Below are 41,912 nucleotides of genomic sequence, written 5' to 3' on the forward strand. Positions count from 1 at the left end.
ATTTTTTGGCTTGCCGTGATTTATTGTTTTCAATCACTGAATTGGCAGCATTCAAAATAGTCTGGGTAGACCGATAATTTTGCTCTAAGAGAATCGTAGTTGCATCGGGGAAATCCTCTTCAAAATTAAGGATATTTTCCATATTCGCTCCCCGCCAACCATAAATACTCTGGTCAGCATCACCGACCACACAAACATTCCGTAGGATACCCGTCAATAATTGGACGAGAAGATACTGGCTCTGGTTGGTATCTTGGTATTCATCCACATGGATATATTGAAACTTATGTTGATAAAACAAACGGGTTTCTTCATTTTCTTCCAATAATTTTACTGTTAACAAAATCAAATCATTGAAGTCCATGGAATTGTTCGCTTTTAAGTAGGCTTGATATTTGGTATAAACATTGGCTTGAATGTCTTCTATAAATCCTGCATGACTGGCAGCAAAGTCTTCTGGTAACTGGCCTTTATTCTTGGCATCATCAATTACATATAAAAAGTCTTTATAATTGAACTGTTTGCCATCAAGATTAAGTTCTTTCAAGATGTTTTTCATTAAGGTTGCTTGTTCACCTTGGTCGATAATCGTGAAATTGCTGCTATAACCAACCTTGGCCGCCTCCCGCCGTAAAATCCGAGCACACATGGCATGAAAGGTAGAAACCCAAATTGATTCGGCCGCAGGACCCACTAAAGCTTGAACCCGTTCTTTCATTTCATTGGCAGCTTTATTGGTAAAGGTAATGGCCAAAATATTCCAGGGATTTACCTGCTTAGCTTGGACCAAATAAGCAATCCGGTGAGTCAAAACTCGGGTTTTACCCGAACCAGCTCCGGCAGCAATTAAGACTGGACCTTCGGTAGTCAAAACCGCCTGCCGTTGGCGGTCATTTAATAAATCAATACTTTTTTGTAAATCTGTCATTTAAGGATTTCCTCCGTCACTGATTTCTTTCAAGGACTTTACGTATACACGGCTTCTATTATATCGAATCTAACCAGACTTTTTAAGTGACATCCATTAAAAAAGCAAAAATCCTCACTTTCCTTTAAAGTAAAGAATTTAAGCCTTCCTTTTCTTAACTTTTGGTTCAGTTAGGTATTTTTGTGTGATTTTTCTATACTTTATGCCAAGTCAGGAATTTTCCTCTAACTGGGTTCTAGCATTTTACCGTCACACGGATCATTACAAAAAAGCTGAGAGTACAAAATAATATAACTCCTAATTTTGTAAAAAAAATGAGGAACTAAGCAAAAAGCTCAGTCCCTCCCAATTATTTAATATGAATAATTCTTATCATTTCAACAGTTAGTATAATCGATCAAGCAAAAAGCAAAGTCTTTCACCGCTTGCCAATATTGCCGCTTTTTCTTAAGCCATTAATTCAGTTATTTCGATTTGCCGTTCACAGGAAGCCAAGGAGTCCCCCGTAACTACGACATAACCACTTAATTTATCAGGATCAGATCCCATCGGATTAAACAAGGCAAAGTGCCAATCATTCCGCAGACGGTATTGCGTTAGAACTTGTTCCTGATTTAACTGATTTAAGGGAATCGAAATAGCTGCCTTAGCCATAATTCTTAATTCAGGTAAAGGAAGACCTAAGCTCGCTCGGACCGTAGCCTGGAATTGATCCATGGATGTAGTACCTAAAGTGAAGATGGCCTCTTGTCCTAAGCCGATGGTAGCACCATTCACATAAATCACATCAGCAGAAGTAATAAAGACCTTGAGCGTAGTTGCACCCACCAAGGATAATTTTTGAGCTAGCTCAAAGCCAATGCGCTCGATTTCCTCTTGAATAAAGGCTGGTAAGGAGACAGGAAAACGCACTTGACTGCCTGACACATCCCCTTGACTAACCTCCTCAAAGATTGGATATAAGAGGGTTTCGCCTTGTTGGTTTCGTACGATGGTCAGCGAGGCCTTATGCTCAACAGGAATCCATGCTTCTAAAATACAAGTTCCAATTTCTAATTTAGCCTGAGCAGCAGGATAATCTTCGGTTGAATAAAGGATGAGATTATCATCAGCTTGGGCTACGTTTCTTTGACTTGCTTTTAAAACACAAGGAAAACCTAAATACTCAACCGCTTCTTTAATATCTTCGATGTTGGTCACTAAAGAGTAAGGCGCCACTAGACACTGATGATTATCTAAGTATGCTTTTTCTATTAATCTGTCGGTAGTAATGGCGATTAAATCATCAGACAAGGTTACCTCGGTCAGCTTATTTAATAGTTGAAAAGAACGATTTGAGAGCAGGCCCAATTCAACCATTACTAAATCAACCCGCTCAGCAAAATATGTCAAAGCCTGGTCATTATATGATTCTGCTACAGTTTGCCAGGAAGCAAATTGCCGTACGGGATTCACATCTTCCAACACTAGACTAGCCACCCGATAGCCTAAGCGCCCTGCAGCTTGAGCCAATAAAGCCGAGGGAATGCTTGCCCCAATAATCCCAATTGTCTGACCTGGATAAAAGTCTCTCGTCATTGTCTCACCTCTACTTCAAATAGTTTCTGCTTATTATGATACCATATTTACCTGGGCATTCACGGTCTTTTACATAAAAAACAAAATATATTATTCTGGTTGATCATATTGGGACAAATCCCAGCTCTCAATCATTTCAATCAATTTATTCGCATAATCAGGATCGGTTGCGTAACCTGCTAGCTGAAGCCCTTTGGCCTGTGCTTGATAAGTTTCTCCTTCTAAAACTGCTTGGTAAAAAGCTGGGTCCCAGCTAGTCCCATAATAAATTAAATGTGCATGTTCTGTCATTGATTGCTCCCAAGAATCATATACTTTAAACCGGTCCGTAATGGTAAGCCAAGATCCATCTTGGAATTCCTGGGTTTCTAAATCAATACCCGCTTCATCATCCGCCTCCGTTTTAACTCCATATAAATTATTGTAGTCACTCGCCAACTGACTCATCCCATAATTCGACTCTAAGCTAGCTTGAGCCAAGGAAACAGAAGCTAAAATCCCATATTGTCTTTGTAATTTTTGGGCAGTTGGAACCAACTGACTTATAAAGGCTTCTTGTTGAGCTTGTAATTGGGCTCCATCATTTTGCCCTGAAAAGTTTATCATCTTATAAAGTAATCCCATGATGAGAAGTAAAAATACGACCACAAATATGGTCATGGAACCAATCTTTTGGAGTAACTTCGATTTAAAACGACGCCATTTCTTAATGAAAGGTGTCGTTTGTTTGTTCTTCTTTGACTTTTTAGGCTTGGTTTTTGTTTTTTTCTTAGTTCCCATGACCTACTCCTTTATTAAATCTGATCAGCCTCCTCGTACTTAGCTGATTCATCATTGACCCATTGCAATAGCTTCCGTTGGTCATGTCCAATTTGATTTTGGATAACCCCAGGTAAACGCATTTCAATTATATCAGAGTAACCCCAGATTTGATAATCGGCCACAAGTCTGAGAATAACCATATTTGACTTACGAACAGAACCTAACTCATTTTCTTGACTATGTTTCCATTCTATCCGAGCCAAATCATGTTGTAACCAAGTCTTGGCTATTTGTTGCTTTAAATAGATATATTCTGCTACTGGATTATGAATAAAATCAGGACTAAGTTGGGCTTGACGAACTATCTTTTGGACGAGCATCCATTCATAATCGGTAAACAAAGTAGATATAATTTGCATATTTTCGTATTTGAGACCTTGTTCCCCTTTCTTCCACCGATCCCAAGATTGGGGTGAAATACCTAATTGGTCATTATAAAAGGCCTTCTCAGTCAAATATTTTTCTTTAATGGCATGAACAACAATTTCTACTAAATAAGGACTCATATTACACATCACCTTTCACGTGTATTTTTCTTAATTATACACCTAATAGGTGATGAACACCAGCCTATTTAAAGGAAATACATCGTTTGAATTTATATGAAAATCAAGTAAACGATAAAAGTTTCTCTCAAAAATTTATAAACAAAAAACCAACCTAGGAATTGAAATTCACTAGATTGGTTGTATATAAGTTTTACTAAAGAACTAACTACTTAGTTATATTTATAACTGCCGTCTTCTGCTTTGAACCATTTAGGTTCAACCACAACTCCATTTTCATTCACATAGGACCGGTTAGGCAAGACAACATATTCTCCGGTATTTTCAACTAATTGAGAATAATAGTCTTCTCGACCATTAGCATTTCCTGTACTTGTATTAGCCTCTGTGCCTTCTGCGTTATTAGTTTCTTGGCCTGTATTTGGTGATGGTAATATTGATATTTGGCTACTTTCATCAACAGCAGGTTCAGCTTGAGCTTGGCTATCACTACTAGAACTTTCGTCACTAGTATCTGTGCCTGTTACTAATAAGCTAGCTAAACTATTAAACAATTTGGTGAAATCTGCTTGTTTAGCTTTATCAGACAACATCACCACGATGTAGTTTTTGGCTTCAGTTTTTAAAATACCCGCATAATAATTTTGTTTAGTATTGGCATCGGCACTAGCAATTTCATAGCGACCTGTTACGTCTGGAATACCAGCTTCAGGATACTTGTTATTGATAGGCGTATTGAGTAATTGTTCTTTAATGGCTGCATCACTTTCAGCAGAAACTAGTTCATCATTGGCCAATTTATTTAACAATAAGCCTAAATCTTGAATACTTGTAGTTGCCCCTGTAAAACCACCTTCATTATCAACCGCAAGAAGAGTATTCACCTTAGTTGCAAAGTAATCATGTTCATTCAACCAAGTATTAAATTGATTAGGTCCACCCAGTGCTTGAATTAAATGATTCATAGCAGTAACATCATTTTCTTGAACCATTGCATAGACTAAATTACTGATAGTCAATGGAGTTTCTGGACTGCTAGCTGCAATATTGCCTTGATCCCCCTGAGCAATTAAACTTTCATTTAATTCAACGGGTTCTTCTAGGGTTAATTCGTTGGCATCTATTTTTTCATAAAGATTTTGTAGAATAAACCAAGCTATTTCATTGGCAGCTTCTACTTCTTTGACTTGATGTTGATAAGCTTGACTAGGTTCACTGGCGTCAGCTAAGTAAACTGAAACATCATTGTTGGTTCCACTCTCAATCGCTTTATTAAATTCAGTTTGTTTTTCAGCATTGGCTTGATCCGCTTGTGGACGCTCAAATGAAATTTTTTCTTCAAACTTACCATCCTGACTTGTAATTAATAAGTTTGCTTGCCCAGCTTGGTCAGAATTTTCGGAAGTCATTTGTACTTGGCCGTCACCGACTTGCCCTGGATCATTAAATTTAAGACTTAAATTTTTACCATCTTTAGTTAAGGCAAAAGCTTGACCTAGTTCTTGTTTTTGACCATCTTGTTCAATGGCAAAGTTAAATGTTGACCGATCAACACTTTCTAATTCTTGGTCAAAAGCTAAATCAACTTCAATGATAGGGTAGTTATCCGTCTTAACTTCCTTGTTGCTCACTGTGAAAGTTCCTTGTTCTTCAGCGGCTTGATTACTTTCTTGATTAGAGCCAGTGCTTGGGTCAGCCCCTGTTTCTATTTCACTTTCACTTGTTCCAATTGGCTGACTACTCTCGCTCTTATCTTGATTAAAATAATCAGTTACTTTGCCAATAAGTTGTGGTCCGAATAAGAATAATAGAAAGACAATGGCAACAGCAATTAATAATTTAAGGATTCCCCACAAAACTGAAAGGAAGCCACCGCGCCGTCTTGGTTCATCTTCATAATAATCTTCTTCGAAGTCTTGATCATCATAGTTGGAAGCTTCATCCAGATCATTTTCCGCTTGAATCCGTCGCATTTCTTCTTCATCAATTTGAAAAGGATCGTCCGCATCTACTTGGTTACTTTCAGGAGCACCTGGAACAACAGGAGTCGGCACTGGTTCTCTCTGAGTTTGAAGTTCCTCGTCCCTTGCTACTGTCCTATTTTCTTTCTTAGAATCAATGACTGGTTCTCTCTCATATTCTTGATTATTAACTGTATCCTTGGCATATTCATCATAACCCGTGTTTTCGTCATAATCATAACTTTCTTTTAAGACTGGATTTTTAGGAACGACCGTTCCTTTTTTCATGGCTTTTATTTCATCAGCACTAAAAACATGGCCACAGTGGGCACATTGATGTTTACTTCTTACAGTTTTTCCGCAGTTAGGGCAGATCATGCTATTTCCTCCTTGTTTTCCAATAAGCTGGACTTCCTATTTATTGTAGCAAATTCTAAGACGGGTGTCACCAATACTTATTCGTATGCTTATTCAAATAATACTTATATTTTTGCTTTAATTTGGTCAAGAATCTGAGCACAGGCCAAAGAGTCAGTCAAGGGCATAATTGGGCTTTGACTTTTTCCAGTTAAATATAATTCCGTAAATTGTTTAATTTGGCTAAAAAAATCGTCATGTTCATAAGGAATATGGATTGTCTGATTTTGACCATCGATATCAATTAAGTGAGCAAATTGTGGCCGATGGAGATCATCCACAATCAGACTTGCCTGGTCACCAATAAATTCTGCTTGCTTAGCTTGTTTACGATCAAAACCCGTTTCTAAATAAATATCAATCGGGCCTTGTTTAAAATGACTTAGGCTATATACATCAACATTCCGATAGATTTTACTCTCTTGGTCAACCAGGCGAAGTTGGTCGGAAAAATAATCCTGGATCCAAGCGGCACAATAAATACCACAGTCTAAAAGCGCCCCCTTGTCCAGCTTGCATATGATAAGAATTTTGACCCTCTAAATCCATTTGGTTACACAAGGAAAAATATGCCTTTTGGATAGTTCCTAGGAGACCCTGACCAATAATTTCTTCTTTTAAGTATTGATACAAGGGAATAAAGCGGGTCTTCATGGCTTCCATCACCAATACGCCCGTCTGCTTTTGTATCTCAATAATTTGAGCTACTTGACTTGCATTTATAGCTAAGGGTTTCTCACAAAGCACCGCTTTACCGGCTTGACACGCTTTAATGACCCACTCCTGGTGTAGGCCATGGGGTAAGGCAATATAAACAGCTTCAATGTCCATTTCTTGTAATAATTGCTGAGGATCTTGGTAGGTCTTTTCAATCCCAAATTGCTGACAAAAAACCTGTCCTTTTAGGGGGTTACGCGCTGAGACAGCAAGAATTCGGTTTTCTGGGTCAGCTAAACAAGCTGTGGCAAACCGATGGGCAATCTTACCGGCCCCAATAATACCAATAATACCCCATTTCATACTTTCACTTCCTTATTATGTTTAACTAGCCCGATAATATACTAATACTTTCAAATATTGACTCTCGAAGTCCACTGTCGTGGGAAAATCTTCACCAAGACTAAAAGCCTGGATCAGTTGGAAGGAACCAACCTGGTTTAGGGCCTTTCTGACATCATTTTCAAACGCTTCACGTTGATAGACCGAGTGGTTGGTTGATAGAATCAAAAGTCCGCCTGGATTAACCAAGTCTGCCAAACGAGTCGCTAATTGGCCATAATCATTTAATGCCGAAAAGGTCCGTTTTTTGGACCGGGAAAAACTTGGAGGATCACAAACGACTAAATCATAACGTAACTGGTGGCGTCGACTATAATCAATATAATCAAAGACATCCATAATTTTCACTTGATTTTGGCTGTCAAATTCTAAATTATTTAAGGCATAATTTTGCTGAGTCATTTCTTGAGCCCGTTGGGCTAAATCGACATTCAACGTCATAGACGCCCCACCACTAGCAGCTGCGACACCGAAAGCACCTGTGTAAGAAAACAAGTTTAAAACAGCTAGCCCTTGAGCTTGGCTTTGGATAAATTGACGTACATCGCGTTGATCTAAAAAGATACCTGTCATCCAATCCTGTCCGAGGGAAATTTGGTATTGAAGGCCGTTTTCAGAAATGACAAAATCTGATTCTCCTTCAGGGCCAAAGCTTTGTTGATGAGGCGCTTGACCGGGCTCCAAGGGGAAACGTATGGTTTCAAAAATGGCTCGAATTTCTTTAACTTTTTCCTGAAAGGCTTGTAAAATTTCATCACGATATTGATAAAGACCCCGATTATACCAAGTAAAAAGTAGACGCCCCGCGTAATAATCTACGGTCAATCCCCCGAGTCCATCCCCAGGACCATTAAATAAACGAAAAGCATTAGTTTGAGCACTATCAAATAAAAAATGACGACGTTTAAGAGCAGTTTCGACCAGAGAAATTATATATTCTTGGTTGAAAACAAAATCACGGTCATAACTGACAACCCAGGCGATCCCTTTATTTTGTTGCGCTACCATGGCCCAAGCTAAAAATTCATGGTCTGAATCGGTTAAAGTAACAATCTGACCCTGTCCATACTGATTCAAGTCTTGGCTATCCACTAAATCTGCTGCTTGAATTAAGCGTCCACCATTTTTTATTCGGTGACTCGCACGTTTTCTTAATTGCATAACTTACTCCTCTTGATTTTTATCAATAATATTTTGCAGGCTATACTTGAGTTCTTCCGCAGTCATCCGATCTAAATCCTGGAAGTCTGGTACCGGATTTGCGAGTGGCTGAACGTCAATTTCTAAGTAACATTTGATTCCTTTTAAATCAGCCGTTTTATCTTCAAAGATATTTAGTTCAAAGTCCTCAGCAATCCCTTCTAAGCCTAAATGATAGGAATTATTTCTAGGATCTAAAGCTAAATCTATCTTTCTTAATTTGTGAGTGACATCGGAAGAATGCAAATGTTTATCCGTCGCAAAATCTTGCAATTGATAACTTTGACTCACTTCATCAAAGCTCGATCGGGGGCCTTTAAGGCTTTGATCGATTGCTAGACTATCTTCCTTACGCTCAAGGTTTAATTCATGGTTAAATGAAAAATCCCATTGACCTTTCTGGCTACTAGCCTGGGGATCAAAACTTGCCAGTTGCCCCTGTTGATTCATTGGAGCAATCGCTCTGGCTTGAATATCGTAGGTGAAATTAGACCGCAATTGAAAATTGCCTGAACGTTTAAATAAACCTTCAGGGATATCCGTTAATTCCGCCTGCAAGTGATAGCCTGCTTGACTATGAGTCAAATGCCTCGGATTAATTTGGTTGACTAAGTTACTGTCGGGTAAGAGTACCAAGGCTGAGAAATAATCTTCTATGCTTAAATCTTCATTTCTACGTCCATTTTCAGAAATCAAATAAATTTGATCTAGGTCGTCCAAAGCTTGTCTTTGGCTGGCTTGGATATCAAAATAAGTCTGTAAAATTTGATAGGAATTAAACCAGGCCATTTGTTGACTATAGACTAAGTTAAAATTATCATAGGCCATAATTTTAAGCGGGTGGCTGGCAAGTAACTTGGTTTTATCATGAACATCATAATCATTAAAAGTAAAGTTCATAGCGGCTCGACCTTGTGAACCTTGAAAATCAATTTGACCTTCATAAAGAGGAACTTGATTTTCCACATCTACCATCCGATAAGTCACTGTAAAATCTTCCATTTTTTGAATTTTCGTTAATGCTAGGTTAAACGCTTGCCGGTAATCCTTTACTGAACTAGTTAAATTATCCCGACTTAATTGGTCTTGGGTAAATAAATCAAAGTCAGGAAAAAGATTATTCATCTGTGCTTGAACTGGAAGAGGATTCAAACACGATCCGATAAGAAGACTAGTGATACTCAACTTAGTAAAAGTCTTCATTAAGCTCCCCTCCTGATACTAACATTGAGGAGTAAATATAAGCGGTCACCAAATCATAGGTGGCTTTGACTGAATCTAGATGAGTTCTTTCATAAGAATGACTGGATTCAATCCCAGCCCCAAAAAGTCCATGGCGAACTTCTGCTCCGGCTGACATCGCCGCAGATGCATCAGACCCATAATAAGGATAGATATCAAGTTGATAAGGAATCTCTTGGTCTTGAGCTAATTGCACCAAATGCTTACGCAAACCGTAGTGATAAGGACCAGATGCATCCTTTACGCAGATAGAGACTGAATATTCATCCGTGGCTTGGTCATCTCCCATGGCCCCCATGTCAACCGCAATAAGTTCAACCACATTATTCGGGATGGAGGAATTAGCGCCGTGACCCACTTCTTCAAAAGGGGACCAGTAAAAATAAGTGGTATGGGGGAGTTTTTTGTCAGAATGACTCAATTGGTCTAAAAATTCTAATAAAATCGCGGCAGAAACTTTATCATCTAAATGACGTGATTTGATAAAACCGGACTCAGTGACTTGGGTCCGTGGATCAAAAGAAATAATATCCCCCACTTGAATTCCTAAAGCCCTGGTTTCTTCTGCGTTAGTTACCTTGGCATCAAGACGCACTTCCATATTATCCTGATTTCTTTCGGCCGTCTTAGCATCCTTATAAACATGGACTGAGGTTTGGTGCATCAAAATAGTTCCGGAAATAGTCTTATCTTGGCCGGCTAAGTGGACCAAACAATTTTCACCTTCAATCGAAGGATAACCAAAACCACCCACCAAGTCGATTTTTAACCGACCATCCGGTTTAATTGCCCGCACCATGGCCCCTAGTGTATCTAAATGAGCGGTCAGTAAACGAGCGGCTTGGTGATTCGCTCCTTTCACTTCGACTAAAACGCCACCCTTAGGTGTCCGTTGATAGTCATAATTTAATTGGTCTAAACGGTGACATAAATAATCCATCACTTTTTCCGTGTAACCGGTTGGCGAAGGAATATTAGTAAAATCTGTAATATATTTTGTTAAAGTCTGCATCATTCTACCCTCAATTTCTAATCATAATCAATCCAATTATAACATAGGTTAAACCGGGTCTACTTTGATTATGATTTTTTCTTTTAAATTTCATAATTCTTTGACAAAAATAAGCAAATCGCTTGTCTAATGTAATCGCTTCCGATAAAATTAACGGGTATAAATTTTTAGGAGGAAGATAAATGACAGATTTTAGAGCTCTACGTGTGAAAGAAAACAATGATCAAGTCGAACTGAGTATTGATACACTCACAAAAAATGACCTACCTGAGGGTGATGTTTTAATCAAAGTAGCTTATTCTTCTTTAAACTACAAAGATATGTTAGCGAGTCAAACCAAGGGTGGTGTGATCCGTCACTATCCAATGACGCTTGGGATTGATTTATCTGGAACAGTTGAAGAGTCAAACTCTGACCAATTTAAAAAGGGCGACCAAGTCTTAGTAACAGGATTTGGGATTGGGGTTTCCCATCCTGGTGGTTTGGCGGAATATGCTAAAGTACCAGCTGAGTGGGTGGTTCACTTACCGGAAGGACTGAATCTCGAAAGTGCCATGGTTTTTGGTACAGCTGGCTTTACTGCTGCTTTATCTGTTGCTGCTCTAGAAGAAGCGGGCATGAAAGTGGCTGATAATCCTGCAATTCTTGTAACCGGTGCGACCGGGGGCGTAGGTTTTGTTGCTTTACAAATTCTAGCTAAAGCAGGCTACCAAAACATTACTGCCCTTGTCCGTAAAGACTACCAAGTAGAGGTAGCTAAAAACTTAGGTGCTCATAATATTTTGGACAGCAAAGATTTAGGAGATAAAAAACCTTTAGGCCGCAGTCAATTTGATTATATTTTAGATACGGTTGGGGGCGATGTGGCCGCAACTCTTCTAGGCCAATTAAGTTACGATGGGGCGATGTCTATGTGCGGTAATGCTGCCGGTATTAAATTTGAAGCCACTGTCTTCCCGATGATCTTACGTGGCAACAAAATTCTTGGAGTTGACTCTGTCCAAGTGCCAATTGAAAAAAGACCAGCCCTTTGGAATAAAATGGCAGGAGACTGGAATGTGACTGACACTACGCTTTATGATGTGATTAGCTTAGACCAAGTGCCAGCGGCGATTCAAAAACTAAAAGAGGGCTCTCACTTAGGTCGAACTATTGTAAAAATGTAAGTCTTGACGGAGCTTTATATCTAGTGAATTTAATTATTATTTTATGTGAGACTGGGCTTTGGCCCAGTCTTTTTTATACCTTAAAAAGTGATTTAGGTATTGGCCTTGGATTCATTTTTCATATTGGCACACTTCAAATTAGGCAGAGCCAGTCATTCCCTTACCTTCATTTTGGTCATTCAACCCCTAATAAATGATGGTTACTTCTATTTCTATTATAATAATGAAAGATCTTATCATGAGTATTTTCTAACCTAAGCGGTGAATTCTAATAAAACTAAGCCACTTACCTTGACATTATTACAATTCAAACTTATATTTAAATGTGCACTTTTATTAGAATTTGATAAAAAAAGGAGAATGACATGTTTACGATTTTTAAGAAATTGGCATGGTTTTTCAAATTAAAATGGAAATCCACGCTCGGTGCGGTGGCAGGTCTCATTGCCTGTGCCCTCTTATCAGCCTATATCCCCCTTGTCATTGGGGAAGTAGTTGATGAGTTCGCCAATAAGACTTTAAGCCAAGCCAGTCTGACACGCTACATCATTATTCTACTTGCGGTCGGCTTAGCTATGTATATTCTGAGGAATATCTGGCGAACCCTTCTGTTTGGCAATTCTACTAAGTTAGAATACATTCTACGAAAACGACTTTTCAATCATTTAACCAAGATGGACCAAGAGTTCTACAACCAACACCGAACCGGTGACCTGATGGCCCATGCCACCAACGACTTGGCTGCCATTCGCTTCGTGGCCGGGGGTGGGATTTTAACCCTAACCGACTCCCTTTCGATTACACTTGCTACCCTCTTCTCCATGTTTATTGTGATTGACTGGAAATTATCCTTATTAACGATTATACCTTTTCCCTTCTTATTCCTAGCTTCACGTTACTTAGGGAAAAAAATCAGAACGACCTTCCGCGGATCACTTGAATCCTTCTCAAAATTAAATGACCATGTCCAAGAATCAGTGGCTGGTATCAACGTCATTAAAGCCTTTGGTGAAGAAAAAGATGACTATCTAGACTTTGTTGCAGCGACAGACAATGTCGTCGACAAAAATGAAAAAGTTTATCGTTATGACTCGGCTTATGGTCCCGTCATTGATACCATCACCGGCCTAACTTATGTCTTAACTATCTTCTTCGGTACTTTCTTTGTTCAATCCGGTCGGATTTCGATTGGTCAACTGATTGCCTTCTTCTCTTATCTTGGAAATATGACCTGGCCCTTGATTGCCATGGGTCGGATGGTCAACACCTTAGAACGAGGCAATGTCTCTTATGATCGAATCGATGCCTTACTCAATGAAACCGCATCGGTAGTTAATCCTAGCAATGCGACGAAAGGACTTACTTATCAGGATTTGCAGGTTGATATTAACCGCTTTACTTATCCCCATGCAGAACATGATGCCCTTGAAAATATTCACTTCCATTTAAAAGACGGCCAAACTCTAGGTCTTGTTGGTAAAACTGGGTCTGGTAAATCCACCCTCTTTAGCCTTCTTGTTAGAAATTTTGATGTAAATCAAGGTTCAATTAAGATAGATGGAGTTGAGCTAAGACGAATTGATTTGGATGAAATTAATGAAAATATTGGTTATATCTCGCAAAATAACCTGCTCTTTTCAACCACGGTCCGCGACAATATTCGTTTTGGCCGCCCAGACATGAGCCAAGAAGAAGTTGAATACTTTGCTAAATTAGCCAATGTCCATGAAGATATCCTTGGTTTTGCGGACGGCTATGATACCCTGGTAGGCGAACGTGGTGTTTCCCTATCTGGAGGACAAAAACAACGGGTTTCGATTGCTAGAACCCTCGCTATTAATCCTAAAATCCTAATTATGGATGATGCCCTCTCCGCAGTGGACGCCAAAACTGAGAAGATTATTCTTAATAATCTAAAGAATCACCGGAAAGGTGGTATCACCATTATCGGTACCCACCGAATTTCTTCCGTGATGCATGCCAATGAAACCTTAGTCTTAGAAAATGGTCGTGTGATTGAACGCGGTAACCATACTGAATTACTAGCAATCGATGGCTGGTACAATAACATGTTCCAACAACAACAACTGGAACAAAAATTGGAAGGAGGAGACCTCAATGAATAGCATTTCTCAAAAGAAGAAAAATTCCTTTTCTATAAAAGAACAAGCTTCTATTCTTAAGTACCTCTTCCACTTTGCCTTAAATGAACGCAAACACTTCCTAATTTCTATCATCATGATGATGATTACCTCTGGTTTAACTGCCTATATGCCTTTAATTATTCAAGGTTATATTGACCAATACCTCGCCAAGGATAATGCCACCATGGCGATAACCATTCGGATTGCCTTGACTTACTTGATTTTGCTACTCATTAAAATGGTAGTGACTTATTTTAAAGACTATACCTTTAAACTAGCTTCTGAAAAAACCGTAGCTGGCATGCGGAATCAAATCTATTCTAAAGTCATTCACTTCTCCATGGATTATTTTAATAAAACACCCAACGGCGAAGTTGTTTCCCGGGTGACCAATGATACCCAAACCATTAAAGAATTCTGGAATGTTTTCTTAACCTTCTTTGATGGGTTAATCAATGCAATTATGGTCGGGGTCGCCATGTTTTCTTTGAATATCTCCATGTCTTGGGTCTTCATTGCCTTTATCCCACTGGTTTTTATTTTAATCATAGCCTATCAAAAAACTTCGACGATTGTCTATGGTCGGATGCGGGAGGCTTTAAGTCGGGTGAATGCCCAACTTTCAGAATCAACCATGGGAATGTGGCTTATCCAACAATTTAATCAAAGCGAGCGCATGAAAGCTGACTTTGACAAAATTAATTCTGAATATGTTGAGGCGCGGATTAATATGTTCCGCCTCGATGCCGCCCTTTTAATGCCAGCTGTTAACTTAATTGAACAAATCGTTCTTGTCTTAGTCATTTGGATTTTTGGTAAAGAACTCTTAGGCGGGTCTACTTTAGATGTAGGGATGATTTATGCTTTTACTAACTATTCCAAATCCTTCTTCCATCCCATTGGTCAAATGATTGGTTCTCTTTCAATTTACCAGGATGGGCTAGTGGCCGCTTCAAGGGGTATCTACCTAATTGATAATGCCCAGTATGCTCCCCAAGCTAATACCGATGCTAGCGATCAAGCTATTTCAGGTACCGTGTCCCTTAAAAACATGACCTTCTCCTATAATGGCAAACAAGATGTCCTTAAGAATGTGTCAATCGAGGTCAAGGCCGGTCAAATGATTGCCTTAGTCGGTCATACCGGCTCAGGTAAGTCTACGATTATCAACCTATTAATGCGGTTTTATGATTACTCTGATGGCGATATTCTGATCGATGGTCAATCCATCCGGAATTTATCCCAAGAAAGTCTCCGCCGGCAAATTGGCTTAGTTCACCAAGATGCCTTTATGTTCTATGGTAACTTCTACGATAATATCCGTCTCCATGGGGACTATACTAAGTCTGAAATCGAAAAGGCAGCCCGCTTTACAGGTGCCGATAGCTTTATCCGTGAACAAGAAAATGGCTACGAAACCATGGTGTCTGAAGGCGGTAAATCCCTATCTGCGGGACAACGCCAATTGATTAATATTACCCGGACTATCTTACGGAAGCCACGGATTCTAATCCTAGATGAAGCGACCGCAAACATTGATACAGAAACCGAAGGTTACATCCAAGCCAGTCTGGAAAAAATCCGCCAGGAATGTACTCTAATTGTTATTGCCCACCGACTCTCTACGATTAAAAAAACCGACCGAATTTATGTTATGAATAAAGGTCGCGTGATTGAGCAGGGTCAACATGACGATTTAATTGACCAGGAAGGCACCTACTACAATATGTACCAATTACAGTCTTTACAAGGTTTAAGCTAGTTCAATAAAAGAGGCCCTAGGGCCTCTTTTTTATTGGAAATCTAGTCAACCTAGACTTGAAAAGACAAGCAATCCATGTTACAATACTCTTTGTCTTTTGCGGTCATGGCGGAACGGCAGACGCGCTGTCTTGAGGGGGCAGTGGGGGTATCCCTGTGTGGGTTCAAATCCCACTGGCCGCATAAAAAAGCAGACAAATCATATGATTTGTCTGCTTTTTTCATACACTCGATTATTTAGCCAAAGGACAAGTAGTAGGAGCCCAGGCAGTTTGGCCGCTATAATTTTTAGCTTCTTCCGCCCCAGTTAAGACTCTTAGTGCCTCATTGGCCATGGCTTGCATTTCAAACTCACCCGGATAGGCAAAAATCGGAGCAATCCAGCCGCAATCATCTTTAATTTACGCGACTAAATCTGAATTAAAGACCATGCCGCCACTTAGTAAAATCGCTTGAACTTCACCATGGAGAGCGACGACCATTTGACCAATATATTTATTAATTTGATAAACCATGGCCTGCCAAGCTAATTGGGCTGCTGAATCTCCCTGGGCTGCTTGCTCAGACACTTCTTTACTTGGCTAGTAAGTATAGAATTAGCCATCACATTTTCTTTGGTTGGGCCTGCACTGAAGAATTTTTTTATCACTTAGATAGCAACTAAAGAATCTACCGACGCACTTTCTTTAATTAGGCCTGTACTGAAGAATTTTTCCCTCACTTAGCTGGCAAGTAAAGAATCTAGCGACGAACCTTCTTTTATTAGGCTTGCGCTGAAGAATTTTTTCCTCACTCAGCTAACAAGTAAAGAATCCACCCTCTCATTTTCTTTAATTAAGCCCAAACTAAAGAATTATACTTCCAAACAAAAAGGGCCAAACAAGAAACTCTTGTTTGGTCCCATAAAAAATCTCAATTACCCTTTAATTTGATCAACCACGGCTTGGCCCGCCATCCGGCCTGAGTTGACCGCAAACCCCATAGCATTACCTGGTAAAGTATAGTTATAGGAATCGCCGCAAATGGTGTTAGCATCAGAACCAGCCGCATTATCAGGATAAGCTGAATTACCGTGATCACCTAGAACATTAACGGCCGCAATCCGATTATTTTCGATGGTTACTTCAACTTCATAATCGCCATGTTGGCCTACTCCCTTGCCGACATATTTACCATTTATTAAATTTAACATAGTCCTCTCTCCTCATATAACTCGTTGATAACGTTTTTTGAATATCTTATCACAAGTTCCAGAGTAATTATTTAGAATATCTTACAATTTTTTTATATATTATCCTCTTACTTTTGTGTTTTATTTCAATATTCACTTGATCAGTTTTATTTCTTTCTAAATATCAATGTACTTTATTTTTGAGATAAACAGAAAAGCACCTAGAATTCATATAATTCTAGGTGCTTCGTAAAATATAGTAAGTGATATGCTTATTCAGCCGCTTTCAGCGTAAAGATCAATGTTTGATAATCATTCATAGTTCTGAAATCTTTATCGTAAACATTCACATCGACCATGATTGAACGACCTTTATAAATTTCATAATCATCTTTAGAAATAGTGAAAACTAGATAACCGGTTGCGCTATCACCTTCTGCCAGAACAGTATCATCAGGTACTACTTCAGGAACGAAGGTAGATTGTTGATCATATTGAATACTTTCGTTCAGGATTAAGTTACCATTGGTGTTCATAAACTTAACTTGATCTTCTTCCTGACTACTATTATTTTCGATAGTATATTCAACCGTATAAACGACTACACCATCCTTAAAGTTTGCGTACTTAGGCGCTTCTTCTTTGTTAGGCGTGAATTCAGTGATTTGATAGCCATTGACTGTCACGTCAACATCTTCAACGGTTAGGGTCTCATTGACTTCACCTTCTTCTAACATTTCTTTAGTCCCCAAATTATCCGTGATAAATTTATCAGGGTAAAACTCACCTTTAGCTGCTTGTTTTTCCATATTATCTTCTGACAATGGTAAGACAACTTGTTCCGGCATTGAAACCCATTTACTATTATCTTCATCGGTTTCATCTAAACTAATATAACCTGGTTTATATGTAATTTCACCATTTTCTAATACATGATCTAACACATCTGCAGGCAGCGCAACCGTTTCATATCCCGTGATACTTTCACCAGCTGGTAAGACATTTTCAAGGGCAATAATTTTATTCGTCAATGCTTCTTCATCAGGGATAAATTGGGAAGAATGAGAATAAGAACGGTCAGCACCAATCACACTGTATTTAGAAGATTGTCCGATAAAAATTGGTTTATCTGTATCGTTAGTATATGTGATTTGGACCACTAACATACCACCACGTTCCCGTTGTTTATCAAAGACAGTATCCCAGTCACGAGAGATATTTTTTAATTCATATAATTTATAACCATCGATCTTATAAGAAATTCCATCTTGGTTATAGGCCTCAAGTCCTTCAAGTGAAGCAAATAATTCACTTATTTCTGCTTGAGTAGATTCTTTAAGGGCAGCTTCAATATCATATTCAAAATCAAATTTTTCAGATGCGCTTTCTTCTTCTGAACCTTCTGCTTCGGTTTCTTCTTCAGATTCCTCAGCAGCTTCTTCTTCAGAACTATCTGAAACTTCAGATGCATCAGCATCTTCAGCGTCACTTGATTCTTCTCCTGATTCTTCAGCGGCGTCACTTTCTTCAGCGGACTCTTCCTGAGCTGATTCAGCTTCACTGGATGATTCCTGGGCAAAAATTGGATTTATAGCACCGACCAACAACAAACTAGTAGAAACAAAAGCACTAAACATTCTTAACGTTTTTTTCATTGGTACACCTCCATATTTTGATACTCCCATTTTAAATAAATTATTTCAAATTAGTCAAAAAAAAACAAAATTAAGTTTTTATTGCGTTAACTATTAATCAATAATTTCGATAAATATTTATAAGTGTAATTTTTAATTATTTAAAAATATAAATAGGATATCATATTATTGAATACAAAGACAATCACCTTATTTCATCTTATATTTCCGGATAAGATTGTGAAATATCTTATTTAAATCTTCTTTTGATTTTGAGGTATCAAATTGGACAAATCCTAAATCAGCCGGTGCTAACCATTTATCCCAACCTACTGATTCAAGAGCAATGTGATTATCATAAGCCTGCCAAGCACTCAGATTATAATCCATATCATCAATTAAAATATTTAACGCTTGATTCCAGTCAGGAAAGACTCGATGCATATACTCCACTTTTGAAATACTTTCCGGAGGAAAATACCAAGCTTGCTCAGGTAATTCCGGCAACCATGTGTTTAACCAGACCTTTTTTTCATCTGTAATGGAGGGTTTCTTGTCAAATATTGCTGATAAAATATAAACCTCCACTTCAATTTCATGATGGATTAAATCTTTAATAAAATTTAATAAATTAATTTCGGGAGGAACATTTTCAAAATAATGTGGCGCAAAAATATCAATACCCACTTCCCGACCCTGGTATTGTACCAGGGTGCCATCCATATAGACAAAGAGACGAATTTTCTTTAACATAAGTACTCCTTATATCTACCAATTTTTTTCTATTTTAAAATACCATATTTGATATAAAATGCATAATTTAACTATTTTATGATAAAATGTAAGTGAAATTATATGCCTATTTTGGCAAAAAAATATAAAGGAGGTTACACAATGGAGTATATTAAACTCATTGGTGTACTTATTATTGTCGTTGGTTTTATCCTGAAACTAGACACGATTGCGACCGTTTTGATTGCTGGTCTGGTAACAGCCCTCGTGTCAGGAATTTCGATTACAGAATTTCTAGAGATGTTAGGATCAACCTTCGTGTCTCAACGCTATGTTTCGATTTTTTTCCTAACCCTACCGATGATTGGGTTAGCAGAAGCATACGGACTTAAGGTTCAGGCGGTACGTTTAATCGAACGAATGAAGGGCTTATCCATGGGGGTCTTCTATTCAGCCTACTTTGTTATCCGTTTAATCTGTGGCTTGATGAATATCCGCTTAGGTGGTCATCCATCCTTCGTACGACCAATTGTTGAACCTATGGGTGAAGCAGCGCTGAATGCTGCCATTAATCCTGATAAAGTTCAAGATACCAATCAAACTCAAACCACGCCAGTTAATAATTTGAGTGAAAAAGATTTAGACACCGTTAAAGGTTTAGCCGCCGCTAATGAAAACTTTGGTAATTTCTATGGTCAAAATATGTTTGCGGGATCTGCCGGAGTACTTTTAATTGCGGCTACCATGTCTGAATTAGGTTATGATGTCAGCCCGGCCGCTGTAGCCCTAGCCGCCATTCCAATCGGGATTATCTCAGGATTTGTAGGTTCTGCCTATAACTTTTCTATTGATAAAGCCCTACAAGCTAAGTATAAAGGAGGCAAAAAATAATGAAATCATTAGTCTTATTAAGCTTTCTTAGTGACTGGGATGCCGTTCTAGGTGGTCAAGTCGAAAATATCCTCGAAGTTATCAACATTGTTATCGGTATTTTCTTATTATATGTTGCTTACCGAACTTTCAACGACCAAAGCAATCCTGTTCGTATCGGTACTTCTGCTTTCTGGGGTATCCTAGGTGTCCTTTTCCTTGGTGGAACTTATTTACCCCCATTAGTTTCTGGAATTCTCGTTTTTTCCTTAGGAATCCTCACCCTCTTGAAACAAGTTAAAATCGGTACAGTTAAGATTACCAGTGATGAAACAGCTGAAAAACGAGCCAATAAATTAGGCTCTTCTGTCTTCTGGCCGGTACTAGCCTTAGGGATTACTTCCCTTATCTTCTCAACCCTCTTCCCTTCTATTGGGAAAATCGTGCTTGGTTTCGGGGCCATTGCTTCCTTAATCTTAACCATGATTATTTTACAACCACGTGGCGGCGAATACTTAGATGAAACCGACCGGATGGTCCAACAAGTCGGCACCACCGGTATTCTACCTCAAATCTTAGCCGCCCTGGGTGCCACCTTTACGGCCGCCGGTGTGGGTGATGTCATTGCTTCTATGATTGGAGGCGTGATTCCTGAAGGTCATAAGTTATTCGGGGTTATTGCTTATGTTTTAGGTATGGTCATTTTCACCATGATTATGGGGAATGCTTTTGCGGCCTTCGCTGTAATTACCGCAGGGATTGGGATTCCCTTCGTCTTAAATTTAGGTGCCGACCCAGTTGTCGTTGGGACTCTAGCTCTAACTGCCGGATATTGTGGTACCCTCTTAACTCCAATGGCTGGTAATTTTAATGCCCTACCAGCTGCCTTACTGGAAATGAAAGACGAATACGGAGTTATCAAACAACAAGCCCTAGTCGCTTTGGTTATGATCGTAGCTCATATTGTATTGATGTATTTCTGGGCCTTCTAAGTGAGCCTATCACTTCAAAAAAATTATCAGATTGTTACAATAAAAATAAGGAGTGGATATAATGAAAATTTTAGTTACAGGTTTTGATCCTTTTGACAAAGAACCCATTAACCCAGCCATTGAAGCAGTCAAGTTATTACCAGATACCATCGCCGGTGCGGAAATCATTAAATTAGAAATTCCTACTGTTTTCCATAAATCTGCTGATGTAGTTGCTGAAAAAATGCGGGAAGTTCAACCCGATGTGGTCTTAAACATTGGCCAAGCTGGCGGTCGTACTGGCCTTACCCCTGAACGGGTTGCCATAAACCAAGATGATGCTCGGATTGAAGACAATGAAGGAAACCAACCCGTGGATGTTCCGATTCAAGAAGATGGCCAACCTGCCTACTTCTCTAAATTGCCAATCAAAGCCATGGTTGAAGCCATTCATGAAGCTGGTTTACCCGCAGCGGTTTCAAATACTGCCGGTACCTTTGTCTGCAACCATATTATGTATCAGACTTTATACTTAGTTGATAAAGAATTTCCTGATGTCAAAGCTGGTTTCATGCATATTCCATTCATGAGCCAACAAGTAGTGGACAAACCTAACCAAGCCTCAATGTCACTTCAAGACATGGCTAAAGGGATTGAAGCTGCCATCACCGCCATTGTTGAATACAATGACAAGGATGATTTAAAGGTCACCGGTGGAGCTACCCACTAAGTCCTTTTGAAAAATCATTAATCAAACCATCAAAAAATACCCCTCCTAGTTGGACCGTCTTCTGCTTACTGGCGTAAGCTCCAGACTTTTCTGGCAATACTTAGACTAAGCGCTCAAGCGCCAAGTCTAAGTTATGAGCTAGAAATCCTTTAAACTAGGAGGGCATTTTTGATGTTTGTATTTTTTCTTCACATCATTGAGTTAGAAAATGGTGCGAATATCTTTCTCTTCACACCACTGAGTTAGAAAGGAAACTGAGTTCACTCAGCTACTGGGGCCCTAAGTCGCTTTGCTCCCAGTGCCCCAGCACGATCCCACTATAACGTATTCGCTTTTTTAGTGATACTACTAATAATTACTAATTCTTATTTAACCCGTTTCAAGCCAATCCGTTGTTTTTGCAAGTCGAGTTCCACGACTTCAACCTCAAGAATATCTCCAACTGAGACTACATCCGACGGATGCTTGATAAACTTCTTAGACAGACGTGAAATATGGACTAAACCATCTTGCTTAACTCCAATATCAACGAAAGCACCAAAGTCAACCACATTCCGGACTACTCCTTGTAACTGCATACCAATTTCCAAGTCTTCCATGGTCATAACATCATCCCGTAAAATTGGTGCGGGTTGGCCATCCCGAATATCTGCCTTAGGATTTTTCAAGCCTTCAAGGATGTCTTTACTGGTTTCTAAACCAATATCATACTGGTCAGCGAGTGTTTGAGCGTCTAGCTTATCTAAGCTAGCAACAGATTCTTCATTGCCTAAATCAGCCAAGGCAAGACCTTGGTCCGCTAAAATTTGTTCAGCAATCGCGTAAGATTCCGGGTGAATGGAAGTTTGGTCCAGTGGATTTACCCCACCTAAGATTCGGAGGAAACCAACGGCTTGCTCAAATGTCTTAGGTCCTAAGCGTTTTACGTCCTTAATTTGGTCACGATTAGTAAAAGCCCCTAACTCATCCCGCAAGGCAATCAAATTATTGGCGGTTGCGGCGGTTAAACCAGACACATGTTCTAATAACTGTTTAGACGCGGTATTAACATCCACTCCAACCTGGTTAACGGTAATGTTGACCACGAAGTCTAAGGCTTCGGTTAATTCTTTTTGGGCCACATCATGTTGGTATTGACCCACGCCCATGGACTTAGGATCAATTTTGATTAACTCAGCCAATGGATCTTGCAAACGACGGGCAATGGAAACCGCAGACCGTTCTTCCACTTGGAAGTCTGGGAATTCTTCCCGGGCAATCTTAGAAGCTGAATAGACAGAAGCCCCTGCTTCATTAACCACAATAAATTGGGTGGCTAGATTATTATTTTTGATCGTCTGGCTGACAAATTGTTCAGATTCCCGCGAGGCTGTTCCGTTACCAATAGCAATCACATCTACCTGATATTGCTGAATGAGGTCTAGTAATTGACCTTCAGCTTGAGCGCGTTTGGCTTCGGAAGCGGGCTTATGCGGATAAATAACTGACTTAGTCAAAACCCGTCCGGTTTCATTAATAATAGCTAACTTACAACCAGTCCGGTAAGCTGGGTCAAAGCCCATCACAATCTTACCTTTAAGTGGTTGTTGTAAGAGTAAATGCCGCAGATTATCACCGAAAACCTCAATGGCTTGACTATCCGCAACTTGGGTCAATTCATTCCGGATTTCCCGCTCGATACTTGGCCCGATAAAACGCCGGTAAGCATCTTGGATTGCATCAGCCACAAAAGCGGTTTTCTCTTCATTTAAGTCTTTCGGAACATAGTGACGCAACATATAGTTTAAGACAGGTTCTTCTTCAGCTTGAATTTTGACTGTCAAAACACCTTCTTTTTCAGCCCGATTAAGGGCTAAGACTCGGTGAGGCAAAACTGCACTGACTTTTTCACTGTAATCATAATAAGTTTGATAAACCCCTTGAGGGTCGTCTTCCTGGCTTTTGACGCTTGAAACTAAGAGGCCATTATACCGAGTATATTTCCGGATGAATTCCCGGAAGTTGGCCCGGTCGGACACATCTTGAGCTAGGATTTCATGGGCACCTGCTAGAGCTGCTTCAGGCGATTCAACGTCTTCTGTCACAAATTGACCAGCATAACTTACAAGATCGCCCTGGTCAGTTTGGGGTTTAAGGATATAGTCCGCTAAAGGCTGTAAACCTTGTTCTATCGCAATCATAGCCTTGGTCCGACGTTTTTGCTTATAAGGCCGGTAAATGTCTTCTAAGGTTTGTAATTTAGTCGCCTTAGCAATTTCTTTTTGCAAGTCTTCCGTTAACTTACCTTGTTCATCAATCAAACGAATTATTTCATCTTTACGGTCAAAAAGTTGAGTTGCATAATGGTGGGCTTGTTCAATATCATGGATTTGAACTTCATCGAGGGAGCCAGTGACCTCTTTCCGGTAGCGGGCAATAAAGGGAATGGTATTCCCTTCACCTAAAAGGTCCAAAACGGCCTTGACTTGACTGGCTTTAATTTGAGTGGCGGCCGCTACTTCTTTGATAAATGTTTGAGTTTGTTCTGGGCTATATTCTGTCATAGGTCTCCTTCTTTTCTGATCTGATTGTCACGTCAATCGACACGGTTGGGCACTCATTAAATACCTATTGAGCCGACGAACGAGTATCCCTTGCTGATTCAACCGGGTCTAGTTTGTCATTCGTGGTTGTTTCTTGGCCTTTCTTTTTACCTTTAAAAGTCTGGGTAGCTGGATTGACTACTTGGTCTTTGGTTGAGATGGTAAAAGAGTCAATGACTTCTTCCCGATTAATTTTAAGGCCAATTAACTTCTCACCGTAGACTGCTCCACCATCAATACCAATCTTACCATCATCGGCGAACCAAATTCCGCCCCCTTTTTGTAAGAGAATGGTCGGGGTGTGGCCAAAAATAATGGTTTTTCCGGTATTATTCGGTTCATAATGGAAACCATCCCGGATCCATAAGAAATCATGTTGACTCGACTGTCGCCAATTATCCAGGGTTAAGTTCACCCCAGCATGGGCAATGATAAAGTCACCAAACTCAATATAATAAGTTAAATGGTCGAGCCATGGCCGCAACCAAGGATAATAACGATCGACTTGGGTTACATAGTTAGCAGCCCGCTGACTAAAGACCGCATCTTCATTAAGCTTCAATAATTGGCTTAGAGTTGTGGTGCCATGATTCGCAAAATAAACCGGCCACTTTTGCTCAGGATCTTTCAAATAATCCAGAAACATCTGTTCATGGTTCCCCCGCAAAGCATGGACGGACGGATCTTGGCTTAATTCATAAACACGTTTTAGAACTTGACGGGCATTAGGACCACGGTCAATATAATCGCCAACAAAAATCAGCTCTTCTTGAGCCGGGTTCCAGTGGCCTAACATGTCTTCTAGGGCCTGATCCATACCGTGGATATCCCCAATAATAAAGGCTTTGTTCTTCATAAAAGTGTCAATCTCCTCTTAGCAATACTGCTTCTAATTATAGCATAAGTTTAAAGATTTTCTGGAAATAATTTTTTCCGAACATTATTTTTTAAATTTAAAAATTAGTTTGTCTTTATCTGGTTTTAATGCTATACTTGATCCATCAAATTATTTGGAGGGAATCTTTTTGGACGCAATCAAATCTTTCTTTAAAATTGAAGAAAATGGCACTAGCATTTCGACAGAAGTCTATGCTGGGATAACCACTTTCTTGGCCATGTCTTATATTATTTTCGTGAACCCTGCTCTTTTATCTTTATCCGGCATGCCAAGTCAAGCAGTTTTCTTAGCTACCATTTTTGCTTCAGCTATCTCTACTGTTTTTATTGGTGTTTTTGCTAATGTACCTTACGCTCTAGCCCCAGGTATGGGACTGAACGCCTTCTTCACCTATACTGTTGTTTTTGGTTTAGGTTTTACTTGGCAAGAAGCCTTATCCATGGTTTTCATCTGTGGTCTTTTCAACGTCTTAATTACTGTAACTAAGATCCGTAAATTGTTGATTACTGCTATTCCAGAAATGTTACAACATGCCATTTCTGGTGGGATTGGGATTTTCATTGGTTATTTAGGAATAAAAAATGCGGGTTTACTTCAATTTACTTCTGAAGCACCCAACATCTTATCGATCAATGGTGGCGATCCTTTAGCCACTGAATTCGCCGACGGCGTAAATACTGTTGTGACGAATGGTTCTGCCCTTCCTGCCTTAGTTAATTTCACTCAACCCGGTGTCTTAATCGCTTTATTCGGTTTATTCTTAACCATTATCTTAATGTTACGCAATACTAAGGGTGCCATCCTAATCGGTATCTTAGCTGCTACTATTTTAAGTATCCTTACGGGTGTGACTGACTTATCAGTCATTGACTTCAATCAAAATTCTTTAGGGTCTGCCTTTGAAGAATTCGGTCAAACCTTTGGTGTGATCTTTACTTCAGCTGGTCTCCCTGCCTTATTCGCCGATGCTAGCCGGATTCCTTTAGTCATCATGACAATTTTTGCCTTCTCACTTTCAGACGTCTTCGATACAGTTGGTACTTTCATCGGTACCGGACGTCGGACTGGTATCTTCTCTGACGAAGACGAAGAAGCCCTTGAAAATGGTTCAGGTTTCTCTTCTAAAATGGATAAAGCCTTATTCGGTGACTCTGTCGGTACGATCTTTGGTGCTATCTTCGGCACTTCTAATACCACTACTTATGTTGAATCTGCTGCTGGTATTGGTGCGGGTGGTCGGACTGGCTTAACCTCTGTTGTAACTGCTATCTGCTTTATCGTCGCCATGTTCTTATCACCAGTGATTGGTATCGTCCCTTCACAAGCCACTGCCCCAGCCTTAATTATCGTAGGTATCTTAATGGTATCTTCTCTCCGTGAAATTGCTTGGGATAATTTTGAAGATGCTGTGCCAGCCTTCTTCACTTCCGTCTTCATGGGCTTTGTTTACTCAATCTCTAACGGTATTGCTGCTGGTTTCATTACATACGGTTTAGTTAAAATTGTCAAAGGTAAAGCCAAAGAAATCCACCCAATCCTTTGGATTTCTATGTTACTCTTCATTTTGAACTACATCGTAATGGCATTTATCTAATCGAATTCAAAAATGAGCCTCTGCCGTTGCGGCAGAGGTTTTTTGTGTGGCGTGAGTTTGGATAGACTTGTGACGACTTTTGACTCAACTCATCCTAAAAGAAAAATTTACCTGACTTAGCTGGGGTCACCCTAATTGATTACTCCCGCTTTAAATACACACTACAAACGCCGCCGATTGAAAACCGGAATCGCAAGCACAAGCAGAACAAGGCCCATAATCAAAGTAACAATTACCGGAGTAATTAAATCGTCGGTAGCTAATTGCTTTGTAATCAGCTGTGACCCTTGACTCAGCAGTAGAGGTGAGAATTTTTTAAACTTAGGCCACAAAGATAAAAGATAAATCAAGCCAAAAGAAAGCCCCGTCCCTAACAAAGCACTGGTACTGGTCTTGACGACAACTGAAAAGAAAACAAAGAAAGTAATGACTAAAAGCCCTAAGAGCCAGACCCCCAAGGCAGCTGAAAAGATATGGAGTACGGTTGCATTATCCCAATAATAATCACTATAAATATAGGTTAATCCGAAACTTAAGAGCAAGCCCAAGGTCCAAGCGGTGACTAAAACCACTAATTTAGCCAGCACAATCTTATAACGGGACAAGCCTTTAGTCACACTAATAATCAAAGTACCCACGGCATATTCCTTACTGAAAATATCCCCTTCTACCAACAAGAAAATAATCAAAACCAGGAACCAATTTTTGAAGAATTGGAGCCAAGCATCCAGCGCCGTAATCTTCATGGCATGAATTTCTAAACCAGAGCTGGCCAGCGAATCCTTAGCTAATTCCAAGAGTTTGGGAGTTAATTTGGCCGTCGCGGGATTTAAAATACCAAACAGCATAAATACAATGACTAGGATAACAAATTGACCATTGCGGATGTGGGATAAAATCTCTTTTTTCAAAAAAGCACTCATAATGACACCACCTGCATGAAAAGATCTTCTAGATTCATGGCCTGCTTTTCAATTTTTACGAAGGGGATTTGCTTTTCAGCCAAATAGGTTAACAGGCGAAATTCGGATAAATCCTGTTGGTTAAATTCTAGAAAGTTGCCACCCAAATCCTTAAGTCCGGGGAAGGTAGCCATCAAATGAGCTTTATCTGCTGACGCTATTAATTCCACTTGGAAGCTATGATGTTGATAGGCTATTTTAAGATCTGCTAAAGACCCCTTAAGAACAATTTTGCCCTCATCTAAGACCGCAAGGTCGGTACAAATGCGTTCAATATCCGAAAGAATATGGGTAGAAAATAAAACAGTTGTTTCACCCTTGATTCCTCTCAAAATATCCAAGATTTCTTTACGACCCAAAGGATCGAGGGCAGAACTCGGCTCATCACAAATCAATAATTTAGGCTGATTTAATAAGGCCTGAGCAATCCCCAGCCGTTGCTTCATCCCCCGCGAATACCCTTTAATCCGGTGACTTTCCTGGCCTAAACCAACCAAATCTAATAAGTATTTACTCCGTTGTTTAATATCATACTTGGATAAACCTGTAATTTCACCGCAAAAATTCAAATATTCACTTGCTGTCATAAAGCTATAAAATTTAGGAACATCCGGTAAATATCCGATAAAACGATTACTAGCCGTTTGACCATAAATCACTGGCTCCCCCGCCACTTTTATTTGACCGCGGTCTGCTTTAAGAAGACCTAGAATCAGTTTCATGGTGGTCGTTTTACCTGCTCCGTTCTTACCAATAAAGCCAAAAACACTATGTTCTGGCACGGACAAAGAAATATCATCGAGAATGATTTTTTCACCAAAAGCCTTATGAATATTACTTAATTCTAAAATATCCATTAGGCATCTTCCTTACCAAAGACTAAATATAAAATCGGACCGACAAAATTCATTAAGATGATACTAACCATTAACCAAAGCGTACGACTGCCTTGTTTATAGTGCGAATGGGTCATAATATGATGGATGACATAGAATAACAAACTAAATTGGACAATGATCAAAGGAATCAATAAGGGTAGGTATTCATGGATGTCTTTCATCTTGCTCTTCCTTTCGGTAAATTTCGACACAAAAACCTTGGTGATGACAATGAGGACAGGTTAGCTGGCGCATAGTTGGAGTATGTGAAGCCCAAAACACTTGTTTAAAACTTGGTTTGAAGACTTCATGACAATTAGGACAAATATAGGCAGTCGATTTAAAATAATAACGGGAAATGATAATACCATAAGGGACTGCTACGGCTAACCATATCAGCACATAGCCCCAGTTTCCATGAGCGAGTCCTTCATATAAAGCAAACCACTGCAAGAGAGTGACCGGAATACCTGTCATGAGAATAACCCACCGCATTTGACTTAATTCTTTTTTTGATGCCATAATCCTTGAGATATCTCCAATTTTTTCTAGCGAAGCTTCACTCCCTTTATCAAGCTGACTCTTTAATTGCTTGATTTTGTTTAATTTTTCATGGATATCTAGCAGCTGAGCGTGTAAATCTTTACTTTGCTCTTCAAGCACTAAATCAATCACATGCCCTGCATCTTCTTCTTTAAGTAATGACTCAATCGCTTTGAGTGACAGACCTAGCTCACGGAGGAAACAGATAAGTTTTAATTGCTTCACATCCGCTTCGGAATATAAACGTCTGCCGCCCTCACTTAGGGTAGTGGGGCTTAAAATTCCCCGCTTGTCATAGTATTGCACCGTCCGCACCGTTACCTGACAAATTTTTGCAATTTCTCCACTGGTATAAGTTGCCATTTCCTGGTTTCCTCCTTTAATTACCCATATTTTACAATATGACCTTAGGTCACAAGCAATACCTTCCACTCAATTTTCTATTTATTTTTTCAACTTTACAATAATTATCATAATTTATTAAAAATAATTTGGTTTCAAAGATAAAAACTATCCTCCTGGATAGATGATAGACTGAAATTGTATTTTTGGTCTAAAACTTTTTTAACCTTCATTCAGCAAAATAATTTGTTATAATAAAACAAATTCAATCAAAAGGAGCACACCATGAGTTTATTAGACGTATCCAATTTAACCCACGGTTTTGGTGACCGTGCTATTTTTGAAGATGTATCCTTCCGCCTGCTTAAGGGCGAACATATCGGTCTGGTTGGGGCCAATGGCGAAGGAAAATCCACCTTTATGAACATTGTCACCGGCAAACTCCAACCCGACGAAGGAAAAATTGAATGGGCCAAACGGGTCAAGGTCGGCTATCTAGACCAACATACGGTACTTAAGCCAGGTATGACCGTCCGAGACGTGCTCCGCATGGCTTTTGACGACCTTTTTAAAGACGAAGCCCGCATCAATGAAATCTACATGCAAATGGGGGACGCCGACGATCAAACTATGGCCGACCTGATGGAAGAAGTCGGCGACCTGCAAGAAGGCCTAGAAGTCCATGATTTCTATAGTTTGGATGCTAAAATCGACGAAGTCGCTCAAGCCTTAGGTGTGACCGATTTCGGCATGGATTCCGATGTCACCGCCCTATCTGGGGGACAACGAACTAAAATCTTATTAGCCAAACTCCTCTTAGAAAAACCCGACATCCTCTTATTAGACGAACCGACTAACTATTTGGATGCCGAACATATCGAATGGCTGAAACGTTACCTACAAAATTACGATAATGCCTTTATCCTTATTTCCCATGATATTCCATTCCTTAACCAAGTAGTCAACCTGATTTATCATGTAGACAACCTCCACATTGATCGCTATGCCGGTGACTACGACCAATTCCAAGAAGTCTATGCCATGAAGCAAGCCCAATTGGAAGCCGCCTATAACCGCCAACAAAAGGAAATCGCCGACCTTAAAGACTTTGTGAACCGTAACAAGGCCCGGGTAGCCACCCGGAATATGGCCATGTCCCGCCAGAAAAAATTAGATAAGATGGATATCATTGAACTCAAGGGGGAGAAACCGAAGCCTAAATTCAATTTCAAATCAGCTCGGACCCCAGGCCGCTTTATCTTTCAAGCAGAAGGCTTAGAAATTGGGTATGATTTTCCTTTAACTAAACCCTTGAACCTGGTTTTTGAACGTAACCAAAAAATTGCTATTATTGGGGCCAACGGGATTGGTAAAACTACCCTCTTGAAATCCTTAATGGGCTTGATTCCTGCCTTAGGTGGTCAAGTTGAACAAGGTGACTACTTAGAAATTGGTTACTTTGAACAAGAAACCGCTTCTGGTAACCGGCAGACACCCTTAGAAGCCGTTTGGGATACCTTCCCAGGCCTTAACCAAGCCGAAGTCCGGGCGGCCTTAGCCCAAGTTGGCCTGACTGCCAAGCACATCGACAGCCAAATCCAAGTCCTTTCCGGGGGTGAACAAGCCAAGGTCCGCTTCTGCCTCTTGATGAACCAAGAACACAATGTTTTGGTACTGGACGAACCGACCAACCACTTAGACCCCGACGCCAAAGACTCGCTCAAGACTGCCCTCCAAGATTATAAGGGCTCTATCTTGATGGTCTGCCACGAACCCGACTTTTATGAAGGCTGGGTTGATGACATCTGGGACTTCAACCAATTGCTTTAATTAATCATGTGGCTCCCCGGATTGCGGGGAGCTTTTCTTACTATATTATGATGTTAAGCCTGACTGGCTATGGCGCCAGGTCAGGCTTTTTCCTTTATTTGATCAAGGGATTTGAGACTGATTTTGGGGTAGGGTTACCAAGATTCTAATCTTGGTAACTTTTCCTAGCCAAGAATTGCGAAGAATGAATTTTTGACAACTTTTCCCAACCAAGACTTGCGAAGAAAAATTTCTTAGCAACTCACTCCTCCTGCTTGAATCCCACCCAAAATCGTGCTACACTTTTGTTAGTTTATAAACTAACAAAAGGAGTGATTTTATGTTTTCCGGAGACCAATTAAAGCGCCGCCGCCAAGAACGCCAACTGAGTCAAGCTGACCTAGCCCGGCAACTGAACATTGCTCGGTCATCCTACTATAACTGGGAAACCGGCAAAACCCAGCCCAACCAAGCTAACCTAGAACACCTAGCCAAACTATTACTCGTCACCCCTGACTACTTTGACCAAGACTATCGTCTTCTCCACCCCTACCACCAACTCCAATCCGCTCGTCAAGACCAGGTCGTCGACTTTACTGACCAACTATTAGAAGAGCAAAAACGGGCCCAAGCTCCCAAAATTGCCGCCCTTTTTGCCTACAAAGTCTACGAAAAACTATCAGCCGGGACTGGTTATGGTTACTTTGAAGACCGGTCTTACGATACCGTCTTCCATACTGAGAAAATCGACCACGACCTAGCTTCCTGGGTATATGGTGATTCCATGGAGCCCCTCTACCTCAATGGATCGGTGGCCTTGATCAAGGATACCGGTTTTGATTATGATGGTGGGATTTACGCCGTCGACTGGGACGGTCAGACCTACCTTAAACGGGTCTACCGCGAAGCCGAAGGCCTCCGCCTAGTCTCCCTCAACCAAAAATACCAAGATAAATTCGCCCCTTATAGTGAAGAACCCCGCATCATTGGCAAACTAGTGGGCAACTTCATGCCCGTCGTTAACTAATGGGTCTTATTGACTATAGTCGCGAACCCCGGTCAGACATCGCCTTTGTGGACATGAAGTCTTTCTATGCCAGTGTAGAATGTGTCCAACGAGGCTTAAACCCTCTTACGACCAGCCTCTGTGTTATGAGCCGGTCGGATAATTCTAAAGGCCTGATTCTGGCGGCCTCTCCTACTTTTAAAAAAGTCTTTGGCCGCGATAATGTCAGCCGGTCTTATGACCTGCCCTTTAATATCCACACCCGGCGCTTTAATTTCTACCGGGCTAAACAAGCTGGCCTAGCGATTGATCCAGACTATATTCATTTTATTGAAAGTTGGGCTCGGCGGACTCTGATTGTTCCACCCCGCATGGGACTTTATATCGAACAAAATATAGCCATCCAAAAAATCTTCCAAAACTATGCGCCTAAAGAAGATATCCTACCTTATTCTATTGATGAAGGCTTTATTGACCTCACCCATTCACTCACTTATTTTGCCGGCCGTCCTAGCCAAGACCGCCGCCAAGACTTGGACGATTTGGCCGACCAAATCCAACACCAAATCTGGCAAGAAACGGGGATTTATTCGACCATCGGATTGTCGAATGCTAACCCACTTTTGGCCAAGCTAGCCCTGGATAACGAAGCTAAAAAAACTCCCACCATGCGGGCCAACTGGTCCTATGAAGATGTAGAAAGCAAAGTTTGGGCCATCCCCAAGATGACTGACTTTTGGGGCATTGGTCACCGGATGGAGACCCAGCTTAATAAACTCGGAATCCGTTCCATTAAGGACTTAGCCAATGCGAATCCTGACTTACTCAAGAAAGAACTCGGCGTCATCGGTTTGCAATTATTTTTCCACGCCAATGGGGTCGATGAAAGCAAGGTCCGCCAACCCTACCAACCCAAAAGTAAAGGACTTGGCAATTCACAAGTTCTCCCTAAGGATTACTACCGCCAAGAAGATATTGAATTGGTCTTGGCCGAAATGGCCGAACAGGTAGCAATCCGCCTGCGCAAACGCCGAAAGCAAACCGCCTGTGTGGCCATCTATGTGGGCTTTAGCCGGGACTGTGACCACCGCCCCATTTCTTGCCAGATAACCATTGATCCCACCCAGCACACAGGAACTTTAATCCAGCACGTCCTCTATCTCTTTCGCCGCCACTACCAAGGAGGGCCGGTCCGTAATATCGGCGTCCGCTATGATAAGCTGATTGACCAAGATATCGTATATTACTCCCTCTTTGATGACCCGGTCCAAGCAGACCACCAGCAAAAATTAGACCACACCATTGATCAAATTCGCACCCGCTTTGGCTTTATCGCGGTCCAAAAAGCCTCAGCCCTCAAAGAAAATTCCCGCAGCATTGCCCGGTCTAAATTAATCGGCGGCCATTCCGCTGGGGGATTGGATGGCTTGGTATGACGGTTGACCGGTCTTACTTACCCTACCCATCGGCCCGCCACTACCAGGACCGCAAGATGGCCAAATGGATGGGCTTTTTCCTATCGGAACACCAAACTGCCCTGGCTAAGCATGCCCACCCTCAAAACCTACCCGATAAACTAGCTTGGGATCAAATCTTACTCTACCTCGGTCAAGCTTATAGCCAACAGCTTCCTATCCAAATTGACTACTTAAGCTCTGTCCACGGTCAAAAAGAAGCCGTCCTCGCCCATAGCCAAGGCAAGGTCCTTAGCTTAAGTGCTGACCGGGTAGACCTTACAGGACCCCATACTTTTAAGAGTATTCCCTTAGAACAAATTATCGATTTACACATGATTGAGGAGGAGGATTATGACCCAAAATAAAGTTGACCAAGCTAGCCTACAATTTGACTACTTTAGCCAAAATTACCGTCAATTCCAAGAAGACTTTTATACCTATTCCCGCATCCCCCTACCCCTCACCTTTATGCGGGATGACCTCTTGCTGAACATGGCCAATGGCCAGCGTAATTATTTCAAACTCAATGCCCAAAATGCCCAAGATAACCATGACCATTATTTTCACTTTACCCTCCATACCCAAAAGCAAAGTCCTTATATCAGGACTTATAAGTATGTCGGCCATACTCTTGAATTTCCCACAAACTAACTCCGAAAACCCTAAGTACACAAAAACAGCCAAGTAAGTCATTGCCCTCCTTAAAGGATAAACAATGGCCAACTTGGCTGTTTATTACATTAAAAATAAGGATGAACTTTCTTCAATACACCATACAAGAGATTCCAAAATATATTAACCAACAAACACAAAATCACCGTTAAAAGCGTACCCCAGACCAACTTGATTAAATCCATGGTCCGCAAGCCTTCAAACAAAATCTTACCTAAGCCACCGCCATTAATCACTGCAGCCATGGTGGCGATTCCCACTGTAGAAGTGGTGGAAATTTTCAAACCGGTCACAATCGTAGGCATGGCTAAAGGAATTTGGACCCGATGCAAGACTTGGCGCTGGGTCATCCCCATGGCATCAGCCACTTCCAAGACTCTGTCATCTACCTGATCTAAGCCCAATAAAATATTCCGTACTAAAATATATTGGACATAGACGACTAAAACAATTATAGCGGTTGTCTTCCCTAAACCGGTCACCGGTATCAATAAGGCAAAGACTGCTAAAGAAGGAATGGCATAAATAACGGATAATAGGTAAATTGAACCATTCCGCAAATTGGGCCAGCGTCGAATCAAGGCAACCAAGGCCAAGGAAAACAACAAAGCAAACATCATAGCTAAGCTCACCAACTGCACATGCTCAACAAAAGCTTGGATTAATTTATCTGAAGATTTTTTCCAGTATTCCATCATGATAATTCACTCCATAAACGACTTTGTTGCTTGACTGTATCCATCAAAGCCGCCACAAAGGGTGTGGCCGGTGCTTGGATAATGGCTTGTGGCCGGTCAAATTGACATAATTGCCCTTGGTCCATAATCATGACCCGGTCACCTAAGGTGAAGGCCTCCATAATATCATGAGTCACCAAAACAAAGGTCTTGTCATCAAATTGTTGTTGAATTTCCTTTAATTCGGTCTGCATGGAAGACCGGGTGATGGCATCAATGGCACCAAAGGGCTCATCTAATAACATCACCTTGGGATTGGCTGCCAAGGCTCGGGCCACACCTACTCTTTGCTGTTGGCCGCCGGACAATTCCTTGGGATAACGGTCGCGGTAATCCGCTGCGGGCAAATGAACTAAGTCAAGGACTTGGTCCACCCGGGCCTTAATTTGACCTTTGGTCCAACCCAACAGTTCTGGCACCACTGCAATATTGCCAGCCACAGTAAGATGGGGGAAAAGCCCCACTTCTTGGACCACATAGCCCATTTGCCGTCTTAAGTCCGTGACATCCTGACTTTTAATATCTTGGCCGTTGAAACGAATGGTTCCTGAATCTGCCTCAATGAGGCGGTTAATCATTTTTAAGGTAGTGGTTTTACCCGACCCTGACGTGCCCAAGACCGTGATAAATTCACCCGAGAAGATATCAAAGGACAGGTCACGTACGGCCTGAGTCTTCCCTTGGGGGAAATTTTTATTAACATGGTCAAATTGAATCATTGGTGCTTGCATGTATTTACTCCTTTAAGCTGAAGGTGACTTGATTGATGCGGTGAAGCTGACAAAAATCAGCAAGACTCAGTCCGGATTTTTGCCTAGAAAGCCTAAGGCCGAGTCAATCTACTTAAGTGATTGATAGAATTCTTTAGCGACATCTTCATAGTCTTGACCATCCACATCCACTTTGGCATTCAATTCAATCATGGTCTTAGTATCGAGCTTGGCTGACAGTTTATTAATAATATCTGCCACATCTTGATGGTCCTTTAAGAAATCTTGACGAATCACTGGGGCCAAATTATAAGGTGGCCAGAAGGCTTTGTCGTCCTCTAAAACCACATATTGGTCACTGTTCACTAATTGTCCTTCCGTCGTATAGGCCGGTGCTAAATCAGCTTCATTTGAGGCCAAAACTTGGTATTTCAAACTATTATCATAGATGGTAGATGATTTAAAAGCGAAGTCACCGTAAGTTTGGGCTAAACCAAGTAAACCATCTTCCCGTTGGTCAAATTCCCCTTGGGAGGCAAAACGCACGTCTTTGGCCTTAGCTTGAAGGTCAGAAATAGTCTTAATACCTAATTTATCGGCACTTTCCTTACGCATCACTAACCCCTGGCTGTCAGAAGCAGGTGAATAATCTAACCAAGTTAATTTAAATTGCTTTTCATACTCGGCTTTAACCATATCGTAAACCTTTTGTGGATCAGTTTCTAAATGTAATTTCAAAATAGATAAAAGCGCAGTCCCAGTATATTCAGGGTACAAGTCAATTTCATCGTTAACAATAGAAGTATGGATGACCGAAGAGGCAATCGAAGAAACTCGGTCAACCTTATAGCCTTGATCTTCCAGGGCTAGGGCATAAATTTCCCCAACAATTAAAGATTCGGTAAAATCTTTAGATCCCACGCGAATACTTTTATCCGCCGCTAAAGCGCGACCAGGCAATAAGGCTAAGAGACTAACTAAAACTAAAATAGACATAAGAACTTTTTTCATGATTTTTCACTCACTTTCACTAAATAATCCATCAGTATCAAAGAAAACAAGGATAGGATGGCCACCGAACCACCACCAATAACTAAAAGGTCCATCCGGTAAAGGCCTAGACCGGTAACAATCAAAGAACCCAAACCACCGGCACCAATATAGGTAGCCAAGGTGGCTGAAGCAATGATTTCGACCAAGGCTAATTTAATCCCCGTTAAAATATGAGGTAAAGCCAAAGGCAAGGTCACCCGTTTAAATAATTGACCACTCGACATGCCCATAGCCAGACCGGTTTCTTTTAATACCGCCGGCACTTCCATAAAACCTAGGGTCATATTCATAATTAAGGGTGGCAGGGCTAGAAAAACTAAGGCCAGCAAGGCAGGCGTCCGGCCAACGCCCAAAAAAGGAATCATAATAAAGAGGACCGCCAAGGAAGGAATGACCCTTAGGCCTTGAGCCAGAAAGAAAATCATTTGCCGACTTAATTGATGACGACTAGCCCAATAGGCCAAGGAAAAAGCTAGGATAAATGCTGCTCCTAAAGCTGTCAGGCTTAATCCAATGTGTTGGCCCACATAGAGCCAATACATTGAACTATTACTTTGAAAATATGTAATCATATCATTGAGCATGGCTGATCTCCTCGACTAAATTTGTTTTTTCTATTTCTACTCGCATCAAAATTATCCTTAATTTTTCCATCAATAATCTTTCTGAGCCAAATTATGTTGAATCCGTTGTAAATAAGCTTCAAATTCTTTAATTTCAGCCGGCAAAAAACCTTGATAAAAAACCTGATCCAACTCTTCTGATATATGCAAGGCAATTTCTTCCTGCTGACGACCCAAGTCTGTTAGGAAAAAGACTTTTTTACGTTGGTCTTGGGCGTGAGCCCGGCAATCAACCAAGCCTAGGGATTCTAATTTTTTTAACATAATGGATGCGGTGTTGGTGGCTAACCCAGTAGCTAAAGCCAAGTCTGTGCCAGTTTGGTCCCCTTTTTCATAGAGGACAGCTAACAATTTATTTTGCTCCGCTGTAAATAAGATATCTTTTTCTTGAGACAGTAGCTTGTTATAAAGCCGGCCATTTAATAATTTGATGTTATGAATGATATAACCGCCATTTTGTAGTTGCGACATAGAATCCTCCCCTTTCACTAACTTTTTAATCTAAATAAAATTAGTTCTATTTAGATAGATTATAGTTCTATATAGACACAAAGTCAATTTACTTGCTCACAAAAAATCAGCCACCTTCTTTCATAAGAAAGTGACTGATTTTTTATCGAATAATTCGTTTTAACCATCTGAACGATGGAAAGAATTTTGCATGCGGTTAGAAGCAAGGAAGAGGATTTGATCTAATAATTTGTCCGTTGCAGCCTTAGCTAGATCCGCCATGGCCTGGTTGGCTTCTTTGCATAGGTCTACTACCGCCTTATTCTCAACATAAAGACCATCAAATTTGTGTAGATGGGCGTGGCCTTGAGCCTGTAAATTCAATTGATAACGCTCAATTAAAGGTAGGGCCTTTTGATAGTGGGGATCGGCTAGGGCCGCGATTAAGCGATTAGCCCAATAAAAGTTATCCGTACGAATCATTTGGTTAGTCTGGCTAAGATAAGATGGCATGGTCTTAACATTGGCATAAAATGGAATTAAGGCATTAAAAGGATTAGAACCAAAAGCTAACCATTCGATGGCTTGAATGGCAGGAGCGACATAAGGACGAATTTGAATCAAACCAAGCACATTATTCCGATTAATCCCAATCGGCCGATACGGCTTAGAACTTTTTTTATCATAGACATCATAAGGAGTGCCTTGATAGTGGTTAGACAGAATGGTTTTTACATCCTCAATCGTAATCTTACGGTCAGGGACCAAAGCCCAAGGAATATTATCTGAATCAGGGCCAAAATCAGCTTGAGGACCATCCCAGGCATAAGATTTTCCATTAAAATATCGACCCATGACCCAAGCTCGTGGCGTATTATAAACATGGTCAGCATCACTTTGACTACCAAAAGCCCAGCGGGGATTGAAGTCGCCTTCTTGACCTAAGTCTAAATGATGATCCTGAATAAAATCCTTTAAATCTGCTGAACATAAGTGATTATTTTGAGCGCCGAAAGCATCTTCTAAGTCAAACTGGTCAATACCTAACTGGTTAGGCATCATGACATAAGCATCGTCGGGAACCCGCTTAGCAATCCAATGGTGCCCCCCACAGTTTCTAGCCACCAAATTTCGTGTTTATCTTGGAAGGCAATCCCGTTCATTTCATAAGTTCCAAATTCCTCTAGGAGACCACCTAAGCGCACCACCCCTTGACGGGCTGATTTAATATAAGGGAGAACCAGGGTGACAAAGTCTTCTTCGCCAATGCCACCAACTTGTTCAGGGACATAATCCGCTTGTCCTGGCTGACCTTGACTCGCATGGTATTCAACCAAGGGGTCAGCCCCTAAGACGCGGGCATTTGAAGTAATCGTTTCGGTAGCAGACATGGCCACATTGGCTTGGTTGACCCCAAAAGCACCATAGATACCATCTTTACCCAAGGCATCCGGTGTCACCGTATAGGTCATAGGGTTATCTGGTAGGTCAATTTTCACATGGGATAATACGGATTGATAGTGTCGTGGCTGGTCTTGTGCTAGGACCACCGTTTTCTTTTTCTCAATAAAAGAACCGGCGCCAGAGTCCTCATTCCGTGCCACCATCGTGGACCCATCATAAGAAGCTCCTTTACCGATTAAGATTGTTGTACATGCCATTTGCTTATCCCCCTTTTTAATGTGACTCTATTATAGGCGGGTCGACAGCAAATTGCAAAAATTGGTGTTGAAGTGCGCGCGTTTCTAAGGAATAATCACTGCGCACACCTGCTTCCAGTATCTTGAAAGTAGAACTTTTCTGAGGTATTTCATGCGAGTTTTTCAAAAACTGGAACTTTTCTGGTCCTTTTCATAAAAGTCTTCATAACCTAAACCTTAGATTTACCATTTACCCGCCCTTAATTAATAACAAAAATCAAATTCTAATTCAGTTGGATCAACAAACTTATAATGGCGTTCAACCAAAGCGGGAACAAACATACCTAGCGCATCAATTGAAGCTTGATGACTATCATGGAAAAGTACCAACATATCATCCGAAAGTTGCGACATAATCTGATCATAAATTGGTTGGCCCTCAGCGAACTTCCAATCCATGGTGTCTGTATTCCAGGTAATGGAGGTCAAATCAGGGATTAACTGGTAAACCCGTTTGCCCCCAGATCCATAAGGCATCCGATAATAACGCGGCGTCACCCCGGTCACTTTTTGGATAATCGCTTGAGTCTTATTAATTTGGTCTAAGACAGCTTGGTCAGAAATCTTAGCAAAGTCTGGATGGTCATACGAATGGTTGCCGATTTCATGACCCGCCTTAGCTACCCGTTGTGCAATGTCTGGATAAAGTTCAACCGACCGTCCCACCATAAAGAAGGTTGCCTTAACATGGTATTTATCCAGAATTGCTAGAGCCTGATCGGTGGTATCTAGGGCAGGACCATCATCGAAGGTCAAAGCGATTTTCGGACGAATATCTAGATCAGTATCATTCATCTTCTGGGCTGCATAATCAATATCAAATATATCAAGTATTTCATCTTTAGTGAAAACCTTTCTTTGATGTTCTTTAGCTAGCTTATCAATGAATTGATCCAAGAATTGATAAAATTCAGTCTGGTCTTGGTCAACTTGAGGATGGTGGGCTACCTTTTTTAACGACAGATTAAAGTTCACAGCCGTCTGAACAATTTCTTTTACTTGCGACCGGTCAAAGTCTCGATACTTTTCTAACTTAGCCAAGGCTTGATTCAGTCCGATGATAGTCTGCCAGTCCGCCTGGGCTTGTCTCTTTGCCTGATCTAATAGCTCAGTCATAGCATCCGAGTTTGACCAAGCAAAATCTTGGTCTAAAAGCGCCACTTGCTCAGAACTTAAATCTGCTTTAAATTTCGCCTGACCTTCTCTCAATTGAGTGAGGTTGGGTTTTTGGTAAAGTGAAAATAGGTCCGCTTGAATCTTAAACTTTGCTTTGCCTTGGTCCAAGATTCTTTGCCATTGATATCTAGGTTCACCTACCAAACGCTTAACCGCACCTTGAGCCCGTTTAAGATCACCAGAATCTAGCTTTTCATTTAAAAAAACAAAGTCCTTATCCTGATAAAGCTGAGCAATTAAAGCTTCAGCATGGTTGAGTCGATAACTGGTATTAAACGGCACAAAATGAAAAAGCAAGACTAAACAGACCAGGGTAAGCAAGGTTAAAACGAAGTGCTCACGTCTAATTAACCTTTTTAGCTTGTTTGAACTTGCTTGTCTGTTTAAATCTTGCATCATGGCTCTATCTCCTTATTAAATCCCAGCTTCTCCTTCCTTATATTTTACCAAAATAAACCGCAATATCTATTAAATTTTTTATAAATTGGAGCAATTTATCTCAATAAAACTAGGTAAAAACCAAGGAAAGTCTTCATGCATATTCTTTACTCACAATTTATGATGATAAGCCTAAGGAATAATAAGTATTTGACCAGGGAAAATTAAATTTGATGTTAAATTATTTGCTTGCTTCAGCGCATCGAGACTAATCCCAAATTTACGCGCTATATTATAAAGATTATCGCCGGACTTAACGGTATACTGTTTTTCCGGACTTGGATCGGGATCTGGTTCTGGTTCCGGATCTGGGTATTCTTTTGCCGGATCTGGAATAATGAGCACGTCACCTATCTGGATAAAGTTTGAAGTTAACCC

39 protein-coding genes, 1 tRNA gene and 1 pseudogene (1 of these 41 only partly in view) are annotated in these 41,912 nt (G+C 40.6%); 13 read left to right on the top strand and 28 right to left on the bottom strand.

The genetic code is table 11. The features are described from left to right. The 10 genes from pcrA to G396_RS09925 all read right to left on the bottom strand — a co-directional run. Nucleotides 1–928 carry the 5' portion of a DNA helicase PcrA gene (gene pcrA, locus G396_RS0102235; protein ID WP_028124917.1) on the bottom strand. It extends 1,436 nt beyond the left edge of the window, so 928 of the gene's 2,364 nt are visible here — the first part of the coding sequence; the start codon lies at nt 926–928; the stop codon falls past the left edge of the window. A gap of 447 nt (nt 929–1,375) precedes the next feature. Continuing rightward, a complete protein-coding gene (locus G396_RS0102240) occupies nt 1,376–2,506 on the bottom strand; it encodes an ATP-grasp domain-containing protein (protein ID WP_028124918.1) in 1,131 nt (376 codons plus the stop codon). A gap of 90 nt (nt 2,507–2,596) precedes the next feature. Next, on the bottom strand, nt 2,597–3,286 hold the full coding sequence (locus G396_RS0102245; protein ID WP_051221067.1) for a glycoside hydrolase family 73 protein: 690 nt from the start codon (nt 3,284–3,286) through the stop codon (nt 2,597–2,599). Between the two features lie 14 nt (nt 3,287–3,300). After that, nucleotides 3,301–3,834 carry a hypothetical protein gene (locus G396_RS0102250; protein ID WP_006418549.1) on the bottom strand — a complete coding sequence of 178 codons (534 nt, stop codon included), beginning with the start codon at nt 3,832–3,834 and terminating at the stop codon, nt 3,301–3,303. Between the two features lie 212 nt (nt 3,835–4,046). Further along, a complete protein-coding gene (locus G396_RS0102255) occupies nt 4,047–6,083 on the bottom strand; it encodes a serine hydrolase (RefSeq protein ID WP_162139957.1) in 2,037 nt (678 codons plus the stop codon). Nucleotides 6,084–6,277: 194 nt separating this feature from the next. Further along, nucleotides 6,278–6,493 (bottom strand): hypothetical protein, encoded by a 216-nt coding sequence (locus tag G396_RS10855; RefSeq protein ID WP_028124921.1) that lies wholly within the window; start codon nt 6,491–6,493, stop codon nt 6,278–6,280. Between the two features lie 145 nt (nt 6,494–6,638). Then, nucleotides 6,639–7,232, bottom strand: a complete 594-nt coding sequence (locus tag G396_RS10860) for a Gfo/Idh/MocA family protein (RefSeq protein ID WP_028124922.1) — start codon at nt 7,230–7,232, stop codon at nt 6,639–6,641. 21 nt (nt 7,233–7,253) lie between these two features. Further along, nucleotides 7,254–8,432: a class I SAM-dependent rRNA methyltransferase gene (locus G396_RS0102270; protein WP_028124923.1), complete on the bottom strand. Its 1,179-nt coding sequence runs from the start codon at nt 8,430–8,432 to the stop codon at nt 7,254–7,256. A 3-nt stretch (nt 8,433–8,435) separates the two neighbouring features. Continuing rightward, complete coding sequence (locus tag G396_RS0102275; RefSeq protein ID WP_028124924.1) at nt 8,436–9,674, bottom strand: hypothetical protein; 1,239 nt, start codon at nt 9,672–9,674, stop codon at nt 8,436–8,438. Continuing rightward, nucleotides 9,658–10,725 (bottom strand): M42 family metallopeptidase, encoded by a 1,068-nt coding sequence (locus G396_RS09925; RefSeq protein WP_051221068.1) that lies wholly within the window; start codon nt 10,723–10,725, stop codon nt 9,658–9,660. Before G396_RS09925 ends, G396_RS0102275 begins: the two co-directional genes overlap by 17 nt. Before the next feature lie 182 nt (nt 10,726–10,907). Between G396_RS09925 and G396_RS0102285 the strand changes: the two genes are divergently transcribed. The 4 genes from G396_RS0102285 (at nt 10,908) to G396_RS0102300 (ending at nt 15,979) form a co-directional block, all read left to right on the top strand. Then, entirely contained in the window at nt 10,908–11,891 is a 984-nt protein-coding gene (locus G396_RS0102285; RefSeq protein WP_028124925.1) for a YhdH/YhfP family quinone oxidoreductase, read from the top strand. A 365-nt stretch (nt 11,892–12,256) separates the two neighbouring features. Continuing rightward, nucleotides 12,257–14,017: an ABC transporter ATP-binding protein gene (locus G396_RS0102290; RefSeq protein ID WP_028124926.1), complete on the top strand. Its 1,761-nt coding sequence runs from the start codon at nt 12,257–12,259 to the stop codon at nt 14,015–14,017. Next, nucleotides 14,010–15,797, top strand: a complete 1,788-nt coding sequence (locus G396_RS0102295) for an ABC transporter ATP-binding protein (RefSeq protein ID WP_028124927.1) — start codon at nt 14,010–14,012, stop codon at nt 15,795–15,797. The genes G396_RS0102290 and G396_RS0102295 overlap by 8 nt, the downstream gene beginning before the upstream one ends. 99 nt (nt 15,798–15,896) lie before the next feature. Beyond that, nucleotides 15,897–15,979: transfer RNA gene (locus G396_RS0102300), tRNA-Leu, on the top strand. Between the two features lie 218 nt (nt 15,980–16,197). Here the strand turns inward: G396_RS0102300 and G396_RS11330 are convergent. From G396_RS11330 to G396_RS0102325, 4 genes are all read right to left on the bottom strand, one after another. After that, nucleotides 16,198–16,365: a hypothetical protein gene (locus G396_RS11330; protein WP_006418510.1), complete on the bottom strand. Its 168-nt coding sequence runs from the start codon at nt 16,363–16,365 to the stop codon at nt 16,198–16,200. A gap of 347 nt (nt 16,366–16,712) precedes the next feature. Beyond that, nucleotides 16,713–16,988 (bottom strand): hypothetical protein, encoded by a 276-nt coding sequence (locus G396_RS0102315; protein WP_006418452.1) that lies wholly within the window; start codon nt 16,986–16,988, stop codon nt 16,713–16,715. Nucleotides 16,989–17,239: 251 nt separating this feature from the next. Beyond that, nucleotides 17,240–18,622 (bottom strand): DUF4352 domain-containing protein, encoded by a 1,383-nt coding sequence (locus G396_RS0102320; protein ID WP_028124928.1) that lies wholly within the window; start codon nt 18,620–18,622, stop codon nt 17,240–17,242. A gap of 189 nt (nt 18,623–18,811) precedes the next feature. Continuing rightward, nucleotides 18,812–19,354: a hypothetical protein gene (locus G396_RS0102325; RefSeq protein WP_028124929.1), complete on the bottom strand. Its 543-nt coding sequence runs from the start codon at nt 19,352–19,354 to the stop codon at nt 18,812–18,814. Between the two features lie 141 nt (nt 19,355–19,495). Here G396_RS0102325 and G396_RS0102330 point away from each other — a divergent pair, with 141 nt between their 5' ends. The 3 genes from G396_RS0102330 (at nt 19,496) to pcp (ending at nt 21,904) form a co-directional block, all read left to right on the top strand. Further along, complete coding sequence (locus G396_RS0102330) at nt 19,496–20,224, top strand: DUF969 domain-containing protein (RefSeq protein WP_006418288.1); 729 nt, start codon at nt 19,496–19,498, stop codon at nt 20,222–20,224. After that, a complete protein-coding gene (locus G396_RS0102335; protein WP_006418147.1) occupies nt 20,224–21,195 on the top strand; it encodes a DUF979 domain-containing protein in 972 nt (323 codons plus the stop codon). The genes G396_RS0102330 and G396_RS0102335 overlap by 1 nt, the downstream gene beginning before the upstream one ends. 61 nt (nt 21,196–21,256) lie before the next feature. Then, the gene (gene pcp, locus G396_RS0102340; protein ID WP_006418282.1) at nt 21,257–21,904 is read left to right on the top strand and encodes a pyroglutamyl-peptidase I; all 648 of its coding nucleotides are present in this window, start codon (nt 21,257–21,259) and stop codon (nt 21,902–21,904) included. A 365-nt stretch (nt 21,905–22,269) separates the two neighbouring features. On the opposite strand, the gene G396_RS0102345 is transcribed toward pcp, so the two are convergent. Both G396_RS0102345 and G396_RS09930 read right to left on the bottom strand, forming a co-directional pair. Next, nucleotides 22,270–24,447, bottom strand: a complete 2,178-nt coding sequence (locus G396_RS0102345; RefSeq protein ID WP_028124931.1) for a Tex family protein — start codon at nt 24,445–24,447, stop codon at nt 22,270–22,272. A 64-nt stretch (nt 24,448–24,511) separates the two neighbouring features. Further along, entirely contained in the window at nt 24,512–25,342 is an 831-nt protein-coding gene (locus G396_RS09930) for a metallophosphoesterase family protein (RefSeq protein ID WP_006418531.1), read from the bottom strand. 178 nt (nt 25,343–25,520) lie between these two features. Here G396_RS09930 and G396_RS0102355 point away from each other — a divergent pair, with 178 nt between their 5' ends. Continuing rightward, nucleotides 25,521–26,978, top strand: coding sequence for an NCS2 family permease (locus tag G396_RS0102355; protein ID WP_028124932.1), 1,458 nt, complete (start codon nt 25,521–25,523; stop codon nt 26,976–26,978). A 161-nt stretch (nt 26,979–27,139) separates the two neighbouring features. Here the strand turns inward: G396_RS0102355 and G396_RS0102360 are convergent, their stop codons facing one another. Genes G396_RS0102360 through G396_RS0102375 form a run of 4 tightly spaced genes read right to left on the bottom strand, consistent with a single transcriptional unit; the run spans nt 27,140 to nt 29,724 of the window. Next, nucleotides 27,140–27,901 carry an ABC transporter permease subunit gene (locus tag G396_RS0102360; protein ID WP_028124933.1) on the bottom strand — a complete coding sequence of 254 codons (762 nt, stop codon included), beginning with the start codon at nt 27,899–27,901 and terminating at the stop codon, nt 27,140–27,142. Then, nucleotides 27,898–28,797, bottom strand: a complete 900-nt coding sequence (locus tag G396_RS0102365; RefSeq protein ID WP_028124934.1) for an ABC transporter ATP-binding protein — start codon at nt 28,795–28,797, stop codon at nt 27,898–27,900. The genes G396_RS0102360 and G396_RS0102365 overlap by 4 nt, the downstream gene beginning before the upstream one ends. Further along, the gene (locus G396_RS0102370) at nt 28,797–29,000 is read right to left on the bottom strand and encodes a PLDc N-terminal domain-containing protein (RefSeq protein ID WP_006418379.1); all 204 of its coding nucleotides are present in this window, start codon (nt 28,998–29,000) and stop codon (nt 28,797–28,799) included. The genes G396_RS0102365 and G396_RS0102370 overlap by 1 nt, the downstream gene beginning before the upstream one ends. Further along, the gene (locus tag G396_RS0102375; RefSeq protein ID WP_028124935.1) at nt 28,984–29,724 is read right to left on the bottom strand and encodes a MerR family transcriptional regulator; all 741 of its coding nucleotides are present in this window, start codon (nt 29,722–29,724) and stop codon (nt 28,984–28,986) included. Before G396_RS0102375 ends, G396_RS0102370 begins: the two co-directional genes overlap by 17 nt. Before the next feature lie 264 nt (nt 29,725–29,988). On the opposite strand from G396_RS0102375, the gene G396_RS0102380 reads away from it, so the two are divergent. From G396_RS0102380 to G396_RS0102405, 5 genes are all read left to right on the top strand, one after another. After that, nucleotides 29,989–31,533 carry an ABC-F family ATP-binding cassette domain-containing protein gene (locus G396_RS0102380; protein WP_028124936.1) on the top strand — a complete coding sequence of 515 codons (1,545 nt, stop codon included), beginning with the start codon at nt 29,989–29,991 and terminating at the stop codon, nt 31,531–31,533. 319 nt (nt 31,534–31,852) lie between these two features. Next, nucleotides 31,853–32,539 carry a LexA family transcriptional regulator gene (locus G396_RS0102390; RefSeq protein WP_006418566.1) on the top strand — a complete coding sequence of 229 codons (687 nt, stop codon included), beginning with the start codon at nt 31,853–31,855 and terminating at the stop codon, nt 32,537–32,539. After that, nucleotides 32,539–33,954, top strand: a complete 1,416-nt coding sequence (locus G396_RS0102395) for a Y-family DNA polymerase (RefSeq protein ID WP_028124937.1) — start codon at nt 32,539–32,541, stop codon at nt 33,952–33,954. Before G396_RS0102390 ends, G396_RS0102395 begins: the two co-directional genes overlap by 1 nt. Next, nucleotides 33,951–34,340, top strand: coding sequence for a hypothetical protein (locus G396_RS0102400; protein WP_006418335.1), 390 nt, complete (start codon nt 33,951–33,953; stop codon nt 34,338–34,340). The genes G396_RS0102395 and G396_RS0102400 overlap by 4 nt, the downstream gene beginning before the upstream one ends. Continuing rightward, nucleotides 34,327–34,626 (top strand): DUF5960 family protein, encoded by a 300-nt coding sequence (locus G396_RS0102405; RefSeq protein ID WP_006418527.1) that lies wholly within the window; start codon nt 34,327–34,329, stop codon nt 34,624–34,626. The genes G396_RS0102400 and G396_RS0102405 overlap by 14 nt, the downstream gene beginning before the upstream one ends. Before the next feature lie 89 nt (nt 34,627–34,715). Here the strand turns inward: G396_RS0102405 and G396_RS0102410 are convergent, their stop codons facing one another. The 8 genes and pseudogenes from G396_RS0102410 to G396_RS09945 all read right to left on the bottom strand — a co-directional run. Beyond that, nucleotides 34,716–35,345: an ABC transporter permease gene (locus G396_RS0102410; protein ID WP_006418559.1), complete on the bottom strand. Its 630-nt coding sequence runs from the start codon at nt 35,343–35,345 to the stop codon at nt 34,716–34,718. Further along, nucleotides 35,342–36,115 carry an ABC transporter ATP-binding protein gene (locus G396_RS0102415; RefSeq protein ID WP_028124938.1) on the bottom strand — a complete coding sequence of 258 codons (774 nt, stop codon included), beginning with the start codon at nt 36,113–36,115 and terminating at the stop codon, nt 35,342–35,344. Before G396_RS0102415 ends, G396_RS0102410 begins: the two co-directional genes overlap by 4 nt. A gap of 108 nt (nt 36,116–36,223) precedes the next feature. Beyond that, entirely contained in the window at nt 36,224–37,105 is an 882-nt protein-coding gene (locus tag G396_RS11575) for a glycine betaine ABC transporter substrate-binding protein (protein WP_006418408.1), read from the bottom strand. Then, a complete protein-coding gene (locus G396_RS11580) occupies nt 37,102–37,731 on the bottom strand; it encodes an ABC transporter permease (protein ID WP_006418142.1) in 630 nt (209 codons plus the stop codon). Before G396_RS11580 ends, G396_RS11575 begins: the two co-directional genes overlap by 4 nt. Before the next feature lie 69 nt (nt 37,732–37,800). Beyond that, a complete protein-coding gene (locus G396_RS0102435) occupies nt 37,801–38,241 on the bottom strand; it encodes a MarR family winged helix-turn-helix transcriptional regulator (protein WP_028124939.1) in 441 nt (146 codons plus the stop codon). A gap of 159 nt (nt 38,242–38,400) precedes the next feature. Beyond that, a pseudogene (locus tag G396_RS09935) lies at nt 38,401–39,881 on the bottom strand (C69 family dipeptidase). 243 nt (nt 39,882–40,124) lie between these two features. Further along, nucleotides 40,125–41,495 carry a polysaccharide deacetylase family protein gene (locus tag G396_RS10865; protein WP_051221069.1) on the bottom strand — a complete coding sequence of 457 codons (1,371 nt, stop codon included), beginning with the start codon at nt 41,493–41,495 and terminating at the stop codon, nt 40,125–40,127. Nucleotides 41,496–41,666: 171 nt separating this feature from the next. After that, nucleotides 41,667–41,912, bottom strand: a 246-nt coding sequence (locus G396_RS09945; RefSeq protein WP_155857391.1) for a LysM peptidoglycan-binding domain-containing protein, incomplete at its 5' end; no start/stop codon positions are given.

This window comes from Eremococcus coleocola DSM 15696, assembly GCF_000428865.1.
GTDB classification, from domain to species: domain Bacteria; phylum Bacillota; class Bacilli; order Lactobacillales; family Aerococcaceae; genus Eremococcus; species Eremococcus coleocola.

What these genes read in the sequence shown, in the direction of transcription:
- G396_RS0102240 (WP_028124918.1), bottom strand. Translation starts at nt 2,506, where the DNA reads ATGACGAGAGACTTTTATCCAGGTCAGACAATTGGGATTATTGGGGCA.
- G396_RS0102245 (WP_051221067.1), bottom strand. Translation starts at nt 3,286, where the DNA reads ATGGGAACTAAGAAAAAAACAAAAACCAAGCCTAAAAAGTCAAAGAAG.
- G396_RS0102250 (WP_006418549.1), bottom strand. Translation starts at nt 3,834, where the DNA reads ATGAGTCCTTATTTAGTAGAAATTGTTGTTCATGCCATTAAAGAAAAA.
- G396_RS0102255 (WP_162139957.1), bottom strand. Translation starts at nt 6,083, where the DNA reads ATGAAAAAAGGAACGGTCGTTCCTAAAAATCCAGTCTTAAAAGAAAGT.
- G396_RS10860 (WP_028124922.1), bottom strand. Translation starts at nt 7,232, where the DNA reads ATGAAATGGGGTATTATTGGTATTATTGGGGCCGGTAAGATTGCCCAT.
- G396_RS0102270 (WP_028124923.1), bottom strand. Translation starts at nt 8,432, where the DNA reads ATGCAATTAAGAAAACGTGCGAGTCACCGAATAAAAAATGGTGGACGC.
- G396_RS0102275 (WP_028124924.1), bottom strand. Translation starts at nt 9,674, where the DNA reads ATGAAGACTTTTACTAAGTTGAGTATCACTAGTCTTCTTATCGGATCG.
- G396_RS09925 (WP_051221068.1), bottom strand. Translation starts at nt 10,725, where the DNA reads ATGCAGACTTTAACAAAATATATTACAGATTTTACTAATATTCCTTCG.
- G396_RS0102285 (WP_028124925.1), top strand. Translation starts at nt 10,908, where the DNA reads ATGACAGATTTTAGAGCTCTACGTGTGAAAGAAAACAATGATCAAGTC.
- G396_RS0102290 (WP_028124926.1), top strand. Translation starts at nt 12,257, where the DNA reads ATGTTTACGATTTTTAAGAAATTGGCATGGTTTTTCAAATTAAAATGG.
- G396_RS0102295 (WP_028124927.1), top strand. Translation starts at nt 14,010, where the DNA reads ATGAATAGCATTTCTCAAAAGAAGAAAAATTCCTTTTCTATAAAAGAA.
- G396_RS0102315 (WP_006418452.1), bottom strand. Translation starts at nt 16,988, where the DNA reads ATGTTAAATTTAATAAATGGTAAATATGTCGGCAAGGGAGTAGGCCAA.
- G396_RS0102320 (WP_028124928.1), bottom strand. Translation starts at nt 18,622, where the DNA reads ATGAAAAAAACGTTAAGAATGTTTAGTGCTTTTGTTTCTACTAGTTTG.
- G396_RS0102325 (WP_028124929.1), bottom strand. Translation starts at nt 19,354, where the DNA reads ATGTTAAAGAAAATTCGTCTCTTTGTCTATATGGATGGCACCCTGGTA.
- G396_RS0102330 (WP_006418288.1), top strand. Translation starts at nt 19,496, where the DNA reads ATGGAGTATATTAAACTCATTGGTGTACTTATTATTGTCGTTGGTTTT.
- G396_RS0102335 (WP_006418147.1), top strand. Translation starts at nt 20,224, where the DNA reads ATGAAATCATTAGTCTTATTAAGCTTTCTTAGTGACTGGGATGCCGTT.
- pcp (WP_006418282.1), top strand. Translation starts at nt 21,257, where the DNA reads ATGAAAATTTTAGTTACAGGTTTTGATCCTTTTGACAAAGAACCCATT.
- G396_RS0102345 (WP_028124931.1), bottom strand. Translation starts at nt 24,447, where the DNA reads ATGACAGAATATAGCCCAGAACAAACTCAAACATTTATCAAAGAAGTA.
- G396_RS09930 (WP_006418531.1), bottom strand. Translation starts at nt 25,342, where the DNA reads ATGAAGAACAAAGCCTTTATTATTGGGGATATCCACGGTATGGATCAG.
- G396_RS0102360 (WP_028124933.1), bottom strand. Translation starts at nt 27,901, where the DNA reads ATGAGTGCTTTTTTGAAAAAAGAGATTTTATCCCACATCCGCAATGGT.
- G396_RS0102365 (WP_028124934.1), bottom strand. Translation starts at nt 28,797, where the DNA reads ATGGATATTTTAGAATTAAGTAATATTCATAAGGCTTTTGGTGAAAAA.
- G396_RS0102370 (WP_006418379.1), bottom strand. Translation starts at nt 29,000, where the DNA reads ATGAAAGACATCCATGAATACCTACCCTTATTGATTCCTTTGATCATT.
- G396_RS0102375 (WP_028124935.1), bottom strand. Translation starts at nt 29,724, where the DNA reads ATGGCAACTTATACCAGTGGAGAAATTGCAAAAATTTGTCAGGTAACG.
- G396_RS0102380 (WP_028124936.1), top strand. Translation starts at nt 29,989, where the DNA reads ATGAGTTTATTAGACGTATCCAATTTAACCCACGGTTTTGGTGACCGT.
- G396_RS0102390 (WP_006418566.1), top strand. Translation starts at nt 31,853, where the DNA reads ATGTTTTCCGGAGACCAATTAAAGCGCCGCCGCCAAGAACGCCAACTG.
- G396_RS0102395 (WP_028124937.1), top strand. Translation starts at nt 32,539, where the DNA reads ATGGGTCTTATTGACTATAGTCGCGAACCCCGGTCAGACATCGCCTTT.
- G396_RS0102400 (WP_006418335.1), top strand. Translation starts at nt 33,951, where the DNA reads ATGACGGTTGACCGGTCTTACTTACCCTACCCATCGGCCCGCCACTAC.
- G396_RS0102405 (WP_006418527.1), top strand. Translation starts at nt 34,327, where the DNA reads ATGACCCAAAATAAAGTTGACCAAGCTAGCCTACAATTTGACTACTTT.
- G396_RS0102410 (WP_006418559.1), bottom strand. Translation starts at nt 35,345, where the DNA reads ATGATGGAATACTGGAAAAAATCTTCAGATAAATTAATCCAAGCTTTT.
- G396_RS0102415 (WP_028124938.1), bottom strand. Translation starts at nt 36,115, where the DNA reads ATGCAAGCACCAATGATTCAATTTGACCATGTTAATAAAAATTTCCCC.
- G396_RS11575 (WP_006418408.1), bottom strand. Translation starts at nt 37,105, where the DNA reads ATGAAAAAAGTTCTTATGTCTATTTTAGTTTTAGTTAGTCTCTTAGCC.
- G396_RS11580 (WP_006418142.1), bottom strand. Translation starts at nt 37,731, where the DNA reads ATGCTCAATGATATGATTACATATTTTCAAAGTAATAGTTCAATGTAT.
- G396_RS0102435 (WP_028124939.1), bottom strand. Translation starts at nt 38,241, where the DNA reads ATGTCGCAACTACAAAATGGCGGTTATATCATTCATAACATCAAATTA.
- G396_RS10865 (WP_051221069.1), bottom strand. Translation starts at nt 41,495, where the DNA reads ATGATGCAAGATTTAAACAGACAAGCAAGTTCAAACAAGCTAAAAAGG.